The organism is Actinocrinis sp., from assembly GCF_035938995.1.
In the GTDB taxonomy this organism is placed as follows: Bacteria; Actinomycetota; Actinomycetes; order Streptomycetales; family Catenulisporaceae; genus DASZGI01.
In genome coordinates, this window is the sequence record NZ_DASZGI010000352.1 from 1 (window position 1) to 53,545 (window position 53,545).

Sequence of the window (53,545 nt, forward strand, 5' to 3'; positions counted from 1 at the left end):
CCGCCGAACAGCAGCGCCGCCACCGGGATCAACGCGATCAGGGAGGTGTTCACCGAGCGCACCAGGGTCTGGTTCACGGCCAGGTTCGCGGCCGGACCGTAACCCATCTTGCCGGTGTCGACCAGCAGTTTCTTGTTCTCCTTGACCTTGTCGAACACCACGACCGCGTCGTACATCGCGTAACCGAGGATGGTCAGGAAGCCGACCACGGTCGCCGGGGAGACCTCCAGGCCGGACCAGGCGTACACCCCGACGGTGATCACGATGACGTTGATCAGCGAGGTGAGCGCCGCCACGGCCATCTTCCACTCGAAGAAGATCGCCAGGTAGATCGCGAGCAGGATCAGGAACACCACCAGCGCCTGGAGCGCCTGCACCGAGATGTCGTGGCCCCAGCTGGCGCCCACCTGCTCGACGGTGATCTTCGACTGATCGACCCCGGCCGCCCGCGCCAGGTCCGCGGTCAGCTTCTGCTGGGTCGCGGTGGTGATCGTGGTCGTGGTCACGGTGACCTGCCGACCGCCGCCGACGATCTGCTGCACCTGCACGGTCGGGGCGGGTACCCCGTCGCCACTGGCGATCGAGACGACCTGGTCACTGCTCATGGTCGCGGTCGGCACGGTGATCACCGAACCGCCCTTGAAGTCCACGCTGAAGTGCAGGCCGCGCAACGCCACGCCGAGGATCGAGGCGAGCAGCAGCGCGCCGAAGATCGTCAGCCAGCGCTTGCGGCGCCCGACGATGTCGTAGGAGACCTCGCCGCGGTAGAGGCGGTTGCCGAAGGAACCGAGCCGGGACATCAGGCCTCCACCCGCTTCGTCGCGTCGCTCTTCGCGTCGGTGTCCGAGCCCTCGGCGGCCGCGGCCGCCTGCTCGGCCCGGCGCCGCTCGGCGATGGTCATTCGCTTGGCCGGGACGGCGCCCCAGCTCGTCCGCTTACCGCCGAGCCGTTCCGGATCAAGGCCGGACCACTTGTGGCCGCCCCCGAAGAACTCGGTCTGGGCCAACAGTGAGATCAACGGCTTGGTGAACAGGAAGACCACCACGATGTCGATGATCGTGGTCAGACCGAGGGTGAAGGCGAAACCCTTCACCGAGCCGATCGACATGATGTACAGCACCGCGGCGGCGAGGAAGGACACGAAGTCCGACGCGACGATGGTGCGCCGGGCCCGGGTCCAGCCGTGCTCGACGGCGGTGCGCAAGGTCCGGCCTTCGCGCACCTCGTCGCGTAGTCGTTCGAAGAACACGACGAACGAGTCGGCCGTGATACCGATCGCCACGATCAGACCGGCGACGCCGGCGAGCGAGAGCGTGAAGCCCATCAGCGGGCCGAGCAGCACCGCGGAGCCGTAGGTGACCGTCCCGGCGATCAGCAGGCTGGAGATGGCGACCGCGGCCAGGCCCCGGTAGTAGAAGATGACGTACAGGAACACCAGGCCGAGCCCGATGGCGCCGGCGATCAGGCCACCGGTCAACTCGTTGCCACCGAGCGTCGGGGACACGATCGAGACCTGCGAGACGTTGAACGTCAGCGGCAGCGCGCCGTAGTTCAGCACCGTGGCCAGGGTGTCCGTCTGGCTCTGCGTGAAAGTGCCCGTGATCTGCGCCTGGCCGCCGGTGATGGCACCCTGGTTGACCGCCGGAGCCGACTGGACCACGCCGTCGAGCACGATGGCGAACTGTCCGGAGCCGGTCTGGCTGGTGTACTGCTGGTACAGCGTGCTGGTGGCGTTGGCGAAGTCCTTGGTGCCCTTGGCGTCGAAGCTCAGCAGGACCTGCCAGGCGCCGGTCACGTTGCCGTTGGCGGTAACCGGGACGGACTGCGCGCTCGTGACGTCCTTGCCGTCCACCTGGGAAGGGCCGAGCAGGTACTTGACCTGGTTGGTGGTGTCGCAGGTGGCGATGTAGTCGGTCGGCAGGGCCAGGGCCGCCGCCTTGACCGCGGTCTTGTCGGCGCAGTTGAGGGTGGCGAACTCGTTGGTCGCCGCGGTCTGCGAGGCCGAGGCGGCCGTACTCGCCGACGGGGAGGCGCTGGCCGCGGGGGTCGCGGAGGAGGATGCCTTGGCGGTGCTCGAGGCGGCCGCGGTGGCGCTCGCGCTCGCGGCGTCCTTGAGCTGCGTCATCGACTCGGCCTGACCGGATGCCTTGGCGGTCGCGCTCGCGGAGGGCGAAGCGGGCGCCTTAACGGAGGAGGACGCGGACGGCGACGGCGACGGCGATGGCGTCGTCGAGCCCGATGCCTTCGGCGAGGCGGACGGGGAGGCGGTCGCGGTGGCCTGGGCTTCCTCGAGGACCGGCCGGAAGTACAGGTGCGCGGTCGAGCCGATCTCGTTGACCAGCGTCTGCGAGTTGTGGCCGGGGATCTCCACCTGGATCGTGTTCGAACCCTGCTGTGAGACCTGGGCCTCGGAGACGCCGAACGCGTTCACCCGCTCCTGCATGATCGTCACGGCTTCGCCGACCGAGCCGGCCGGGATCGTGCTGGTGCCGGGCGCGGGGGTGGCGGTATAGATCGCGCTGGTGCCGCCGGCCAGGTCGATGGCGAGCCGGGGGGTCAGGTTCCCGATCCCGAACATCACCGCGTACAGCGTCACGATCAAGCCCGCAAGGATGGTCAGCGGCAGTGCCCGCCGTTGTCCCTCGCCCCCGCGCGCCACCCATCCGCGTGACCCGCGCTTGCTCCGCGGTTTCCTCGCAGCCACGTCGCACTTCTCCTGTGTCTACTGTCTCGGCACGGCCGCCCCCGCCGGCCGTCGGTCACGCACGGGGCGACAGGCGCGCCCCGGCGGGCCGGCGGGCCGCTCGAAGTCAAGTCCGTGAGAGGGACGACCCATGGCCGCCCTATGGTTCCCGACCCGCCGAGTTCAGGCAAAAGTCTGATAATCCACGGGCCTGGGCGGAACTTAACTCTTGACCGGCTGCGCGCTGTGCGGGGCGTCCTCGACGGAGGATTCCTCGTCGGCGGCCGACTCGTCGGTCCCGGCCTCAGCCTCGGACTCGACGCTGTCGCGGGGCTCGGCCTCGGACTCCTCGTCCGCGGCCTCGACCTCGGACTCGAACGGCTCCGCCTCGACGGGCGAGATGACCCCGGCGACGGCCGATTTCACGAACCGGAGCTTGACCCCCGGCGTGGTCTCCACCAGGACGTGCTCGTCGGTCACCTCGACGACCTCGCCGACGAGTCCCCCGATCGTGCGCACTTCCGCGCCGACGATGAGCGCGGACTGCAACTGGGCGGCCTGATTCTGCCGCCGCTTGTTGCCGCGGGTGGTCATGAAGAGGAACACGCCGCCGATGACGACGATGTAGATGAGCAGTAGCTGCATGATTTAGTCGGCTGTCCTATCGGGACCGGCTCGCGCGGTCTGCACGGGTTCGGTCGGGTGCGCGGAGCACACGAGGGCACTCCAGGTCACGCGGAGTCTATGCGCTCGCACCCAGACGAAACAATGACGGGCGGTCGCGGAGCAAAGGCGGACCGCGTCGGAGCGGCGCTGTGTGCCGCTCTAGGGACATTATGACAGGAGTCCGGCGGTTAGGGCGCGTCCCCGAACAGTCCCGGCTGATTCGGGATTCCCCCAGGTTGGATGTGGGCGGGCACCTGCATCCCGAGGTGCGCCCAGGCCGCGGCCGTCGCGATCCGGCCGCGCGGGGTGCGGGCGAGCAGACCTTGGCGGACGAGGAAGGGCTCGGCGACCTCCTCCACCGTGTCCGTCTCCTCACCGATCGCGACCGCGAGCGTGGAGAGGCCGACCGGGCCGCCGTTGAACAGCCGCAGCAATGCGCCGAGGACCGCGCGGTCGAGGCGGTCGAGACCGCGCTCGTCGACCTCGTACACCTCCAGGGCGGCCCGTGCCACGTCGAGGCTGATCCGCCCGTCGCTCCTGACCTCGGCGTAGTCCCTGACCCGGCGCAGAAGGCGGTTCACGATGCGCGGGGTGCCGCGCGAGCGCGAGGCGATCTCGGCCGCGCCCTCGTCCGCGATTCCGACATCGAGCAGCCGGGCGGAACGGCGCACGATCCGCACCAGGTCGTCGGGCTCGTAGAACTCCATGTGGCCGGTGAAGCCGAAGCGGTCGCGCAGCGGGGCCGACAGCAGGCCGGACCGGGTGGTCGCGCCGACGAGGGTGAACGGCGGCAGCTCGAGCGGGATCGCGGTGGCGCCCGGCCCCTTGCCGACGATGACGTCGACCCGGTAGTCCTCCATCGCCATGTAGAGCATTTCCTCGGCGGGCCGGGACATCCGGTGGATCTCGTCGAGGAACAGCACCTCGTTCTCGGTGAGCGAGGACAGGATCGCGGCCAGATCGCCGGCGTGCTGGATCGCGGGACCCGAGGTGATCCGGATCGGGACGCCCATCTCGGCCGCGATGATCATCGACAGCGTGGTCTTGCCGAGGCCGGGCGGCCCGGCCAGCAGGATGTGGTCCGGCGCGCCGCCGCGCTTGCGCGCCGCGTGCAGCACAAGTTCGAGCTGCTCGCACACCTTGTGCTGGCCGACGAAGTCCTGGAGCGACTTAGGGCGCAGCGCCGCCTCAGCTGCGCGCTCCTCGTTGTCAGCCCCGGCGTCCATCAGGCGCGAATCGCTAGACATGCCTGCCCCCGTTGTTCTTTATCGCTTCAGGCTGCGCAGCGCGGCGCGCAGCAGGACGGGGAGTTGCGGGGATTCGCCGCGCGCCTCGGCCTCGGCGGCGACCGGCTCGACGTCTGCAAGCGCGGCCTCTGCGTCACGCGCGGTCCAGCCGAGGCCGGTCAACGCCTCGAGCAGTTGTCCGCGCCACGGGGTCACGCCGGGCGCGGCAGCTGCTCCGCCTGCGGCAGCCTGCGCGTGAACGGTGCCAGTCGGCGCTCCCAAGCGGCCCTTGAGCTCCAATAGCAGCTTCTGCGCACCCTTGGGGCCGATCCCGGGGACGAGGGTGAGGGCGCGGGCGTCCTGGGTGGCGAAGATCGTGCGCAAGGTGTCGGGGCGGTGGGTGGCGAGCATGGCCTGGGCCACTCGTGGCCCGACCCCGCTCGCGGTCTGGAGGAGTTCGAAGACGGTGCGCTCGTCGTCGTCCGCGAAGCCGTAAAGCGTCAGCGAATCCTCACGCACGATCAGACTCGTGGCCAGCCGGGCGCGCTGACCGACCGTCAGGTTAGCGAGGGTCGCGGGCGCGCAGTGCAGCAGCAGTCCGACGCCGCCGACCTTCACCACGGCGCCGTCCGGGGCCAGCGCGTCGACCTCTCCTTCGACGAAGGCGATCACGATCGGCCCGCAATCCGACAGCCGTTCACCTGAAGCCGCCCTTCCGCCGTCCACGTTCCCTGTGCATCGGCACGTTACCGGAGGGCAGCGACACTCCTTGGCGTTGAAGCGCCTCGGCGATCCGGTCGGCCGCTCCCCCGCGCCACACGTGGCAGATCGCCAGGGCCAGCGCGTCGGTTGCGTCGACCGGCTTAGGCGCCGAGCTGAGCTTCAGGATCCGCACGACCATGGCCGCGACCTGTTCCTTCTGCGCGCGCCCGTCCCCCGTGATGGCCGCCTTCACTTCGCTCGGCGTGTGTAGCGCCACAGGAAGCCCGCGCCGCGCGGCTGCGACCATCGCGACCCCGGCCGCCTGAGCGGTGCCCATGATCGTACGAACGCCCTCCTGCGCGAACATCCGCTCCACGGCCACAGCATCCGGGTTGTGCTCATCGAGCCACTGCTCGACCTGCCCCTCGATCACGAGCAGCCGCTCGGCAATCGGCGCGTCGGCCGGGCTGCGCAGCACACCCGCGGCCACCATCCGCATAGGCGCCCCGATGCGCCCTTCCACCACCCCGACGCCCATGCGCGTCAGGCCCGGGTCTACGCCGAGGACTCTCACGGCTCGTCGGTCGCCAGCAGGGAGGCGAAGTGCAAGCAAAAGGTCTTGGACATGACCGGCTCCTCGGTACGGAAGAGAACTCCGCTCCGAGTATGTCCCGAGCTGAGCCGTGCAGACGGTTGGACTTTCGCTCCGCGTCGGATCACTCGTCGAGGGCGGCCATGATCTCGTCGGAGACGTCGAAGTTGGCGTACACGTTCTGCACGTCGTCGCTGTCCTCGAGGGCGTCGATCAGCTTGAAGATCTTGCGCGCGCCTTCCTCGTCCAGCTGGACCTGCATGGTCGGCAGGAAGGGGGCTTCGGCCGAGTCGTAGTCGATCTTGGCGTCCTGGAGCGCGGTGCGCACCGGGACCAGGTCGGCCGGCTCGCTGATCACCTCGAAGGAGTCGCCGAGGTCGTTGACCTCCTCGGCGCCGGCCTCGAGCACCGCTTCGAGGATGACGTCCTCGGTCAGGCCGTCCGACTTGGGCACGATGACCTGGCCCTTGCGCCCGAACAGGTAGGAGACCGAGCCGGGGTCGGCCATCGAGCCGCCGTTGCGCGTCATCGCGACGCGCACTTCGGAGGCGGCCCGGTTGCGGTTGTCGGTCAGGCACTCGATCAGCACCGCCACGCCGTTCGGGCCGTAGCCCTCGTACATGATGGTCTGATATTCGGCGCCGCCGGCCTCCGCGCCCGATCCGCGCTTGATCGCCCGGTCGATGTTGTCGTTCGGGACGGAGCTCTTCTTCGCCTTCTGGATGGCGTCGTAGAGCGTGGGGTTGCCGCCCGGGTCGCCGCCGCCGGTGCGCGCGGCGACCTCGATGTTCTTGATCATCTTCGCGAAGAGCTTGCCGCGCTTGGCGTCGATCACGGCCTTCTTGTGCTTCGTGGTCGCCCACTTGGAGTGGCCGGACATACCCTTCGCTCCCTCTTCCCGAACCCCGCCATCGCGGACTCGTACTCGTACGTTCGTGCGTCAGCGGGCGGCGCGCACCAGATCAGCGAAGAAGCCGTGGACCCGGTTGTCCCCGGTCAGCTCCGGATGGAACGAGGTGGCCATGAGCACGCCCTGCCGGACGGCGACGATCCTACCCGCGCCGGGACCCGCCGTTACGCGCGCCAGTACCTGCACGCCCCCGTCCGCCGGCCCGCCGTCCCCGATCTCCTCGACCCACGGCGCACGAATGAACACCGCGCGCAGCTCGCGGTCGATCCCCTCGAAGGCGATCGGCTCCTCGAAGGAGTCGACCTGGCGGCCGAACGCGTTGCGCCGCACTGTGATGTCCAGGCCGCCGAAGGTCTCCTGGCCGGCCACGGCGTCGAGGACCCGGTCGGCGAGCATGATCATCCCGGCGCACGAGCCGTACGCGGGCATGCCGTCGGCGAGGCGCTTGCGCACCGGTTCGAACATGTCGAAGGCGGTCGCCAGCCTCCACATCGCGGTGGACTCGCCGCCGGGGATCACGAGCGCCTCGACGGCGTCCAGCTCGCTCGCACGGCGGACCGGCACGGCGCGGGCGCCGACGGATTCGAGCGCGGCGATGTGCTCGCGCACGTCTCCCTGCAGCGCGAGCACGCCAATCGTCACCGGGTCGGCCATAAGTCGGTTCCGCCGCTCTACCAACCGCGCCCGGCGTAGCGCTCGGACTCGGGCAGCACGTCGATGTTGATGCCGACCATCGGCTCGCCCAGCCCGCGGGAGACCTTGGCGAGCACGTCGGGGTCGTCGTGGAAGGTGGTCGCCTTGACGATCGCGGCGGCGCGCTTGGCCGGATCGCCGGACTTGAAGATGCCGGAGCCGACGAACACGCCCTCGGCGCCCAGCTGCATCATCATCGCGGCGTCGGCCGGGGTCGCGATGCCGCCGGCGGTGAACAGCACGACCGGCAGCTTGCCGGTGGCCGCGACCTCCTTGACGATCTCGTACGGCGCCTGGAGGTCCTTCGCCGCGAGGAACAGCTCGGACTCGTCGAGGGTGGCCAGCCGGCGGATGTCGGAGCGGATCTGGCGCATGTGGCGGGTGGCCTCGACCACGTTGCCGGTGCCCGCCTCGCCCTTGGACCGGATCATCGCGGCGCCCTCGGCGATCCGGCGCAGCTCCTCGCCCAGGTTGGTGGCGCCGCAGACGAACGGCACGGTGAAGGCCCACTTGTCGATGTGGTGCGCCTCGTCGGCGGGGGTGAGGACCTCGGACTCGTCGACGTAGTCCACGCCGAGCGCCTGGAGGACCTGGGCCTCGACGAAGTGGCCGATCCGCGCCTTGGCCATGACCGGGATGGAGACCGCGTTGATGATCCCGTCGATCATGTCGGGGTCGGACATGCGCGCGACGCCGCCGTCCTTGCGGATGTCGGCCGGGACCCGCTCCAGGGCCATGACGGCGACCGCACCGGCGTCCTCGGCGACCTTGGCCTGCTCGGCGGTGACCACGTCCATGATCACGCCGCCCTTGAGCATCTCGGCCATGCCTCGCTTGACGCGGGCGGTGCCGAGCTGGGGGGTCTGCGCGGCGGCCGACTCGGGGGTGGGTGCGGTGGTCACGGATACCTCGCTCGCGACTTCAGACGTAGGGATTACCGCACCATCTTATGGCCTGGCGATTCCAGCTCCGCCGCGCCGCATGTCGGGCTTAAGCCAGCGGCTTTACGCACTGCCAACCGCGGGTGGTGATCACGCGGTCACCTGGTCACGGTCACCTGATCAGTTCGATCGCGCACGAGACGCCGGGAGGCGACAGGAACTTCGCGTCGCAGGTGACCAGTGAGGCGCCCAACTCTTCCGCCAGCGCGACGTATGCCGCGTCATACGCGGTCATGTTGTCGCGCAAGCGCCAGACCCGCAGATACGCCTCGGACGAAAGCCGCTCCCGCCTGATCGGCAGGTCGTAAAAATCGCGAAGGAGAGCGGGCGCCGCCTCAGCGGGATTGGTCTTGCGTCGAAAGATGCCCCGAATCGCGGCAGCTACCTCCAGATCGAGGTGGGCTGGCGCATAGGCTGCGTCTCCCAAAGAGAGCCGAGCGGTAACGGCCGCACACCGGGACGCGTCATCAGGGGCCATCATCTCGACGATCGCCGAGGCGTCAACCACGATCAGCCCCATTTGGCATCCTCTTCATCGCGTACCGCGCGCACTGCGGCCACAACGTCGTCGCTGGTGACGCCGAACTTCACGCGGGTCGCTTCGAGCCTCGCGATCGCCTCCGCCATCGTCGGCGTCTCGGCGTCAAGCGTGAGCCGCTCCACAATGTAGGAGTTCAGGGACTGGTGGTGGTCCTTGGCCCGTGCGGCGAGAGTCTTGCGTACCTTCGCGGGAATCCCGCGGATGGTGAGATTGCTTGTGATCTCTTCTTCGTCTGCCATGGCGGCATAATAGCACCATTTTAGCGCTAAAACGACGTCACCGCACGAAGGCGGCCGGGGGCTCGTCGTCGAAGTCGAAGGTCGGCTTGTCCGGGGCGCGGCCGGCCAGGCGGAAGGTGCGGACGCGGCGGTGGCCGCGCAGGTGGCGGACCGCGAGGACGGATTCGTTGTGGAAGCGCCGGGCCAGCTGCACGCGGCGGATCGCTGCGCCGAGTTCGCGGACCAGTTCGGCGCCTTCGGGGGTTTGGCTGAGCTGCTCGATTTGCGCGGGGTCGTCGAACGCCGCGCGCAGGTCGCGGGTCAGCGCCGATTCCACGCCCTCGCGCTCGTCTTCCGGCGCGACTTGGCTCTCGCGCGCGGCTGTCGCCAGGATGACCGCCGTCGCCACGTCCACGAGTCCGGACCTGGCCAGCTCGAGGGTCGCCGCCGAGCGCCTTACTAGCTGTGCGTCGAGAGCGACCTTCGCTGCGTCGAGGCGCACGTGGAGCCGGTCGAGGCGGGTGGCGGTCCAGCTGAGGTAGAGGCCGAACAGCAGGATCAGGACCAGGACGAGGACGAGTGTCCCGGTGTACTGGGTGAGGACCAATTTCACCGGTGGCCCCGCCAGATCGCCGCACCAGTTCCGGTACTGGTCCCGGTGCCGGTCCTGTTGTCGGTGCTCACGCGGGCGGTCGACTCGGTGACCATCTCGTAGATCGCCAGGATGTCGGCGGCGACGACGGACCAGTCGTAGCGGCGCACGGCGGTGGAGGCGGCTTCGCGGAGGGCGCTGCGCTGGCCGGGGTCGCCAAGCAGGTCGATCGCGGCCTTGGCGAGGGCGCCCGCGTCGCCGTTGGGGAACAGCCGCCCGGCCGCTCCGCCGTCGAGGACCAGGGAAAACGCGTCCAGGTCGGAGGCGAGGACCGGGGCGCCCGCGCTCATCGCCTCGACCAGGATGATGCCGAAGGACTCACCGCCGGTGTTCGGCGCACAGTAGATGTCGACCGAGCGCAACAGCCGTGCGCGCGCTTCATCGGAGACCATGCCGAGGAACGTGACGTTGTCGCGGACGTGTGCGGGCAGTGCCTTGAGCGCTTCTTCCGCATCGCCGCGCCCGGCGACCAGCAGGCGCGTGTTCGGCCGGGCCTCCATGATCGCGGGGAAGGCCTCGAGCAGCACCGGCAGGCCCTTGCGCGGCTCCTCGAACCGGCCCATGAAGCCGATCGTGCCGCCGGTGTCCCGCTCGGCGTCCGGGGTGGTCCACTCCGGATTCGGCGCCGCGGCGGCGAAGTAGCCGACGTCGACGCCGTTCGGGATCACGACGGCGTCGCCGCCCAGGTGCTCGACCAGGGTGCGCCGGGCGTACTCGCTGACCGCGATGCGCGCGTTGATCTTCTCCATCGCGGCCTGGAGGATCGGGAAGGCGGCGGTCATCGCGCGCGAGCGGGGGTTCGCGGTGTGGAACGTCGCGACCACCGGACCGGCCGCCGCCCAGCAGGCCAGCAGGGACAGCGACGGCGCCGCGGGCTCGTGCAGGTGCAGGACGTCGAACTTGCCCTCGTGCAGCCAGCGGCGCACCCGCGCGGCCGACATGAAGCCGAAGCTGAGCCGGGCCACCGAGCCGTTATACGGCACCGGGACCGCGCGCCCGGCCGAGACAACGTAGGGCGGCAGCGGCGTGTCTTCATCGGAGGGGACCAGGACCGAGACCTCGTGCCCCAGGTTGATCAAGTGCGCGGCCAAGTCGCGGACGTGGAACTGCACGCCGCCAGGCACGTCCCAGGAGTAGGGGCACACGATTCCGATCTTCACCGCGGCCGCCTATTGCCCAGGCCCCGCGGCCGACTGTGCTTCTTCCGCGCGTTCCTTGCGTTCCTCGCGCGTGGCTTCTCCGGCGGCGGGGTCGTGCGCGGGGTCGAGGTCGACGAGCCACAGCCGCTGGAGCATGTGCCAGTCGGCCGGGTGCTCGGCGATCCCCTGCGCGAAGACGTCGGCGAGCCGCTGGCACATGTCGGCGACCTTCTGGTCGCGGGTGCCCTCGGCCGGCGGCTTGATCTCGGGGTGCACGATGGCGCGCTGGTAGTCCTTCTCGTACCAGAGCGTCACCGGGAGCAGCAGCGCGCCGGTCGACAGGGCGAGCGCGGCGGGCCCGGCCGGCAGCTTCGTGGTCTCGCCGAAGAACTGGACCGGGACGCCGCGGTCGGTCAGGTCGCGCTCGGCCACCAGGCAGACCAGGCCGCCCGCCTTGAGCCGCCGCACGAGTCCGAGGAAGGAGCTCTGGCCGCCGGTCAGCGGCAGCACCTCCATGCCGACGGACTCGCGGTATGCGACGAAGCGCTCGTACAGCGGTTCCGGCTTGAGCCGCTCCATCACGGTGGCGAAGCCGTTGAACTGCCCGGCCGCCCAGAAGCCCGCGTGGTCCCAGTTGCCCATGTGCGGCAGCGCGAGGACCACCCCGCGGCCGGACGCCATGCCGTCCTCGAGGTTCTCGCTGGCTACATGGAAGGTGCTGTCTGCCCGTTCCTGCGACCAGGTCTCCAGCCGGAACACGTCGCACCAGTAGCGCAGGTAGTTGCGCATGCCCTGGTGCGAGACCTCGCGCACGCGCTCGGGCGTGGCTTCCGGGCCGAGCACCCGGGCGAGGTTGAGTTCGAGCCGGGTGACGCCCTTGCCCCGCCTGGCCCAGATCCGGTCCGCGATCAGTTCGAACAGCTTGTACGCGGTCCGCTCGGGCATCCGCTTCACCACGCCCCACCCAAAGGCGTAGAGGCGGTAGGTGAGTTGCTGTGACAGTCGGCTCATCCGGCAGTCTCCGGGCGTGGCTGGGTATCGGGTTCTGGCGGTGCGGGCGGGGTGCCCGGCAGCGCCTGCTTGCGCACGTGCATGATGCGCTGGATGACGGTGAGCGTGGAGCCGATCGCGAGTCCCCACAGGGCGATCGCCTGGATGAACGGGACGCCGAGGCCGGCCAGGCCGGTGGCGACCAGCGACCCGACCAGCCGCTCGCCGCGCTCGACGAGCCCGACCGCGCACTCGTAGCCGAGCGACTCGGCCTTCGCCCGCGCGTACGAGGTGACCGCTCCGGAGACCAGGCACACCATCGACAGGATGAACATGACGCGGTCGTGCACCGCGCCGAAGTAATAGGCCAGGCCGCCGAAGATCGCCGCGTCGCCGAACCGGTCGAGGGTGGCGTCGAGGAAGCCGCCCCACTTGGACACCCGCCCGGCCAGCCGCGCCATGGTGCCGTCGAGCAGGTCGGAGAAGATGAACGCGGTCACCGCGACCGTGCCCCAGAAGAAGTGCCCGCGCGGGAAGAACACCAGCGCCGTGACGCAGACGCCGAGCGTGCCGGCGATGGTCACGGCGTCCGGCCCGACCCCGAGGCTCAGCAACCAGCGCGCGGTCGGCGTGAGCACACGGGTGAAGAAGGCCCGCGCGTAGCGGTTCAGCATGTAAGTCCCATTATCCCAGCGTCGTCTGCGGCGCGAAGGCAGCCCGTGCGCGGACCGCGGCGCCCATCGTATTGGTATCGGGGCGCGCGCTCGCCGGGACCCTCGCGGTCAACCGGGGTGCGCGCCCGGCTCGCGGCTGCCCCGGCCGGGTGGAAGGCTGCGTTCGGGGGCTTGTCGGGCGCTTCGATGAGGAGTTGTCTGCAAGCATCGGCAAACAGCGCGTTACCGAGAGAGCACGCCGGAGGGAATCATGGCCGACAAGAGCGGGAGCATGCGCGGCAGGGATGCCAGGGCGCCGGAGGCCGATCGGCCGGACAACGTGCGCAACGTGGTCCTGGTCGGGCACACCGGCGCCGGGAAGACGACCCTGGTGGAGGCGTTGCTCACGGCCACGGGCACCATCGCCCGGCCGGGGCGGGTGGAGGACGGCTCCACGGTCACCGATTCGGACGAGATCGAGCACCGGCTCGGGCGCTCGGTCTCCCTGGGCCTGGCCCCGCTGGAGTTCGGCGGGATCAAGGTGAATCTGCTGGATGCGCCCGGATACGCGGACTTCGTCGGGGACCTGCGGGCCGGCCTGCGCGCCGCCGACGCCGCGCTGTTCGTGGTGTCGGCCGCGGACGGGGTGGACGGAGCGACGCAGCTGCTGTGGGAGGAGTGCGCGGCGGTCGAGATGCCGCGCGCCGTGGTGGTGACGAAGCTGGACAGCCCGCGCGCGGACTTCGACGAGATGGTGGCGATCTGCCAGCGGGTGTTCGGCGACGGGGTGCAGCCGCTGTACCTTCCGCTGCTCGACGACGCCGAGCAGGTCGGAGGGCTGATCGGGCTGCTTTCCCAGCGGATCTACGACTACAGCGAGGGCGGCCGGGCCGAGAACGACGCCGATCCGGAGCACTTGGAGCTGATCGAGGGCCCGCGCAACGCGCTGATCGAGGGGATCATCGCGGAGAGCGAGGACGAGTCGCTGATGGACCGGTACCTCGGCGGCGAGCAGATCGACGTCAAGGTGCTGATCGACGATCTGGAGACCGCGGTGGCGCGCGGCCACTTCTACCCGGTGCTGCCGGTGAGCCCGACCGGCCACGACGCCTCGGCGCAGGCGGACGGGACGGCCCGGGTGGGCACGATCGAGCTGCTGGAGCTGATCACGAAGGGCTTCCCGGCGCCCGGCGAGCACTCGATCCCGGCGGTTACCACGCCGAACGGGGCGCCGAAGGAACCGCTGGCCTGTGACCCGGCCGGGCCGCTGGTGGCCGAGGTGGTCAAGACGACCTCGGACCCGTACGTGGGGCGGATCTCGCTGGTGCGGGTGTTCTCCGGGACGCTGCGCCCCGAGCAGCCGGTGCACGTCTCCGGGCACGGCCGGGCCGAGCGCGGGCACCCGGACCACGACGTGGACGAGAAGGTCGGCGCGCTCTCCTGCCCCCTGGGCAAGACGCAGCGGCCGGTGCAGCAGGCGGTGGCCGGCGACATCGTGGCGGTGGCGAAACTCTCGCACGCGGAAACCGGTGACACGCTGTCCGCGAAGGACGACCCCGCGCTGATGGAGCCTTGGGTGATGCCCGATCCGCTGCTCCCGATCGCGGTGCTGGCGAAGGCGAAGTCGGACGAGGACAAGCTCAGCCAGGCGCTCGGGCGGCTGGTGGCGGAGGATCCGACGCTGCGGCTGGAGATCAACCCGGAGACGCACCAGCTGGTGCTGTGGTGCATGGGCGAGGCACACCGCGACGTGGTGCTCGACCGGCTGTCGACCCGCTACGGCGTGGCGGTGGAAACGGTGCCGCACCGGGTGTCGCTGCGGGAGACCTTCACGGCGCCGGCGGGCGGGCACGGGCGGCACGTCAAGCAATCCGGCGGGCACGGCCAGTACGCGATCTGCGACATCCAGGTGGAGCCGCTGCCGAACGGGTCTGGGTTCGAGTTCGTCGACAAGGTGGTCGGCGGCGCAGTGCCGCGACAGTTCATCCCGTCGGTCGAGAAGGGCGTGCGCACGCAGCTCGAGCGCGGGGTCTTCGCCGGGTACCCCATCGTGGACCTGAGGGTGACGCTGTTCGACGGGAAGGCGCACTCGGTCGACTCGTCGGACATGGCGTTCCAGACGGCGGGCGCGCTGGCGCTCAAGGACGCGGCGGGCAAGGTCCAGGGCGCGCTGCTGGAGCCGGTGGACGCGGTGGAGATCCGGGTCGCGGACGAGTTCCTCGGCGCGGTGATGGGCGACCTGTCCGGGCGGCGCGGCCGGGTGCTGGGCACCGAGCCGGACGCGGCCGGGCGCACGCTGGTGCGGGCCGAGGTGCCCGAGACCGAGCTGGCCCGCTACCCGGTGGAGCTACGGTCGCTCTCGCACGGAACGGGCGTGTTCACGCGGGAGTACCTCCGGCACGAACCCATGCCCGCGCAGCTCGCCGCCAAGATCGTCGCGGAGGCTGCCGAGAGCTGAAGAGGGCTGCGGCGGACCGGCAAAGGGGCCGGTCCGCCGCTTTGGCGTGCCGCCGACCGTGAGGGTGTCCGCGGCCGTGCGGGCGGCCGGTCCGGCCAGCGCGACCAGCGTCGCGCCGATCATCGTCCACAGCTTGATGTTGCCTTGGAACTGCGGCGAAATGCCCAGCGTGGGCAGCGCGAAGACCAGAGCGGTCAGGCTGAGCGTGGTCATCGGCCGCGGGCTCTTGGCACCGAGCAGGTCCCAGCACAGCGCGCCGACGATCAGCCCGGCGAAGTAGTAGGCGTAGTCGTTGGGCTCGAGCGCGATCCGGGCGCACACGCCGATGAGGATCGCGGCGGGCCAGCGGCGCCGCCACACCGCGAGCCCGCCGAACAGGCACCCGAAGGCGATCTGCGCGGGCCGGTCCCAGGCGGGGGTGGTCGGATCGGTCACGCCGAGCGCGCGCAGCGCCGAGTCGGGCACGTTGTGGATGGTGAATCCGGCCGCGTTGAGGCTGTTCGGGTCGGCCATGAGGAACGGCAGCCAGGCGGCGACGATGAGCGCGATGCAGGTGCCGAGCGCGACGCGCCGGGACGGGTCCCGGTGGGCCGAGCCGCCGGCGCGCCGCCACACCGAGCCGGGCATCGCGAAGATCAGCGGGAGGAACGCCGCCGCCCACGGCTTCGAATCCACCGCGAACGCCACGCAGCCGCCGAGCAGCACCGGCCGGCGCACGGCGGCGGCCCAGACCGCGAGCGCGGCGAAGGTCAGCGCGAGGACGTCGTCGAAGTGGGCGTACCAGACGCCGGTCAGCGCCCAGAGCGGGATGAGCACCATGCCGCCGCCGAGGATGGTCCAGCGCACCCGCGAGACCGGGATGTCGCGCCGCAGGGCGAACGCCGCCCGCTCGACGGCGAACAGCACGACCAGGCCGAGGAAGGTCATCACCAGTTCGGCGGCGACCAGGCCGTTGTGCGGGGCGAGCCAGGTGATCGGCTCGGCCACGGTGAAGGTGAGCGGGCCGCTCTGCAGCCGCGGGTAGTTCGCGAACAACTCGAGCCCGCCGGCGGGCTGGTGCTTTGCGGCGCCTTCCCACAACAGCTGCGCACCTAGGGCGGAGAAGTGCCAGGACTGGCCGCCCTTGACCGCCTTGGCGCTGAACCACAGGGCGGTCCAGGCGGTCAGCAGCGGCCAGTGCCACGGATCACTGCGCAGCGGATCGCCGAACTCGCCGTCACGCAGGCGCGCGAGCAGGGCCCGGCGGCGGGACGGCGGCGAAGCCGGGGCCGGAGCCGGAGAAGACGCCGGTGTGACGGTCGGATCGCTGGGGAATTCGACGGACGGGTTCCCTGCGCCGCCCCCGTGCGGCGTCATCCGGTGCGTCCTGGTGCGGTACCGCGGCATCATGCCCGGTACTCCCGGCGGGTCCGCGGTCCCGGACGCCGCATCGTGATCTTGGTCCATGACCCCCATGACTGCGTCTGTTCCCCTCGCTGTGCGTCGTGCCCGGGCGGCGCCGACCCCGGGCGCCGCTTCGTACACCCCAGTTAACGCAGCAGGTGGGGTGGCGGTTGGAAGGGATCATGGTCCGTACCCAATTTGTTATGACACCGGTGCAGAGCCGCGGAATCCGGTAACAATCCACTAAATCTATGGTCGTATTTCGGTGGACACCGGAGCCGCGACGGCGTGCACGCCGCAGCGCACGTGGAAGTGCTGGAGGCGTTATTGGGCGGCCGGTGCGGCCTACGACACCGGGCCCGTCCCCCGGTCGTCCGGGCCTTCCGCGTCAGACTCCGGATCGTCGGCCGACTCCGCCTCGACCTTCGCCCAGCTTTCCGCGACCACCTCGCGGGTGTCCGCGAGCAGTTGCGGCAGGACCCTGGTACGCCCGATCACCGCCATGAAGTTCGCGTCGCCGCCCCACCGCGGCACGATGTGCTGGTGCAGGTGCGCCGCGATCCCGGCGCCGGCGACCGCGCCCTGGTTCATGCCGAGGTTGAAGCCGTGCGGGTTGGACGCGGCCCGCAGCGCACGCATCCCGCGCTGGGTGAAGGTCGCGAGTTCGACGGTCTCCCGCGCGTCGAGGTCGGTGTAGTCCGCGACGTGCCGATACGGGCAGATCATCAGGTGGCCGGGGCTGTACGGATACAGGTTGAGCACGGCGTAGACGAGCGTTCCGCGCGCGACGATCAGGCCGTCGGCGTCGTCCAGTTTGGGCACGCGGCAGAACGGGCACTCCCCCACCGCCCCGCTGATCGGCTTGTTCTCGCCCTTGATGTACGCCATCCGGTGCGGCATCCACAGGCGTTCGACGTCGTCCGGCACACCGGGCCCGTCAGAGCCGCCGTGAACACCCTCCGTCTCACCGGTCTCCGTCCGCGCGTCCATGGCCGCCAGCATATGTGCTCATCCGCGTGCCGCGGGAGCGCTCGGATACGCCGCGCTGCCGTCACTCAAGCCGACGCGCGTCAACCACATCTTCCGCGGAAACGCGCGTGCCGTGCTCGCGCCCGGCGAGACGTTCAATCACAGCGGCATTGTCGGACCCGCGATCGTCGTTGTTGACATCACGCAGGCATGCAGAAAGCGATTGGCCGCGCGTCTCGGCCGTCGCTCGCACGCACCTCGACCATTCATCCGTGTGGCAATTCCGGAAGGCGTGCGAACTCGCGAATAGCCGGGCGGCCGCGGCTTTCGCGGCGGCCGCCCGGTGTGGCACTCGTGCAGGTCAGCGGCGCTCGCGGACCGCGGCGACGATCTCGGCGACCGCCTCCGCGATCGGGACGCCGTTCTTCTGCTCGCCGTTGCGGTAGCGGAAGGAGACTGCGCCCTTGGCAGCGTCCTCGTCGCCCACCAAGAGCATGAAGGGGACCTTGTCCTTCTGGGCGTTGCGGATCTTCTTCTGCATTCGGTCGTCGGAGGAGTCCACTTCGACCCGGATGCCTTCTGCTCTCAGCGTGGCGGCCACCTCGTCGAGGTAGGGCACATGCGCGTCGGTGATGGGGATTCCGACCACTTGAACAGGGGCGAGCCACGCCGGGAAAGCGCCCGCATAGTGCTCCAGCAGCACCGCGAAGAACCGCTCGATCGAGCCGAACAGGGCGCGGTGGATCATCACCGGGCGGTGTCGGGCGCCGTCGGCGCCGGTGTATTCGAGCTCGAAGCGCTCGGGCTGGTTGAAGTCGACCTGGATGGTCGACAGCTGCCAGGTGCGGCCGATCGCGTCCTTGGCCTGGACCGAGATCTTCGGGCCGTAGAACGCCGCGCCGCCCGGGTCGTCCACCAGCTCGAGGTTCTGCTTGAGCGCGGCCTGGCGCAGCGCCTCGGTGGCCTCCGCCCAGGTCTCTTCGGTGCCGATCGACTTCTCCGGGTCGCGGGTGGACAGCTCCAGATAGAAGTCGCTCAGGCCGTAGTCGCGCAGAAGGTCGAGCACGAACGTCAGCAGGCTGTCGAGCTCGTCCGGCATCTGCTCGGTGGTGCAGTAGATGTGCGCGTCGTCCTGGGTGAAGCCGCGGGCCCGGGTCAGGCCGTGGACCACGCCCGACTTCTCGTACCGGTAGACGGTGCCGAACTCGAACAGGCGCAGCGGCAGCTCGCGGTAGGAACGGCCCCGGGCGCGGAAGATCAGGTTGTGCATGGGGCAGTTCATGGGCTTCATGTAGTACTTCTGGCCCTCGTCCAGCTCCATGGGCGGGTACATGCCTTCGGCGTACCAGTCCAGGTGGCCGGAGAGCTCGTACAGGGTGCCCTTGGTGGTGTGCGGGGTGTAGACGAACTCGTACCCGGACTCCTCGTGGCGCTTGCGCGAGTAGGCCTCCATCTCGCGCCGGATGATCCCGCCCTTGGGGTGGAAGACCGCCAGGCCGGACCCGATCTCGTCGGGGATGGAGAACAGGTCGAGTTCGGCCCCGAGCTTGCGGTGGTCGCGCTTCTCCGCCTCGGCCAGGAAGTCCAGGTGCGCCTTGAGCGCCTCCCTCGACTCCCAGGCGGTGCCATAGATGCGCTGAAGCTGCGGGTTCTTCTCGCTGCCGCGCCAGTACGCGGCGGCCGAGCGCATCAGCTTGAACGCCGGGATGTTGCGGGTGGTCGGCAGGTGCGGGCCGCGGCACAGGTCCTTCCAGCACAGCTCGCCGCTCTTCGGGTCGAGGTTGTCATAGATGGTCAGCTCGCCCGCGCCGACCTCGGCGGAGGCGCCGTCGGCGGCGGTGGCCGCGGAGCTCTTGAGCCCGATCAGCTCCAGCTTGAACGGCTCGCCGGCCAGTTCCCCGCGTGCGTCGTCGTCGGTGACCGGGCGGCGGGAGAACCGCTGGCCCTGCTTGACGATCGCCTGCATCTTCTGCTCGATCGCCTTCAGGTCCTCGGGGGTGAACGGCCGGGCGACCTGGAAGTCGTAGTAGAAGCCGTCCCGGATCGGCGGCCCGATGCCGAGCTTCGACTCGGGGAAGACCTCCTGGACCGCCTGCGCCATGACGTGCGCGGTGGAGTGGCGCAGGATGGCGCGCCCGTCCTCGGAGTCGATCGCGACCGGCTCGACCAGGTCCCCGTCGCCGAGGACGCGGGCGAGGTCGACCAGCACGCCGCCGACCCGGCCGGCGATGTTCGAGCGGTCGCCCTGGTACAGCTCGGCGAACAGCTCGCCCACGGTCGTGCCCGCGGTGACCGTCCGCTCGGCCCGTTCGCCTCGGCGGTCGATGGTCACCCGGATCTCGGACACCGTGTACTCCCCATTCGTCGGTAGGGTTCATGGCGGCAGGTCCGCCGCTTGCCCACGATGGTACAGAGCCGGGTCGGGGCGGCCTCACCGGATTTCCGCCGGCGCCGTTCGACGCGGCACCATGGCGACATGCGTTGGCCATGTTGCGTTCACCAGATGAGGCTACGTTCCGGATGTGGGGGTCATGACAACGGCAACGATGTCAGGGGCGGTTCCGAGATCCGGGGACGGGGGGGCGCGCAGCACTCCGCTGCGTCTGGGTATATGGACAGCGGCGGTCGGGCTGTGCCTGGCCGCCCTGCTCGGTATATCGGTGGCCTCGCTTACTGTCGCCCGGGATGGAACTTCGGGCGTGGCCGACGCCTCGGCGGTGGCCTCGGACGCCTCCGACCTGTACTTCGCGCTCGCCGATCTCGACGCGGAGGCGGCGCGGCTGGTCCTGCTCGGCAACGGCTCAGCGCTCCCGGGCTCGAAGATCACCGACTACGGCAGCAGCACGCTGGCCGCGCTGAACTCGTACAACTTCGAGACCGCGCAGGTGGACGGCGATCTGCACAAGCTGGCGGTGGGGGTCCAGTCCTCGGACGACGCGGCCGTGTCCCAGTTGACGGCCGGGGTGACGGAGTATCACCAGATCGCGGACGCGGCGATCGCCTTGGACGAGACGGCCAATCAGCAGGCCGCCGCACCGGCGGCGACGCCGACACTCGGCGCGTCGGCGGGCCAGCCGGACTCAGCGGCGATCGGCTACTACGCGCGGGCGACCACGCTGATGCAGGGTCAGCTGCTACCCGCAGCGAAGCAGTTGCGCGACGACAGATCCCGGGCGCTCTCGGACGCGGTCTCCTCAGCTCGCCTGGCCGGGCTCATCGGCGCGTCGGCCACCCTGGTCGCCGGGCTCGTCGCGCTGATCGTGGCGCTGCGGACGCACCGGCGATTGACCCGCTGGTTCCGGCGGTCGGTGACCCCGGGGCTCATGCTGGCGACACTGATCATCCTCGCGCTGACCGTGGCGGGCGGGGCGGCGCTGTTCTCCGCCGCAAGCAACAGCTCGACAGCGGGAAACCGGTTCTCGGACTACCTCGCAGTCGCGCGCGCGCACCGACAGCTACGACGCGGACGGCGCGGCGACCCGGTATCTGCTGATGCCGGACACCGGGACGATCGCGCTGGACAAGGCGATGAACCTGGCGGCGGCGGAGGTCGGGGCGCTCGGCACGGGCGCCGGCGAACAGGCGGCGGTGCAGCGCTGGCACCAGGTGGAGAAGGTGGACCTGGCCGCCGTGGTGTCCGACGTCAACTCCGGGGATACCGCGACCGCGCTGGAGGTCGACACGGGTACGGCGCGCGGCCAGGAGGCGTTCGACTTCTACTATTACGACCTCGAGCTGACCCAGCTCTCGGATCAGCGGCTGACCGCTTTCGAGACCGCCATGTCCGCCGCCCGCGACGACCTTTCCGGGTGGTCTTGGCTGCCGTGGGTACTGATCGGAGTCGCGCTGACCGGGCTGGTCCTGGGCGTGCGTCCGCGCTTCGCCGAGTACCGCTAGCCACGCCGCGCCCGGCCGCGGTCGGCTGAACCTTCTCCGGCCGCCTTTTCGTGTACGTAGGCGGATACGCGGGACTACTATGACGTGGTAGTGGGCCGTTGGATCATCCTCGATTGGGGTGGAGCACGGTGGTTGGCCTGGACATCGGAATCGCGGCGTTCGTTCTGGCGTTGCTGGTCGGACGACCCCGGTTCCGGGTGGTGCGGCAGTTCGAGCGGGGCGTGGTGTTCCGCTGGGGCAGGGTGCTCGGCAAGCCCCGGGAGGCCGGCATCACCGCGCTGGTTCCGTTCTCGGACAAGATGATCCGGGTGAACACGCAGATCGTGACGATGCCGGTGCCCGCGCAGGAGGGCATCACCCGGGACAACGTCACGGTGCGGGTCGACGCGGTGGTCTACTTCCGGGTGATCGACCCGGTCAAGGCGCTGGTCGAGGTGCAGGACTACCAGTTCGCCATAGGGCAGGTGGCGCAGACCTCGCTGCGCTCGATCATCGGCAAGTCCGAGCTGGACGACCTGCTGACCAACCGCGAGCCGCTGAACCAGGGGCTGGCGCTGATGCTGGACTCGCCCGCGATCGGCTGGGGCATCCACATCGACCGGGTGGAGATCAAGGACGTGGCGCTGCCGGAGTCGATGAAGCGGACGATGGCGCGCCAGGCGGAGGCCGACCGGGAGCGCCGCGCGCGCATCATCACCGCGGACGGCGAACTTCAGGCCTCGAAGAAGCTGGCCCAGGCCGCGGACGTGATGTCGGACAGCCCGGCCGCGCTCCAGCTGCGCCTGCTGCAGACGATGGTCGAGGTCGCGTCGGAGAAGTCGTCGACGGTGATCCTGCCGTTCCCGGTCGAGCTGCTGCGCTTCCTGGAGCACTCCTCGATCCCGCACGCGGAGTCGGCGGCCGCGGCTCGGGGGGCGGCGCGGCGCGCCGGGCGGCAGACGCTCGACGACGCGGAGCCGGAGGAACTGCTGGCGGCTCCCGCTCCCGAGATCGCCCCGCCGCCGAAGGTCGAGCCGGTGCCCGAACTCGCGGCGGCGCACGACGGGCAGAACGCGGCGCTCCCCGACCCCATTGACGAGGAGCTCGCGAAGGAAGAGCGCCGCAAGGCCGAGGCCGACACGGACGTGCAGGCCAAGGGCGCTTAGGCCCGGACGCTCACATCGTTCTGGGCGCACGGATTTCCCGGCGCGCTGGCTGGAATCGCCTAGGCTGCGGGCTGCTTCTGGGCGGAGGCGGCTGCCGTGCCCCGGGACGCCGTGGCGCGCAGGTGGTCGAGCACGACCGGGTCGATCTTTCCGGCCACGAGGCGTTCCTCTAGGTTCTCCCGGCCGGCCCACGACTCCAGCGCCGCGTCCGGCGGGCCGACGAACCCGAGCCCCGCCAGCAGATGCCCCACCTCGTCGACGAGCGGCCCGGACAGCTCCAGCAGCGCGTCCGGGTCGGGCTTGCCGAACAGCAGTTCGTGCATGTCGAGCAGCCGGGCGAGCTCACGCACCGGGTCCGGGTGGTCGTCCACGCGCAGGTCCACCAGCACGTCCCCGCCGCCGTATCCGTTGCCCGCCGAGACGACGTACAGAGCGGCACTCTGCCGTCCACGACTGTCCCCGCCCACGGCGTCGCCCGCGGTCAGCGCCGCGAGCAGCCTGCGGGCGAGCGGCCCGGAGGCGTCCGAGGCGAGCCAGGCTTCTTCCATCAGCGCCACGACGCGCGAGCCGACCAGGATGTTGCCCTGGATCGCGTAGCCGTAGCCGGTCGCGCCACCCGCCCAGGGCATGCACTTCGGCCCGGTGTACGTCGCCGCTCGTCCCCCGCCGTCGACTACGCCGACCTGCCGATGCTCCGCCCGCTCGTCCGCCGCCACCAGCGCATCCACCACTTCCCGCGCGCTGCGGCCGTCTGCCAGCATCGCCAGCCCGTCCTGCTTGTAGGCGAGGTTCGCCAAGGCCTGCGTGGCCAGGGCCCCGCCGGGCGCGTCGGGACGGGCGGCGCGCGCTGCCGGGACGAGCGCACCTGCCGCCAGGAACTTGGAAGCGACTGCGACACCGAATTGGGTGCCGTCGACGCTGCGGGCGACTATCGAGTAGGTCATGCGGGTCAGTTTTCCAAGACCGGAAGCAATTCCGGAAGATGCCCGTCGTGGAGTTCGCCCACAGCGACGCGCTCCGCCGACGCTTCGCCGTAGGTAGTGGTGCGCTGACGGGTGGGGCGGCCGGCCGCCGTGGCGATGGCCTTGATGTCGCGGACGGACTTGTAGCTGCCGTAGGACGAGCCCGCCATCCGCGAGATGGTCTCCTCCATGAGCGTGCCGCCGAGGTCGTTCGCCCCGCTGCGCAGCATCTCGGCGGAGCCGTCCGGGCCGAGCTTGACCCAGCTGGTCTGGATGTTCGGGATGACCGGGTGCAGCAGCAGCCTGGCCATCGCGGTCACCGCGCGGTTCTCGCGCATGGTCGGGCCGGGGCGGGCGATCCCGGCCAGGTACACCGGGGCGTTGGTGTGGATGAACGGCAGCGTGACGAACTCGGTGAAGCCCGCGTGTCCGCGCTCGAGGTTGCGCTCCTGCATCCGGGCCAGCAGGCGCAGGTGGCCGAGCCAGTGCCGCGGCTCGTCGACGTGTCCGTACATCATCGTCGAGGAGGAGCGGATGCCGAGGCTGTGCGCGGTCCCGACGACCTCGACCCAGGTGGCGGCGGGCAGCTTGCCCTTCGTCAGCACCCAGCGCACCTCGTCGTCGAGGATCTCGGCCGCGGTGCCGGGGATCGTGTCCAGCCCGGCGTCGCGGGCGGCCTCCAGCCAGTCGCGGATCGACATGCCGGTGCGGGTGGCGCCGTTGGCGACCTCCATCGGGGAGAAGGCGTGCACGTGCATGTCCGGGACGCGTACCTTTACCGCCCGCGCGATGTCGAAGTACGCGGTACCGGGAAGGTCGGGGTGGATGCCGCCCTGCATGCACACTTCGGTGGCACCGACGTCCCAAGCCTGCGCGGCCCGCTCGGCGACCTGGTCGAGCGAAAGAGTGTAGGCGTCGGCGTCGGTGCGCCGCTGGGCGAAGGCGCAGAAGCGGCAGCCGGTGTAGCAGACGTTGGTGAAGTTGATGTTCCGGGTGACCAGGAACGTCACCTCGTCGCCGACGGTCTCGCGGCGCAGGGCGTCGGCGATGCGGCACAGTTCGTCCAGCGCCGGTCCGTCGGCTTCGAATAGCGCCAGGGCTTGGCCGTCGGTCAGCTTCGTCGGGTCCTGCGACGCGGCGGACAGCGCCGCGCGCAACTCGCCGTCGAGCCGCTCGGGGGCCCGATCTCTTGCCGCATCCTGCCGCCCGGCCGCAACGCTCTCCCGCAGCTCGTCCCAGTCCCCGTATACGGCGTCGAAGTCGCCGCGTCGGTCGCCGGTGCGGCCCTCCTCGTCGATCGCGGAGTACAGATCGGTCCGCCCCGACGCGGTGAACGCCGCCTCAGGCTCCTGCCACGGCTGCCCCTCCACCGGCGCGTCCTCGTCCGCGAGCGCGGTCTCCGGCTCTACGAGCGCCCGCACGTGCGGGACGAGCCTCGGGTCCAGCCACGGTTCGCCGCGCCGGATGAACTCCGGGTAGATCGTCAGCCGCTCGCGCAGGGTGTATCCGGACTCCGCGGTGCGCGCGGCGAGTTCCTCGATGTGCGGCCAGGGGCGTTCCGGGTTGACGTGGTCCGGGGTGAGCGGGGAGACGCCGCCCCAGTCGTCGATCCCGGCCGCGATCATCTGGGCGTACTGCTCGCCGACGAGGTTCGGCGGCGCCTGGATCCGCGCGGCCGGGCCGAGGATCAGCCGGGTGACGGCGATGGTCGCGGCCAGCTCGCCGAGGTCGGCGTCCGCGGCGGAGCGCATCGCGGTGTCCGGCTTGGCCCGGAAGTTCTGGATGATCACTTCCTGGATACCGTGGTACTGGCGCATCACGCGGCGGATCGCGAACACCGCGTCGGCGCGCTCGGCGTAGGTCTCGCCGATGCCGATCAGCAGGCCGGTGGTGAACGGCACGTTGGACCGACCCGCGTCCTCCAGCACGCGCAGGCGCACCGCCGGTTCCTTGTCCGGCGAACCGTAGTGCGGGCCGCCGGGTTCCGACCAGAGCCGGGTCGCCGTCGTCTCGAGCATCATGCCCATCGAGGGCGCCACGGGCTTGAGCCGCTGGAAGTCGGTCCAGCTCAGCACGCCGGGATTCAGGTGCGGCAGCAGGCCCGTCTCCTCCAGCACCCGCACGGCCATCGCCCGCACGTAGGCCAGGGTGTCGTCGTAACCGTGGGCGTCGAGCCAGTCGCGCGCCTCCGGCCACCGGTCCTCCGGCTTGTCGCCGAGCGTGAACAGCGCTTCCTTGCAGCCGAGCGCCGCGCCCTTGCGTGCGATGTCGAGCACTTCATCCGGCGACAGGAACATGCCGTGGCCGTCACGGCGCAGCTTGCCGGGGACGGTGACGAAGGTGCAGTAGCCGCAGCGGTCCCGGCACAGGCGGGTGAGCGGAATGAACACCTTCTTGGAGTAGGTGATCACACCCGTCCGCCCGGCCAGTTCGAGTCCGGCGTCGCGCACCTTGCCGGCAGTCGCGCTGAGCGCTGCCAGGTCGGCGCCGCGGGCCTGGAGGAGAATCTCGGCCTCGGCCGCGTCAAGGGCGACTCCGGACGCCGCCCGGTGCAGCGCACGCCGCATCGAGCCGGGGGTCGGAGCCGCCGGGGTCGGTTGCGGCGCGGGTACCGGTACCGCAGGCCCGCGAGCGGACCCCGTCGTTCCCGTGCCCGCCGCGTTCTGGTCCACTCGTGCCTCCGCCTGTCCGTCCATGCCGCGCCCTAGGCACGTCATGACGATGCAACCACCCACCGGGTAACCATCTTCCCGCCAGCCGCCCACTGAAGAACCGCCAGCGGGGAGATCTCGATCACCGTCGGCCCCGATACACTCGCGAGATGGCGCTCAGCGTGTTCGACCTGTTCTCGATCGGCATCGGGCCGTCGAGCTCGCACACGGTGGGGCCGATGCGCGCCGCCCGGATGTTCGCCCGCCGGCTGAAGTCGGAAGGGCTGCTCGCCCAGACCGACTCGGTGCGCGCTGAGCTGTTCGGGTCACTCGGCGCCACTGGTCACGGCCACGGAACGCCTAAGGCGGTGCTGCTCGGCCTGGAGGGCTTTTCGCCGCGCACGGTGGACGTGGAGGCGGCGGAAGCCGATGTGGCGCGGATCCGGCAGGCCGGCCGGCTGCGACTGCTCGGCCGGGATCTGGGCGCCGAGCACGAGATCGATTTCGACGAGCCGAATCAGCTGATCCTGCACCGGCGTCGCGCGCTGCCTTATCACGCCAACGGCATGACGCTGTGCGCCTACGACGCCGCGAACGTGCCGCTTCTGGAGAAGACGTACTACTCGGTCGGCGGCGGTTTCGTCGTGGACGAGGACGCGCTCGGGGCGGACCGGATCATCCCGGACGACACCGTGCTCACGTACCCCTTCCGCACCGGCGCCGAGCTGCTGCGGCTCACCGAGCAGACCGGGCTGTCGATCTCCGGCCTGATGCTGGAGAACGAGAAGGCGTGGCGGACGGAGGAGGAGATCCGGGCCGGGCTACTGGAGATCTGGCGGGTCATGCGGGAGTGCGTGCAGCGGGGCATGACGCGCGAGGGCATCCTGCCGGGTGGCCTGCGGGTGCGGCGCAGAGCGGCGGTCGCCGCGCGGGCGCTGAGGGCGGAGGGGATCGGGCCGGCCAACGCGATGGAGTGGGTCACCCTCTACGCGATGGCGGTCAACGAGGAGAACGCGGCGGGCGGCCGGGTCGTGACCGCGCCGACCAACGGCGCGGCAGGCATCATTCCGGCGGTCCTGCACTACTACCAGAACTTCGTTCCGGGCGCCGACGACGAGGGCGTGGTCCGCTTCCTGCTCGCGGCGGGCGCGATCGGCATGCTCTACAAGGAGAACGCCTCGATCTCCGGCGCCGAGGTCGGCTGCCAGGGCGAGGTCGGTTCGGCCTGCTCGATGGCGGCCGGGGGCCTGGCCGAGGTGCTCGGCGCGAGCCCCGAGCAGGTGGAGAACGCCGCGGAGATCGGTATGGAGCACAACCTCGGCCTGACCTGCGACCCGGTCGGCGGCCTGGTGCAGATCCCGTGCATCGAGCGCAACGGCATGGCGGCGGTCAAGGCGATCACCGCGGCGCGGATGGCCCTGCGCGGCGACGGCCGCCACCACGTCTCCCTCGACAAGGTCATCAAGACCATGAAGGAGACCGGCGCCGACATGAAGGTCAAGTACAAGGAGACGGCGCGCGGCGGCCTCGCCGTCAACGTCATCGAGTGCTAGAAAAGCGGCCCTGAGCTGCTGCTTTCGGTTTTAGTCATATCATGAGCTTTCCGCTTTTGTGTCGGCAGGGCTCCCCGCAATCCGCCCCTGACGAAGCTGAAGCTCCTGTCACGACCAGGGACGTCTACTCGCCGCGGTAGAGCCGATGGATGTCGATCAGCTCGATGTCTGCACGCCGTGTCGCCAACTCAGCGAGTGCGGGGGTGAAACCGCTTCTGGCGAAGAGCAGTAGTTTCGGCGTTCCGTTGATCTTGTTGCTGGGCAGAAGTGCACGTAGGTGCTCAAGCCGTTCGAGGTGGGGGAGATCCGCGGGGCTACTGGTAGCTTTCGCTTCACCGATGGCGGTGACCCGGTCGGCTGTGTAGGAGTTCGACTCGGTGACCACGACGTCGAGTTCGTGGCCTTGTTTGTGGTCTCGACAGGCGATCTCAGTGGGTCGGACGTGTGTTGCGTATCCGCCTAATGTGGCCTCGGAGGCGTGCTCGAAGCACCAGGTACGGGCGAGGTCTTCGAAGTGGGGCCCGAGGATGCGGCTGTCTACGGTGTCGGTGTTCGCAGTCCAAACGCGCTCGGCTCGGCCCGCTACGAGTTCGGGTTCGTGGCGCGCGATGAGCAGCTGGTACAGGCGGATGATGGGTTCGGTGATCTGGAATACGCTGCGCTTTTCACGCAGGGCGTCGTCGACCTGGGCGACAAGTCCGATGTCTTGGAGGCCAGCCAGAAGGTGGCCGAGTGCGCCGCTTTGTCTGCCCAGGGCAGCGGCGATCTCCGAGCGCCTGTGGTGGCCGGCGGCAATGGCGGCGAGAGTGGCGGCGTACGACATCGGATCCACGATCGAGGGCTCTTCGCGCAGCAGCAGGCCGCCCTCACGGAACATCGCCGATGCCGGGTTCAGAAGGCGGCGAGCTACCCAGGGGGCGAGTTCATCGACGCTGGCCGGTCCTGCGCCTCCGCACATCTCCAGATACGCGGGCGTTCCACCGACCAGAGCGTTGACCCGGAACGCCAGGTCTGGGTCGTGCTCGAGTCCCCAGAACCCGGCGGCTTCTCTGAATCCGAAGGGCCGCACCACGAGTTCGAGAGTCGCCCTGCCGCGCAGCGGTGCGCTGCCGCTGAGGAGTTGGGACATGGTAGTCAGGGCGCTTCCGCAGAGGATGAGCCGGGTGCGGGTGTTCTCCTTCGCGAAGCTCAGAGGGCTCAGCGCATGCTGGAGGTAGGAAGGCAGAGCTGGTGTTGCGGCCGAAAGGTACGGGAACTCGTCGATGATCACGGGTACCGGCGCCTCGGTGCCGAAGCGCATTAGCTCGTCCAGCGCCTCGCGCCACGATGCGAATAGGACCGGCTGGCGAAGACCGCGGAAGGCGGCGTATGCGGCACCGAGGTCTGCGAGATTCTGCAGCTCGGTCTGCTGTGTCGCCGCGAACAGGAATCCGCCGGTCTGTCGGGCGAGCAGTTCGAGCAGGAGGGTCTTGCCCTGTCGACGACGCCCGTAGACGAGACCCAGCGTCGCGCCGGGCAGCGGAGACGAGGCGAACTCTGTCAGGTCCCGCCACTCGGTACTGCGGCCGAAGAGGCGCAACGGCTTGTCGGACACAGAGCTCTCCAGAGGTTCGTCAGCAGCGCTTGCTCGGGTAATGATAGCTGCAACTATCATAGTTGGACCAAGCATTAGGCGCAGTCCGCCGCAAGGCGACCTCGCGGTCAACGTCATCGAGTGCTAGCCCAGCACGTCGACCTGCGGCCCCTCTCCTTTCCAATCCTTCAACTGGTTTCCATACTGTCGACAAGAACGCCCTGAACGCGCCCTCCGACAGACCAGAAGCTCCCGGAGAACTCCCCACCGGCCGCTGTGCCAGCCAGCGGTTTGATGCCGCAAGACGACGCTTGCACTCCCCATCGCCCCCTGCGATCCCGAGCAGGGCCGGCTGGCCGACGTGGTGTCAGACACGAGGTCCGACCAGCCGCTTTGATCTTTCGGGCAAGATCGTGTGTCCCAGACCGGAATTACCAAAACTCGTTTGAACACCAGCCTCCTCGGGCGCGTACTCCATCCGAGGAGGGATTAGGTTGAACAGACCAAAGACGCAACACGTGACACTGCTGGCCGGTGCGGCCGTGGCAGTCGTCTTCATCGTGGCCGATTTGAGGGCCACATCGCATCCGGCGGCGACGCTTTCGGGCAACGGGAAGCCTGTCGTCGCAACGAGCAGTGCAAGCGCGCCGACGCCGAGCGCGGCGGGTGGGGGCACGACGATCATCACGCTCTCTGCATCGCCGAGCGCACCTGCGTCCGCGGCCACCGGTGCGACGGCCACAGACGCAGCGGCCGCCCAGGTGTACGACTACTCAGGGCATGTAAAGGGCGGCGGGGCTTCGGTGGCCGTCTCGATCTATGCGGGCAAGGCCATCGCATACGTCTGCGGCGGCAAGTTCGAGGCATGGCTCACCGGGACCGCGTCGAACGGCACTCTTTCGCTGACCGGGAAGTATGGCGCATCGCTGACCGGCACATACATCCAGACTGCGGCGTGGGGCTCGGTGTCTGGTGCCGGGCATCAGTGGACTTTCAACGTCCCGGTCGTCCACTCGCCGTCCGGGCTATACCGCGCGTATGCCAAGAACCACCAGGTGCAGGCCACCTGGATCGTCACGCCGGACGGAAGCCAGATCGGATCCGTCGACAACGGCGGCGACCCGGCGACCGCCAACCCGGTCGGCGCACTCGACCTGAGCACACTGACATCGACGCTGCCGGACGGAACCGCGGTCACCGCGGCGCCGCTGGACGCCTCGACGGGAGAGTGACGGCGATGAACGAGTTCGACCCGCAAGCGGCGACGGACACGGCGACGCACCCACTCCGCGCTCGACGGCCTTCGCCGACGACCACCCTGCTGGTCCCGGCACTCGCCGGGTGCGCGGTTTCGCTGGCTCTCGGAATCTACGGGCACCTCCACAACCCGACCGGTGTCGCGGTCGACATCATCGGATTCTCCGGTCCGCTGTCCGCCAAGACCTGGCTCGCCACATTCGCGACCCTGCTGGCGATTGTCCAGCTCGTCTCGGCGATGGTCATGTACGGCAAGCTGCCCCGGATCGCGGCGCCGCCATGGATCAGCGGCCTGCACCGGTGGTCGGGCCGCATCGCGTTCCTGGCCGTGGTGCCCGTCGCGATGCATTGTCTTTATTCCCTCGGCTATCAGACCTACAGCACCCGAGTGATGATCCACTCGTTCCTCGGCTGCCTGTTCTTCGGCGTTTTCACGGCGAAGATGCTGGTCCTCACGAAGAAGGACGCGCCGGGTTGGGTGCTGCCGGTGCTCGGCGGCGCGCTGTTCACCGTGCTGGTCGGGGTGTGGTTCACCTCGGCGTACTGGTTCTTCACGACTTTCGGAATCAAGAGGTAGGCGATGATGGACGAATCGCGTCGTGCGGTGTTGGCTGCGGCCGCGGGAGTGGGGGCCTTGTGCTGCGCCTGCTCAGTCGCGGGATGCGCCACCTACGGAGCATCACAGGGCACTGCCGCGCCCGCGGGTGCGGCGGGGCAGGGACAGCAGAAGAGCGGTTCGGGCGCGGGCCAGACACTGGCCAAGACGAGTGACATCCCGGTCGGCGGCGGCATCGTCCTCGCGGACCGGCAGATCGTCCTGACCCAGCCGACGGCGGGCGTCGTCAATGCTTTCACCGCCATCTGCACGCACGCGGGCTGCACGGTCTCATCCGTGTCAGGCGGCACGATCAACTGTCCGTGCCACGGCAGCAGGTTCCACATCGCCGACGGCTCGGTGGCCAACGGCCCGGCGCAGCAGCCGCTGGCGGCGATATCGGTCCATGTCGCCGGGGGGAACGTCACGTTGGGGTGACGGCAAGACTTATGGCGCACCGTCAGACATCCAGACATCCAGACATCCAGACATCCAGCGAGGTGAGGCTCGAGCGGAGCACGGGCATTGTGGCGGCGGCGCCGGAAGGGGAACACTTCGAGTGCTGGCTCAGCGTGTCTCGTGCTCCAGGATCTTGCCGAAGGTCCGCGGGAGGTGGCGCTTGATCAGGATCGTCGCCTTGGCTGTGGTGCCTGGGAACACGTAGAGGCCTTTGCGGCCGAGTGAGCGCTCTACCTCATCGACAACGGCACTCACCGGCATGCCTGTGCGGTGCGCGGTCGCGGCCGGATCCTCCGCCGAGATGCGACGGAACTGCGGCGTGTCCACTTGGCTCGGGCACACGCAGCGGATCGTCACGCCGGAACCGCGGCACTCCTGGTCGAGTACGTCCACGAACGCGTTGACCGCCGCCTTGGACGACGCGTAGGCCGAGAGCTTGCGCGCCGGGACCCAGCCGCCGAGCGAGGAGTAGAGCACGACCTCTCCCCGGCCGCGCTCGATCATGCCGGGCACGACGGCACGCACGATCTGCACCGTGCCGAGGAAGTTGATCCGCCAGATCGCGTCGAACTCCTCCCGCGGCTGGCCGAGCGCCGAGCCGAGCCGTGAGACCGCCGCGGCGTGCACGAGGCGGTCTACCGGCCCGACGGCCTTGGCCAGCTGGTCCACCGCTTCCGCGTCCTGGACGTCGCAGTGCTCGATCCCGATCCGCGGCTCGCGCTCGCGCAGGGCCTTCAGAGCCGCGTCGTCGACGTCGGCGGCCACGACGTTCCATCCGTCCGCGGCCAGATGCAGCGCGCTCGCCTCACCGATCCCGCTGCCGGCACCCGTCACCAGTGCGGTCCCGCCTGTCAGCCGGTTGTTTCGTGACATGCGCCGGAGTATAGGGAAGTCGCTCGCCGAGATCACGTTCCCAGCGGTGGTGGCGCCACCTGCCCGCGCCAGCGCAGCACTTCCAGCGCGGCCCCGATGGCCACCACGTCCTGCGCGAGCGGCCGGGGCAGCAGTCGGTCCGCCTGGGCCAGGCGCCGTAGCAGGGTGTTGCGGTGGATGTACAGGCTCTGCGCGGCGCGCGAGACGTTGCACTGCAGGGCGATGTACGTGCGCACCGATTCGGTCAGCTCCGAGTCCGCGCCGGCGAGGTCGCCGAGAACGCGGCGGACGAACTGGTCTGCGTGTTCGAGGTCTGCGGTGAGCAGCGCGACCAGCTCGACCTCGTCGTGCGTGGCCAGCTGCTTCGGCGAGGCCAGGCGGGCGAGCATGCGCTGGACGGTGAGCGCGTCGAGGTGGCCGCGGCGGAATCCGTCGAGCCTTTCGCCGGTGGTGCCCACGGCGATGCGCGCCTGCGGCTCGGCCGCGACGCTCTCACGCAACCGGACGACGTCGGGGCGGCCGTGCACCCAGACCCAGCGGGTGGCCGCGCTGGCCAGCACGATGAGCGGGCGCGAATCCCCGGCGCAGGCGCCGATCAGCTCGGCGGCGCGGTCGAGCGCGGCGAGGTCGGCCCGGGGCTCGTCGCTCCACACGACGGCCGCGGTGTGCCGACCGTCGAGCCGATAGCCGAGGTGCTGTTCGGCACGCGCCCGCGGGATCGGGGCGCCGTCCAGCAGGAGGCTGACGGTCTCGCGGCGCTCGGCATGCGTACCCTGAGTCAGCTCCTCCCGCTCGCGGGCGATCAGCTCGGAGACGGCGGCGATGGTGTCGTCGACGAACTCGGAGATCGAGCGGCACGAGACGTCGATCAGCTCGCGCAGTTCCTCCCGGTCGGTGGTGAGCGTGAAGCAGATCTGGATCCACCGGCGCACCGCCACGCCCTGGCCGGTGCGGTACGCGTCGAGGACGGACTCGTTCAGGCCGCGGCGCACGAAGTCGCGGGCGACGTCCAGCGGGACGTCCCCGACGTTCGCCGGCACGCGCTCGCCCGGCCGGTGCACGTTCGCGGAGGCCCAGAACAGCAGATTGGAGCGGTTGGCGCGGCGGGTGGCCGCGGCGAGCACCGGATCCTCGGCGATCTGGACGCGGTTCGGGCCGGAGAGCGTGGCCTCGTCGAGCTCGGCGAGCAGGGCGGCGGGCGGGTCGAGCACGATCCGCGCGCCCTCGCGCATCAACTCGCGCACCCGCGCGGAAGGCAGTTCCCAGGACATGCCGACCAGCCTACGAGCCGGCTGTGCAATTCGCTGCGCCAAGCCTCGTTTGTGGTGCATATTGCCCTTGGCTGCGGCACTGCGGATTGGGACGATGAAGGGTAGTCCGCAGTTCGCCCCGGGGAGTTGACCGCATGGACCGTTACGACTTCAGCGTGGGAACGGCGATCGTCACCGGAGCGGCCGGCGGCATCGGCGAGCAGCTCGCCTACGCCCTGGCCCGGCGTGGCAGCGCCCTGGCTCTCGTCGACCGGGATGCCGAGCGTCTCGAGCAAGTCGCGAAGCAGGTACGCGAACTCGGCGAACATGCGGTCACCACGTATGTCGTCGATCTCGCCGACGATGAGGCGGCGCACGCGCTGGGCCGGGGGCTCGCCTCCGAGCACCCGGATGCCACGCTGCTGATCAACAATGCGGGCGTGGCGCTCGGCGGCACCTTCGAGCAGGTCAGCGAGGAGGAGTTCGACTGGCTGCTGGCGATCAACCTGCGCGCCGTCATCACGCTGACCCGGGAATTGCTGCCCACGCTGCGCGCCAACCCCGGCTCGCATCTGGTGAACATGTCAAGCCTCTTCGGTCTCATCGCCCCCGCCGGCCAGGTCGCGTACTCGACCAGCAAGTTCGCCGTGCGCGGATTCACCGAGGCGCTGCGGGCCGAGCTGGTCGGCTCGGTCGGGGTCACCTCGGTCCACCCCGGTGGGATCCGCACCGGGATCGCGCTCAACGCGCGGCTGGCCGCGTCGGTTGCCGGCCCAGAGGCGGAAGAGGAACGGGATACCTTCGCCGCGCTGCTCACTTACTCGCCGGAGAAGGCGGCAGCTCAGATCGTCGCGGCGATCGAGCACCGCCGACCGCGGCTGCTGATCGCGCTCAGTGCACGCATACCCGACCTGATCGTCCGCCTCGCCCCGGCCCACTACCCCGCGGTCGTGGCGGCAGTCCAGCGGCTTGTCGGCCGACCCCGGTGACGACGAAAGGGGTCTCCGTGCCCGTCCTCGACTGGCAGCCCGACATCCTCGCCGGCTACCGGCAGCACGTCTTCGAGTTCGGGCGCGACCCGGACGGCGAGGGCGATGCGGCCGCCGTGCTGGTGCGCCGCGAGTCCGCAGCCGACGAGTCCGCTCGGGGTGCGGTGTTGTACGTGCACGGCTTCGCCGACTACTTCTTCCAGACGGAGCTCGCGGACTTCTTCGCCGAGCGGGGCCTAGCCTTCTACGCCCTCGACCTGCGCAAGTCGGGGCGGGCGCGGCGGCCGGGGCAGACCGCGCACTACGTATCCGATTTCGCCCTCTACGACGAAGAGCTCGAACTCGCGCTCGCCGCCGTCGCCGAGGCGCATCCCGGCGTGCCCGTGGTGGTCGTCGCCCACTCCACCGGCGGCCTGATCGTCCCGCTGTGGCTCGCCCGCCGCCGCGCCGCCCAAGGCGGCCTTGCTCCGGTCTCCGGCCTGGTACTCAACAGCCCTTGGTTCGACCTGCAGGGCTCGCCCCTGCTGCGCGGCCCGGTGACCCAGGCGCTGCGTGTCCTGGCCAAGACGGGCACGCACGTGCGGCTCAAGCTGTCGTCGAGCCCTTACGGCGGAACCCTGCACACCAGCGGCACCGGCGAGTGGGACTTCGATCTCGAACTCAAGCCGCTGGCCGGGTTCCCGGTCACCCTGGGCTGGCTCAACGCGGTGCGCCGCGCCCACGCCGGCCTGCACCAGGGTCTCGAGCTCGGCGTGCCCTCGCTGATCCTGCGCTCGGACCGCACGCACTTCTCGAGCCGTTACTCGGAGATCAGCGAGCGCGCCGACCTGATCCTCGACGTCGCGCAGATCGCGCGGTGGGCGGGCTGCCTCGGCGGCGAGACCACCATCGTGCCGATCGAAGGCGCCCGCCACGACGTCTTCCTCTCCCTGCCCGAGGTGCGCAAGCGCGCGTACGAGGTCCTCGACGACTGGTTCGCCCGGCACCCGGCGGCCACCGGCACGGCGGGGTTGTAGACACCGCGCCCGCACGCGGCGCCACCGTCAAAAACTACCCGCGTCGGATGCGCGCCGGACGCTTGTGTCATTGGATGACAAGTTGCGCGAGGTGTTTTTCGGCGTAAGGTGTTTTTCGGCACTGCGCGCGGGTATCCTGCGGCCGGAGGTTCTTCGAGCATGAGCACCGCAAACGCCGCCAAAGTCGTCGGCGAGCTGCCCGCAGGCCTGCGCGAACGCAAGAAGGTCAAGACCCGCGACGCGCTGAGCCGGGCGGCGCTCGACCTGTTCCGCAGCCGTGGGTACGAGGCGACGACGGTGGACGACATCGCCGCGTCGATCGACGTGTCGAAACGCACCTTCTTCCGGTACTTCGACGGCAAAGAGGACGTGCTGCTGCGCTTCCAGCGCGAGGTGGCGGACCTGCTGCTCGAGGAACTGCGCGGACGGCCGGAGCGGGAGGAGCCGCTGGTCGCGCTGCGGCGGGCCGGAGCGCGCGCGATTGAGCAGGTCGCGGCTCAGCTGCCGCTGTATCGCGGCAAGCCGATGTACCTCGCCGTCATCAGCCTGATCGAGTCCACACCCGCGCTGGTGGCGGCGCATCTGCGGATCATGCTGGACCGCAAGGACGCGATCGCCGGGATCCTGGCCGAGCGGGAAGGCGTGGACCCGGCCCTCGACCCGCGCCCGCGGCTGCTGGTCTCGGTCTACGGTTCGGCGGTCGTGGTCGCCAACCGCGCGTGGCATGAGGCGGGCGCCGCCGGGACGCAGGCCCTGCTCGACTGCCTCGACCGGCACTTGGACGGCCTCGGCTCGGCGATCTCGGGGCGGTGGTCGGCGTGACGCTGTTCCAGGAGCGCGTCGTCGAGCACGGCACGCTGCGCCAGCACGCGGTGATCGTCGCCGTGGACGGGTCGCGCACCTCGATGCGCGCCGCCGACTACGCGCTGGGCCAGGCCCGGCGCACGGGCACCGCGGTGATCGGGGTGTTCGTGCGCCAGGCCGGCACCGTCGCCGTGGGCGCGCCGGCCACGTGGGTCTATGCCGAACACGCCCAGGACGAGGTCGCCGAGGAGATGCGCGACTACATCGCCGAGCGGGCCAAGGTGCTGGGGCTGGAGCACGGATTCGTCGTGCTGAGCGGCAGCCCGGCGCGGCAGATCCGGCAGCTCGCGGATCAATTGCTCGCCTCCGCGGTCGTGGTGGGCGCATCAGAACACTTCACCCACCGCTTCTACGGTTCGCTCGCGGTCCGCCTGGCTCGGGCCGCACACCAACCGGTCATCATCGTCCCCTGACAGAGGCCGCGCGCCAGGACTCCATCGCGGAGCCCCAGCCCGGTCGGCGAAGTCCTTGACCGGTGCTTCCTCAATCGGTGTTTCCTTGATCGCTTGTGTCGCTGCGCCGGGCTTCCGTCGACCCGGAATAGGATTCCATGGAATCTAGTTCTCGGGAATGCGGCTGATCGCAGAGCCGCGAGACGACGAGGGAGGACGGCGGTGGCGGAGCTCAAGCGGTTGTTCAGCGACCTGGTCAGGCTCGAGATCGAGCTCTGGGACGCGGTCGACCGGCGGCTGCGCGACACGCACGGAGTCCCGCTGGGCAGCTTCGAGATCATGCAGATCGTCGCCGCGACGCCGGGATGCCGGGTGTACGACATAGCCCGGCAGCTCTCGATCACCGTCGGCGGCACCAGCAAGGCGGTCGACCGGATCGAGTCCTGCGGCCACGTGGTGCGCAGATCGAACCCGGACGACCGGCGCTCGTCGATCATCGAGCTGACCCCGGCCGGCGAGCAGGTTCTGACCGAGGCGGGCGCCGTGGTCGACGCGGAGCTCGAAGCCCGGCTCGGCGCGGTCCTGCCCGAGCGTTCCCTTGACCAACTCCACGGCCTCATCTCGAAACTTCGCGCCGCGGGGCCCCCGCCCGACGCGGCCTGCCCGACATCAAGGAGTGAGTGAGTCATGCCTAAAGCAGTGCGCTTCAACGAGTACGGCGGGATCGACGTCCTGCACGTGGTGGACGTGCCGCTGCCCGAGGCGGGCGACGGCCAGGTGCTGGTGAAGGTGAAGGCCGCGTCGGTCAACCCGGGCGAGGCGAGGATCCGCGAGGGAGCCATGCACGCCATGTTCCCGGCCACGTTCCCCTCCGGTGAGGGCAGCGACCTGGCCGGCGTGGTGGAGAGGGTCGGACCGGGCGTCACCGACTTCGCGGTCGGCGACGAGGTCGCCGGCTTCACCAACCGGCGCGCCAGCCACGCCGAGTACGTGGTCGCCGAAGCCGCGGATCTGATTCAGAAGCCGGCGAACGTCCCCTGGGAGGTCGCAGGGTCCTTGTTCGTGGCGGGCACGACCGCCTACGCCTCGGTACGCGCGGTCGCGCTGAAGCCGGGCGACACGGTCGTGGTCTCCGGCGCGGCAGGCGGCGTCGGTTCGCTGGTCGTGCAGTTGGCCAAGAACGCCGGAGCAGAGGTCATCGGCATCGCCAGTGCGTCGAACCATGACTGGCTCACCGCTCACGGCGTCAAGCCGATCGCCTACGGCGACGGCCTGGCCGAGCGGCTGCGCGAGGCGGCCGACCGGATCGATGCCTTCATCGACACCTACGGCGGCGGATACGTGAAGCTCGCGATCGAGGAGTTGGGCGTGGATCCGTCCCGCATCAACACGATCGCGGACTTCGCGGCGATCGGAACCTACGGCGTGAAGGGCGAGGGCAGCGGGACGGCGGCCACGGCGGAAGTGGTCGGGGAACTGGCGTCGCTGGTCGCGCGGGGTGAGCTGGAAGTGCCGATCGCGGCGACCTTCCCACTGGACGAGGTTCGCGCGGCATACGAGCAGGTGGAGCGGCGGCACACCCACGGCAAGATCGTGCTCGTGCCCTGAGAGCACAGCAGTAAGGGGGCGAGCCCCGGGAGCCGTCCACTCCCGGGGCCCGCGCTTTTCAGAGGGTCAGGGGTGGCTCACCAGGTCGCCGTTGACCGAGATCACGCAGCCCGCCACGGTCTGCGGACGGCGGGCGCGAACGCCATGACATACCTCTCCTACAGCGTGATGAACAGCAGCATCCTGCGAGCCGGTGGACGACTCGCAGACCTCTCAATCCGCCGTCGGAGAGCGCTCTCCGCCGTGCTGATGTTGCGCCGCCGCCTCCGGGCTGTCAATGGGAAGCCGTTGCGGAACGAGTTACGTGACGAGTTCCGCAACCGGCACGGGAGGAGAAAAGGCACGTGCCCGAACGGCGGGCCTTGGTCTGCGGAACCGCTAAACGGGCGCGGTGGACGGAGGCGTCGCGCGGCGCCGGCGCGGCAGCACCGCATCGACCGTGACCAGCAGGATCCCGGCGCCGTAGACCACGGCGGCGGTGACGGGCGGACGGCCGTCCGGCGCGAATCCGGCGATGGCGAAGCGGGCGAGCGCGAAGCTGGTCAGTCCCGTCGCGACCCAGAGCAACGGCGCCGCGCCGCGGGCTGCCACCTGGTCCGCCACTGCGTGGCCTGTCGCTGCCGCGCCGCGAGTCGCCCGGTCGGCCGCCGCCGCTTCGGGGCTCTTCCCAGTCCGCTGATACGCCGGTCGGCGCAGTCGACGGCTGAGCAGCACGAGCGGTGCGAGCAACACCGCTACACAGCCGATCCACGCCGGCCTGAGCACCCACCACTCGGCCGATCCGACCGTCGGTTGCGGCATGGCGCCGGTCACGTACAGCAACACGCCGCCGAGCACGACGGGCAGCATGTGCCACAGATATACGGTCATCACCTCGGTGTTGCAGACCTCGATGAACCGCCACAGTCGCGGCCTGCGCAGCCATCGGGAGGCTGCCGGTGCGAGCGCGACGAGGATGCCGAGTTGGGCGGCCGCGTACGCGGCGAGCGCGACGGACGGCGGGGCGGTGTTGTTGATGCTCTGGCCTTGCATGCCGATCAGGCTGACCGGGAACAGCCCGGACCACTCCAGCGCGATGAAGACCGCCGCGCCGACGGCCGCGAGCAGGAGGGGGTCGCGGCGCCGGCGGGTGAGCGTGCCGTCCTGCCAGCAGAATCCGAGCTGGTACGCGGCGCCCCAGATCAGCACGTAGTTCGCCCAACCCAGGGCCTTGACGTGCATGGTGATGACCACGACGTCGACTCCGACGCCCAGCAGCGCCATCACGGCCGGAACCGCGAGGCCCGCACGCCGGTGGGCGGCGTACAGCGCGGGGGTGAGCAGCGTGAGGACCAGATAGACCGGCAGGAACCAGAGATGCAGCGCCACGGCCCATCCGGCCAGCGCACGCGTGCCGGATGGAACGCCGGCGGCTGCCGCGGCGGACATGCCTATTAATGCCACGGCGACGTACCAGGTGGTGGGGCCGAGCAGGCGTACAGCCCGACGGCGCAACCACTGCTGCGCGTTTCCGGTCCCCCGTGCCGCGCCCCAGCTGCGTCCCGCCGCGAACCCGCCGACCAGGAAGAAGATCGGCATGACTTGGAATCCCCAGGTCACCCACGGCGCCCACCGCACGTCGTGCAGCACGTCCGCGGCGCCGAACTGCCCGTCGACATAGGTCGGCGACGTTACTAGCCAGTGCCCGAACACGACCGCGCCGATCGCGGCGACCCTGAGGAAGTCGACGTACCTGTCGCGGCCCGGTTCCGCGCCCGAAGCAACCTGCACCGCACCATCATCGCTGATCACACGGGGAATCGGGTCGCCATGCGGGGGTCGGATCTTGCCCGGTGCAGGCGGGTCGTGCTCCACTGCGTCCATGGAGACCACGGATGCGCAGTCGAGGAAGCCTGACGACGTCCACGGCGGGGCGCCGGCCCCGGTCTGGACCCCGTCGCCGACGGACGTGGAGGGCGCGAACGTCGAACGATTCCGCGCCCGGCTGGCCGGGCGCGGAGTGCACGTCGCGGACTACCGGGAGCTGCACGCCTGGTCGGCGCGGGAGCCGGAGGCATTCTGGGGCGAGCTGTGGGACTTCTTCTCGATCGAGGCCGCCACGCCGGGGCGGACTGTGCTGGAGTCGCGGGAGATGCCGGGCGCTTCGTGGTTCCCCGGGGCGACCCTGAACTACGTCTCGCAGGTGTTGAGGCCGGCGCAGCGTTCGGGCGTCGCGATCATCGACGCAGCCGAGCCCGGTGGCGACGACGACAACGCTGCCACTGCCGCTGCCGACCGGACGGTGAGCTGGGCCGAGCTGCGGCGGCAGGTCGGGGCTGTCGCGCACACGCTGCGCGGGCTGGGGGTGGGCCAGGGCGACCGGGTGGTCGGATACCTGCCCAATATCCCGGAGGCGGTCGTCGCGTTCCTCGCGACCGCGAGCCTTGGGGCGATCTGGTCCTCGTGCGGCCAGGACTACTCCGCCGCGGCCGCGGCCGCGCGGCTCGGCCAGCTCGACCCGATGGTCCTGATCGCGGCGGACGGCTACCGGTACGGAGGTAAAGCGCACGACAAGCGGTCCTCGGTCGCCGAGTTGCGCGAGTCGCTCGGCTCGCTGCAGGCAACGATCGTGGTCCCGCGCCTCGGGCTGGACCTCGAGTCGGCCGGGCTCGGCGACGCGATCACGTGGGACGCGGCGGCGCAGGGCGAGGACACGGTCGAGCCGGTCGCGGTGCCGTTCGACCATCCCCTGTGGGTCTTGTTCTCCTCCGGGACCACCGGGAAGCCCAAGGGCATCGTGCACGGGCACGGCGGCGTGCTGCTGGAGCACCTCAAGCAGATCGCGTTTCATCTGAACCTGAAGGAGGACGAGCCCTACTTCTGGTACACCTCGCCGAGCTGGATGATGTGGAATTTCCAGGTAGCCGGACTGTTGGTGGGCGCGACGATCGTCTGTTACGACGGGAGCCCTTCACATCCGGGGCCGGGGACGCTGTGGGAGCTGGCGGCTCGACACCGCGTCGTCGCGCTGGGCACCAGTCCCGCCTATCTACAGGCGACCGAGAAGGCCGGCGTTCGGCCGGCCGCGCAGTACGACCTGTCGCGGCTGCGGGTTCTCGGCGTGACCGGGTCGGTGCTGCCAGCTGCGTCGTACCACTGGGCCGCGCGGGAGGTGGGGCCGCGCGTGCAGGTGGTCTCCACGAGCGGCGGCACGGACGTGGTCAGCGCGTTCATCGGCGGGGCACCCACCGTGCCGGTGTACCCGGGCGAGATCTCCGTCCCCTGTCTCGGCGTCGCGCTCGACGCGTTCGGGCCGGGCGGCGAGAGCGTCCGGGACGAGGTGGGCGAGCTGGTGATCACCGCGCCGCTGCCGTCGATGCCGGTCTTCTTCTGGAACGACCCGGACGGCGCGCGGTACCGGGCCGCCTACTTCGACACGTACCCGGGCGTGTGGCGGCACGGCGACTGGATCACCATTACCGGGCGCGGCACGATCGTGGTCCACGGCCGCTCCGACTCCACCTTGAACCGCAACGGCATCCGGATGGGCAGCGCGGACATCTACCAGGTGGTGGAGCAGTTCCCGGAGGTCCGCGAAGCGCTGGTGATCGGCGCGGAGGAGCCGGGCGGCGGCTACTGGATGCCGCTGTTCGTCGCGCTCGCCGACGGCGCACGGCTGACCGACGAGCTGGCCGACCGCATCCGCGCCGCGATCAGGACCCAGGCCTCGCCGCGACACGTGCCCGACGAGATCATCGCTGTGGCCGGGATCCCGCACACCCGCACGGGAAAGAAGCTCGAGGTGCCGATCAAGCGGCTGCTGCAGGGGGCCGCTCCGGGCGACGTGCTAGACAGCCAGTCAGTGGACGACGCGACGTTGCTGGAGGTCTTCGCGCAGCTGGGGAAGGCGCGAGCAGCACGCGGGCAATAGGCGGTCCTCGGGCGGGGTCAATGCGCTCGATTACCAGTCCCCTCGCGGGGTGCGCGGTCAGGCGATGACCCCGGAGCGGCGGGCGAGCTCGCGCAGCCGGGAGCTCGGCATCGGGGTCGCCTCCGCCAGCAACGCGATCGCGGCGCGGGTGCGCGGCCGCCGGTGCACCTCCTGGCTGGCCAGCTGCTCGGCGGCCAGCAGCGAGCCCAGCGCCTCGTCGTACAGGCCGACGTGGACCTGGGCCGCGGCGAGGTCGGCCAGGTGGTGGGTGCGCCGCTCGCGGGGCAGCGAGGCCAGCGCCGCCGGGTCGATCCGGTGGGCGACCTCGACCGCGCGGGCGTTCCGCCGCAGCCGGATCAGCGCCGAGACCTCGTGGATCAGGGTGTTGGTCGGGCCGAAGCCGGACCACTGGTGGTTGGCGTCCGCGCCGAGCAGGTCCGCATACTCGCGGGCCTGCTCGATCATGCGCATCGTGCGGTCGTGGTCGTCCGCGTCGGCCGCGCAGACCGCCGCGGTGAGGTAAAGCATGCCGAGAACGGAAAGCCCGTCCCCGCCGCCGCACAGCAGGTCCTCTTCGAGGCGCGCGGTCGCGGCGGCGCAGACCTCCAGCGCCGCGCCCGCCCGGCCCAGCGTCGTGAGCGCGTGCGCGACCTGGCGGGCGGCGGAGGCGATCACGACCGGGTCGGCGCTCTGCTCCGCGGCGAGCGCGCCCCGGTCGGCCGCGTGCCAGGCCGTCGCACCGTCGGCGAACTCGACCAGGACCGCCGCGGCCAGCTGATAGGCGCGCGAGGCGGCCGCCCACGCCCCGGCGGACCGGTCGCTCGCGGCGACCCGCTGCGCCTTCACGATAAGGGAGGGCAGCACCCGGCCGATGATCGAATAGTGAGCCGCCTGATATGCGTCCCAGGCGTACGCGGCCTGCCGGGCGATGGTCTCGACCGCCTCGGGGTCGGGCTCGGCGGCGGTGTGGTCGGCGAAGTGCTCACAGATCACGTCGTAGCGCTGGAGCGTGGTGCGGATCGCGGCGGCCTCGGACGCGTGCGCGCCCGCGTCGACCGCCGCCGAACCGGCGTCGTCGCCGTCGGAGAGCAGCTGTTCGAGCGGGACCTCGAGGACCCGGGACACCTGTTCGAGCACGCTGATGCGCGGGTCGGCCTGCCGTCCGCCCAGCTCGAACTGGGCCACCCAGGAGCGGCTGCGGCCGAGCCGGGTGGCGAATTCCTGCTGGTTGAGGCCACGCCGCTTGCGCCAGTGCACGACCCGCCGGGTGATTCCGTCGAGATCCGTCATGCCTCGCCTGCCGTCCGGTTTGTACACGAACTGTGGACAACGATTACCAAGGGTCAGAGTACTGTCACTCTACCGAGTCCCGCGCGGACCTACGCGCACCCGTCGCATTAAAACGGCATTAAGCGCGATACCCAGCGTTGCCGGGCCATCACGCGCCGTGGAAAGGTGACCCGACGTTGACCACGACCACGTCCCTCGGGCGCGATCAGGGCCTTGACCCTGATGCGCGCACCCGGGTCGTGCTCTACCTCGTCGGATCGCCGCTCGACGGCGGGATCGTGCTCGGCGCGCTGCGGGCGCACGCCGACGCCTTGCAGATGCGGGTGATCGAGGTGCACTACGATGCCTCGCGCCGGGTCCCCGCGTGGCAGCGGCCGGGCCTGGCCGCGGCGCTCGGGCGCATCGGGCCGCAGTTCGCCAGCCACCTGGTCATCGACCGCACCGAGTATGGGCGGCTGCCGATCGGCGAGCGGGCGTGGCTGGAGCGGGAGATGCTGACCCGGGCCGGGGTGATCGAGCCCGTCGACGTCGCGGAGTGGAAGATCGACCGCGTCGTCGAGGAGGAGCGGCCCGCCGCCGCGGCGCGCGGCCTGACCGCGGTCAGCATCCAGGGCACGGCGACGGCGGCCAGGCCCAAGCTCGACTGGCATCCAGCCGGAGCGGACGTGCGCCTGGTGGACGCCTGCACCGAGCTGGAGGCGGGGCGCACCGCGTTCCCCGGCGAACTGCTGGAGTTCACCCGCTCGGACTTCGCGCTGCGCGCCCATCGATCCCTGATCCTGGCCTCGTACGCGGTGCGCTCGACGGTCGCGGACCGCTGGGTGCGCGAGTCGCCGGAGAGCCCGGAAGCATGGCTCGTATACGCCAGGGTCGCGGTGCTGCGGGCGTTGCGGGCGGCCCGGCAGGGGCTGCCGGACTCGGCGGTTCTGGCGGAGGGGGCGCACGAGGCCTGCTTCGCCGCGTCGGGCCGGATGAAGACCGATCCCACACCGTTCGTCGCGATGCTGATGCTCGAAGGCCCGCGGCTGACGGGGCGTGTGGCCACCCCGGGGCCGCGCGACCTGGGCGGGCTACCAGGTCCGTGGGACCTGCTGACCGAGGTGCGCGGGCGCGATCCGCACAGCCGGGAGGGCTTCCGGCGGCTGCTCGAGTACTTCACACCGCGGTACGGCGGGTCGGTGTCCGAGATGTGGCACGTGGCACGCTGGGCCGCCGCGATCACGCCCGAGCGCAGCGACCCGCAACTGCTCGAACTGGTGGTGTTCGTGGAGCGCTACCGGGAGCTGTGCGAGCTGGGCCAGCGGCGCGACGGGGCGCTGATGTGGCGCGGCCCGGCCGCCGAGCAGGCCGCCTCCCGAGCCTACGACGGCTGGTTCGCCGCGCTCCCCCGCGGCTCGGCCGTCTACACCGGTGATCTCTCCCTGCTGGCCTTCGCGCTGGCGAAGGCCGAGCGCCTGACCGAGACACGCAGGGTCCTGGCACGCACGCTGCCTTACGTGGCGCGGCAGCCGTGGGCACTGGACGGCGCCCCGGAGGCACAACTCGTCCGGGCGTACCAACGAGCCCGCGCCGCCGGGCCCGCACACGGATCGGGGTCCGCACCAGGCCCCACCTGAGAACCCCCACCTCCCCCACGGGAACGCGAACCCACACCGCCCGCCGACGATGCACTGCTGAATAAGACAGAGCTGAATAAGACAGTTGAAACACAACGGACGTCCCTGCTCTGGAGGGTCGAGCGCATGTCGAGTACCCAAGTCAGGCCCGAGATCCTGCCCGACGAGAAAGAGCTGGCCAGGCTCGGCTACAAGCCGGAGCTGGCCCGCCCGCTGACCTGGTTCGGCAACTTCGCCTTCCCGTTCACCATCATCAATCTGATCGCCGGGGTGTTCACCGGCTTCGGGATCTCGATGGGCGCCGGCGGCCCGCGGGTCCAGGTCTGGGGCTGGATCGCGGTGTCGCTGCTGATCCTCACCGTCGCCGCGGCGATGGGCGAACTGGCCGCGAAGTGGCCGATCAGCGGCGGCCCGTACTTCTGGTCCTACTACCTGGCCCGCAAGCACCAGCGCGCGGCGGCCTGGTTCACCGGCTGGCTCAACTTCGGCGGGCAGGTGGCGGGCACCGCGGCCACCGACTTCGCCGCCGCCGGCTTCATCAATATCCTGCTGAGCCTGCAGTTCGCCGGCTACCACCCGACGCGATACACCACCCTGCTGATCTGCGCGCTCATCCTGGCCGTGCACGCCCTGGTCAACACCCTGTCGGTGCGCGACGTGGGCTGGCTGAACAAGGTGTCGGTCTGGTGGCTGCTGATCGGCACCGTGGTGATCGTGACGGTGCTGGCCGTCGCGCCGTCGCACCACCAGTCGGCGGCGTTCGTGTTCTCCCACTTCGAGAACGACACGGGCTTCTCCTTCGGCCCCTACGCGGTCGGCATCGGCCTGCTGTCGGTGTCCTGGGTGTTCACCGGCATCGACGCCAGCGCGCACATGAGCGAGGAGACGATCAGCGCGTCCCGGTCGGCGCCCAAGGCGATGGTCCGGGCGGTCGGCGTCTCCGCCGCGGTCGGCTTCGTGCTGCTGCTGGCGCTGATCTGGTCCGAGCGCGACTATTCGGGCGAGCTGTCGTCCTCCTTCCCGCCCGCGCAGATCGTCATGGACGCGCTGACCCCGACCGCGGCGAAGCTGCTGCTGTTGATCGTCGTCGGCGCGTTGCTGTTCTGCGGCCTGTCCAACATGACCAGCAACAGCAGGCTGATCTTCGCGCTGAGCCGGGACGACGGCCCGATCCCGGGCACCCGGGTGTGGCGCAGGGTCAACGCGAAGGGCACCCCGGTGCGGGCCGCCTGGCTCGCCGCCGGCCTGTCGTTCCTGCTGGTGCTGCCGTCGCTGGTGAACACCGCGACGTTCAACGCGGTGGTCTCGATCAACGTGATCGGCCTGTTCGGCGCGTACGCCTTCCCGGTGTTCCTGAAGCTGCGCCGCGGCGCGGACTTCGAGCCGGGCCCGTGGCACCTGGGCCGGTGGAGCCGGGCGATCGGGGTGACGGCGGTGGTCTGGGTCCTGCTCAGCAGCCTGCTGTTCCTGGCGCCCGAGACGTATCCGATCACGTGGGGCAACTTCAACTACGCGCCGATCGCGTTCGCGGTGCTGCTCCTGATCGCGGCGGCGTGGTGGACGCTCGGCGCGCGCAAGCGGTTCCAAGGGCCGCCGAAGAGCACTCTGACGGCGGAACAGCGCGCCGAGTTGGACGACGATCTCGGCCTGGTGTGACCGCGGGTCTGATACGTTCCGGTCCGTCCTGAAAGGAGTACTAAGCCATGCCTTCTTCCCCGACCGCGACCGCGACGGCCCGCTTCACCGTGGCCCGCGCCGACGCGCACGACTGGGCGTTCGTGGCACGCTGGTGTGAACGCGAGGGCTGGAATCCCGGGCGCCGCGACGCGCTCGGCTTCCTGCCGCAGGACCCTGACGGCTTCTTCGTCGGGCGGCTGGACGGGGAGATCGCCTCCGCGGTGTCGGTGGTCAACTACGACGACGCGTTCTCCTTCCTCGGGTTCTACCTCGTGCGCGAAGACCTGCGCGGGCGCGGGCTCGGTATGGCCACCTGGCGGCAGGCGGTCAAGCACGCCGGATCTCGCACGATCGGGCTGGACGGCGTGCCGGCGCAGGAGGCGAACTACGAGCGATCCGGCTTCAGCGCCGTCTACCGCACGGTGCGTTACGGCGGTTCCGGCTCCCACTGGGGCTTCGGTTCGCGGCAGACCGCGGCGCCCGGCGTCGTGCCCGCGGACCAGGTCCCGGTGACCGCGGTGGCGGAGTTCGACCGGCAATGTTTTCCCGCCGACCGGTCGAGCTTCGTCGCGCGCTGGCTCTCGCTGCCGGGCCACACCTCGTACGTGCACATGACCGGCGACCGGGTGACCGGTTACGGCGTGATCCGGCCTTCGCTCGAGGGGTATCGGATCGGACCCCTGTTCGCCGCCGATCAGGCCGCCGCGCAGGGGCTGTTCGACACGCTGGCGGCCTACGCTGGCCCCGGTCCGGTGTTCATGGACGTGCCGGAACCGAACGAGGCCGCACACAAGCTGGTCGCGGCGTGTGGCCTGGCGCCTGGCTTCGAGACGGTGCGCATGTACACCGGCCCGACGCGCCCCATCGCCGTCGGATATGTGTACGGAGTCACCACGCTCGAACTGGGTTAACCCCCTTCAGCTATCCCCCTGCAGTCGTTCCCAGCGGCGGGTCGGCAGTGCGTGTGCCGACCGGGACGACTGTGTGCTGGGGGCGCCGCCCGAGGCCCGTCGGGTGGCGCCCCCAGCACCTCTCTAATCCGGAAGTAACAGAAAACCGCAGCTCAAGCCTTGATCGAATACTCACTTTCCGGCCCCAGGAGGGTCGCGAAGCGGCCCAACCTCTTCGCTCTACGGTCAAGCAGCGCTCTCATCCAGCGCTGCGATGCCGCGCTCGACGCGCGCCGTGCCGCCGGCCCTACGCCGGTCGCCCCTCCTGCCCGAGCACCCACACGTCTCCGTCCTCGTCGATCCGCGCGGTCTCGCCGGTCGCGTACAAGCCGGGGAAGCGCGACCAGTATCGAGCGGCGAAGCGCTCGTCGTCGCGCCACAGCGTGCGCGCCATGCTGGGCCAGGGCTCGAGCATCACCAGATGGCCGGGGGTGCCGCGGCGCGCCTCAAATCCGCTGTCGTCGAGTACGTCTGCGACGACGCCGGGTAGCGGGCGCGCGGCGCCGCCGGGTTTGGTGCACGACACCCCCGGCAGAGAGCTGATCATGATCGCGCCGGTTTCCGGCTGCCACCAGGTTCCGACCACGGCCGCCCGGTCGCCACCGACCTCGCGCCGGTACCAGAGCCAGGTGTCCGGATCGACCGGACCGCCGTCGATACCGAGGATGCGCAGCGACGAAAGGTCGTAGCGGGACGCGTCGCCTGCGCCCCGCGCGGCTTGCACTCCCCCGCGCCGCAGAGCCCTGATCACTCCGGGTGCGGCGAACAGGACTGAGACCCCGTACTTCTGCACGATCTGCCAGATCCGGCCCGGCTCGTCCGTTTCCGCCGCTCCCTCGTACATGACCTGCGTCGCGCCGTTGGCCAACGGCCCGTAGACGAGGTAGGAATGCCCGCTGATCGAGGCGATGTCCGCGGTGCACCAGTAGACGTCGAGTCCCGCCTTGTGATCGAAGACTGCGTGATGGCTGAAGGCGACCTGCGTGAGGTAGCCGCCCGCGGCGTGTAGCAGCCCGCGCGGCTCGATCCGGCCCGGCACGCCGCCGCGCCCGGGTGTCTGATAGCTGATGAACAGCGGATGCTCGGCGTAGAGGGTGGGCGCGCGGTGCTCGGGAGGCGCGGTCTCGACCGCGTCGTGCCACCAGATGTCCCGACCGGCCTGCCAATCGAGCCGCTCGCCGGTGCGCCGCACCACAACGACGTGTTCGACCTTTGAATCGGGCGCCAGGTCCAATGCGGCATCCAGCACGGACTTGAACTGCACGGTCTTTAACGACCCTGTGGGGGACAGCGGCGCGCGACCGTCACGGAACCCGCCGTCCGCCGTGACGACGATCTTCGCCCCGGCATCCCGCACGTGCGCGGCGAGACCGGCCACGTCCAGCGCGGACGGCAGCGCCGCGTGCACGGCGCCGATCCGCGCGCACGCGAGCATCGTCACCACCGTCTCCGGGACCATCGGCAGGTGGATCGCGACCCGGTCGCCCCGTACGACGCCGAGCGCGTTCAGCGCATTGGCTGCTTGGCACACCGCCCGGTGCAGGTCCGCGTATGTCAGCATACGGACATCGCCGGGCGCACCCTCCCAGTGCAGCGCCACCCGGTCTCCGGCGCCGGCTTCGACATGCCGGTCGACGCAGTTGTATGCGACGTTCAGCGCGCCGCCGAGAAACCAGCGCGCATACGGCGGGTCCGACCAGTCGAGCGGACGCTGCCACTCCACGAACCAGGACAGCCGCCGTGCCTGCCTCTCCCAGAAGCGGATCCGGTTCGCCCGCGCCTGATCGTAGATGTCGGCCTTCACATTCGCGGCCGCGGCCAACTGGTCCGACGGTGGAACGCCGCCGTGCCCGTGCTCTCCTTCGTGGGTCATGGTCTCCCTGCCACAGCCCGCACGCCGGCGGCGGACCCGTAGCGGGGAGGTTATGCACCGATACGTTGCGCGAACGTTGCACGCGGCGTGACCGGCGGTGTTGCACGCATTTCGGCCGCCACGCGGAAGTGTGCGCGGTCCGGTCCGAGGCCGTAGTCCCGGCGCAACTGCCCGATCCGCATCGCGATCTGCGCCCGGCGCGGCGAATGGTCCGGCAGTGCGGCCGACAGGGTCTCCCATGCCTCAAGGTCGTCGCCGCCCCAGGCAGTCCTGGTCCACTCGTCCAGGAGTGCGGGGTCGCGGCCGGCGAGGACCGCGCCGCGCAGCCGCGACTCGACGAGGTTCCGGATCCGGGCGATGCCGGGCGCGTCCGAGGCAGGCAGCAGCGGGCCGCGATAGTCCTCGGCGGCGTCCCGCACGGCGCCGCGGTCCAGCGCGCCTAAGGTGCAGAGGAAGTCGGCGCAGGGCGGCACCTTGAACCGATAAGGCCGCGAGCCCAGCAGGTCAGAACCGAGCAGATTGCGCAGCCGGGACATCTCCGCACGCAGCGTCACCGGGTTGACCAGCCGCTCGCCGTAAAGCTCGAAGCTCAACTGCTCCCCGCTCAGCCCTTCGGGATGCCCTGCCAGCAGGACGACGATCTCGCTGTGCCGCCGACCGAGCCGCCGCCGCGGCGCGCCCGGGCCCACGGTGAGCAGCGCTTCGTCGCGGCCGAGCGCGCGAATCGACGGCGCCGCACCGCTGTTCGCCGAGTCCGCCGGCCCAGCCGAGGCGGCGCCGAGCAGCCCGGCCAGCTGGACCTCGGCCGCGCGGGCGGCGGCCTGGGCCAGCGCGAGGCTGTGCGGGCTGGCCAAGTGATCGCCGCCGGTGAGGTCCACGACGCCGATCAGCCGCCCCGTGCGCGGGTCGTGCACCGGCGAGGCGGCGCAGGTCCACGGCTGAACCGGGGTGCTGTAGTGCTCGGTGGCGAAGATCTGCACGGCGTGGTCCACGGCCATCGCCGTGCCCATCGCGTTCGTCCCGGCGTGCCCCTCATCCCAGTACGCGCCAGGCACGAGGTTTATCCGCTCGGTCTGCTTGCGCACACCAAGGTGCCCTTCGACCCAGAGCAGCATGCCGCGTTCGTCGCTGACCGCCAGGATGTGCTCGCCGTCGTCGGCGATGGTGCCGAGCAGGTCCCGGAATACCGGCATGGCCAGCGCGAGCAGATGTCCGCGGCGGTATTCCTCCAGGTCACCGTCGGTCAGACCGACCGGGGCGATCCCGTCGACGTCCACGAGCGCGCCGGCCGAGCGCCGCCAGGAATCGGTCACCACCGGCCGCACGGACGCCGGGGTCGGCGCGCCGGCCAGGAAGGCCCGGTGGGCGCGGCGCACCTCGCGCACCCGCAGCGTCGGGTCGGCGCCGACTTCCAGCGCTAGCCAAGGGTTCGCCACCTGTGTACCTGCCCCGAACGAGAGCCGGTCCATCCCACTGTTCACGCCATCGTGGTCCATACGACACCGCCTGCGCAACGCCGTGTACCCGTTGCGTTACCTGGCGCGCACAACCGCCGTCCGAGTGCCTTATCGCCGTTCATCGCGCTTATTGGGCGAAACAAAGAGCCTTCTCATCGTTTGTTCATGAGAGATTGGCAGCATCGTGGCGACGGCGCGAAACGGGCCGTGACCAGCGCAAGGTCGGTTCTGCGAGCCGACCCGCGCACCACAGAGCAGAGCGGGAGTGCGGAGATGTCCACGGTCGAGACGAGCAGCCGGATCCTGGTCGTGGACGACGAGCCCGCGGTGCGCGAGGCGCTGCGCGCCGGGCTGGAGTTCGAGGGTTACGAGGTGGCCCTCGCCGCGGACGGCCTCGGCGCGCTCGAGTCGATCGCGAAGCAGGCCCCCGACGCGATCGTGCTCGACGTGATGATGCCGCGGATGGACGGGCTCACCGTGCTGCGCCGGCTGCGCTCCTTCGACGCGGCGCTGCCCGTGCTCCTGCTGACCGCCCGCGACACCGTGGGCGACCGGGTCACCGGCCTGGACGTGGGCGCGGACGACTACCTCGCAAAGCCCTTCGACCTGGACGAGCTCTACGCGCGGCTGCGGGCATTGCTGCGCAGAGGCGCGCTGCTCACTGAGGCGGCAGCCACGGCGGAGGCGGACTCCGAGGTGCTCCAATACGCGGACCTCACGATGGACGTGCTGACCCGCGAAGTGACCCGGGGCGCGCGGGCGATCGAGCTGACCCGGACCGAGTTCAACCTGCTCGAGATGTTCCTGCGCCACCCGCGCCAGGTGCTCGCCCGCGATCAGCTGCTCAGCAGCATCTGGGGCTTCGACTTCGGCCCGACCTCGAACTCGCTTGATGTCTACGTGATGTACCTGCGCCGCAAGACCGAGTCGGGAGGCGAGCCCCGCCTCCTGCACACGGTGCGCGGCGTCGGGTACGTGTTGCGGGCTGATTCGCCCGGCGGCAGCTCATGAGGCACGCGCGGCCCGTCCCGCCGCGCCCCGCAGGCAGCCCCCTCTCCCCGCGCGGCCTGTTCAAGCGCCTGTCGCTCCAGGGCCGTTTCGCCCTCCTCGCCGCCGTCGCGGTGTCGGTGGCGGTGGTCGGCGCGGCCCTCGCCTCGTACTTCCTGGTGCGCGACCAGCTCTACGGCGAGATCAACAACAACCTGTCGCGAGCGTCTTACATCGGCCAGCACGCGGGTGGCGCCTCGGGCGGCCCCGAGGAACCCGCCGCGAACCTTGGGGGCGGGGGGCCAGGGCCCCCACACAGTGCCGCCAACTTGCTCTCAATGTGCCTCAACGGTCAAACGTTCGGACCCGGCGGCGGCTTCGGCGGGAACATGACCGAGATCATCCGCTCGGACGGCGTCACTTGCGCATCGGGCGGCGGGTCCACAGTCAACACGACGGAGATGAAGCCGACGGCGACGCAGATCGCCGTCGCGTCCGGAACGCAGGTGGGCGGCGTCTTCTACGACGACTACATCAATGGCGAACACGTCCGCGTCTACACCACCTCGCCCGAGTCCGGGTATGCGATCTCCTTCATCCAATCGCTGACCAACGTCGACTCCTCGCTGGGGCACCTGGAGCTCTGGCTCGCCGTTGCCGCGGCCGGCGGGATCGCGTTGGCATCCCTCGCAGGTCTCGTGCTCGCCCGGTCGGCCACCCGCCCGGTGCGCCGGCTCACCGCGGCGGTCGAACACGTCGCGAGAACTGAAGACCTTTCCATCCGCCTGCCGGTGAACGGCAAGGACGAGCTCAACCGGCTCGGGGCGAGCTTCAACAAGATGACCAAGTCGTTGAAGAACTCGCGCGACCGGCAACGTCAACTCATCGCCGACGCAGGCCACGAACTTCGCACTCCGCTCACATCCCTCCGCACCAACGTCGACCTCCTCCTCAAGAGCGAACGCACCGGCCGCGAACTGCCACCCGGTCGCCGCGAGAGCATGCTCGAGAGCGTGGATCAGCAGCTGCACGAGCTGTCCGGCCTGGTCACCGACCTGCTCGAGCTCTCGCGCGGGCAGGAGGGCGGCGCTCGCAAGACGATGCGCGTGGCGTTGCACGAGAGCGTCGGCCGAGCCGTCGAGCGAGCCCGGCTGCGCGGCCCCGGCCTGACCTTCGACGTCGAGATCGAGCCCTGGTACGTCCAGGGCGACCCGACCAGCGTCGACCGAGCTGTCGTCAACCTCCTGGACAACGCGGTGAAGTTCAGCCCGGCCGGAGGCACCGT

At 70.3% G+C, this 53,545-nt stretch carries 47 protein-coding genes; 19 read left to right on the forward strand and 28 right to left on the reverse strand.

Annotated features, from left to right (window positions below; genetic code table 11):
* The 15 genes from secF to pgsA form a co-directional block, all read right to left on the reverse strand.
* Positions 1–800 (reverse strand): protein translocase subunit SecF (gene secF, locus VGZ32_RS24675; protein ID WP_326888574.1); only part of this gene is annotated, 800 nt, incomplete at its 3' end.
* The gene (gene secD / locus VGZ32_RS24680; protein WP_326888619.1) at positions 800–2,596 is read right to left on the reverse strand and encodes a protein translocase subunit SecD; all 1,797 of its coding nucleotides are present in this window, start codon (positions 2,594–2,596) and stop codon (positions 800–802) included. The genes secD and secF, both read right to left, overlap by 1 nt.
* 309 nt (positions 2,597–2,905) lie before the next feature.
* Positions 2,906–3,328 carry a preprotein translocase subunit YajC gene (gene yajC / locus VGZ32_RS24685; protein WP_326888575.1) on the reverse strand — a complete coding sequence of 141 codons (423 nt, stop codon included), beginning with the start codon at positions 3,326–3,328 and terminating at the stop codon, positions 2,906–2,908.
* A 209-nt stretch (positions 3,329–3,537) separates the two neighbouring features.
* A complete protein-coding gene (gene ruvB / locus VGZ32_RS24690; protein ID WP_326888576.1) occupies positions 3,538–4,596 on the reverse strand; it encodes a Holliday junction branch migration DNA helicase RuvB in 1,059 nt (352 codons plus the stop codon).
* 18 nt (positions 4,597–4,614) lie between these two features.
* Positions 4,615–5,247: a Holliday junction branch migration protein RuvA gene (gene ruvA, locus VGZ32_RS24695; protein ID WP_326888577.1), complete on the reverse strand. Its 633-nt coding sequence runs from the start codon at positions 5,245–5,247 to the stop codon at positions 4,615–4,617.
* A gap of 25 nt (positions 5,248–5,272) precedes the next feature.
* Positions 5,273–5,851, reverse strand: a complete 579-nt coding sequence (gene ruvC / locus VGZ32_RS24700; RefSeq protein ID WP_326888578.1) for a crossover junction endodeoxyribonuclease RuvC — start codon at positions 5,849–5,851, stop codon at positions 5,273–5,275.
* A gap of 142 nt (positions 5,852–5,993) precedes the next feature.
* Positions 5,994–6,749 (reverse strand): YebC/PmpR family DNA-binding transcriptional regulator, encoded by a 756-nt coding sequence (locus tag VGZ32_RS24705; RefSeq protein ID WP_326888579.1) that lies wholly within the window; start codon positions 6,747–6,749, stop codon positions 5,994–5,996.
* A gap of 60 nt (positions 6,750–6,809) precedes the next feature.
* Positions 6,810–7,433: a pyridoxal 5'-phosphate synthase glutaminase subunit PdxT gene (gene pdxT, locus VGZ32_RS24710; protein WP_349263738.1), complete on the reverse strand. Its 624-nt coding sequence runs from the start codon at positions 7,431–7,433 to the stop codon at positions 6,810–6,812.
* Between the two features lie 17 nt (positions 7,434–7,450).
* The gene (pdxS, locus tag VGZ32_RS24715) at positions 7,451–8,374 is read right to left on the reverse strand and encodes a pyridoxal 5'-phosphate synthase lyase subunit PdxS (RefSeq protein ID WP_326888581.1); all 924 of its coding nucleotides are present in this window, start codon (positions 8,372–8,374) and stop codon (positions 7,451–7,453) included.
* Positions 8,375–8,525: 151 nt separating this feature from the next.
* Complete coding sequence (locus VGZ32_RS24720; RefSeq protein ID WP_326888582.1) at positions 8,526–8,933, reverse strand: type II toxin-antitoxin system VapC family toxin; 408 nt, start codon at positions 8,931–8,933, stop codon at positions 8,526–8,528.
* On the reverse strand, positions 8,924–9,193 hold the full coding sequence (locus VGZ32_RS24725; protein ID WP_326888583.1) for a FitA-like ribbon-helix-helix domain-containing protein: 270 nt from the start codon (positions 9,191–9,193) through the stop codon (positions 8,924–8,926). The genes VGZ32_RS24720 and VGZ32_RS24725 overlap by 10 nt, the downstream gene beginning before the upstream one ends.
* 37 nt (positions 9,194–9,230) lie before the next feature.
* Positions 9,231–9,785 carry a hypothetical protein gene (locus tag VGZ32_RS24730; RefSeq protein WP_326888584.1) on the reverse strand — a complete coding sequence of 185 codons (555 nt, stop codon included), beginning with the start codon at positions 9,783–9,785 and terminating at the stop codon, positions 9,231–9,233.
* A complete protein-coding gene (locus tag VGZ32_RS24735) occupies positions 9,782–10,984 on the reverse strand; it encodes a glycosyltransferase family 4 protein (RefSeq protein ID WP_326888585.1) in 1,203 nt (400 codons plus the stop codon). Before VGZ32_RS24735 ends, VGZ32_RS24730 begins: the two co-directional genes overlap by 4 nt.
* A 9-nt stretch (positions 10,985–10,993) precedes the next feature.
* Positions 10,994–11,974 carry a phosphatidylinositol mannoside acyltransferase gene (locus VGZ32_RS24740; RefSeq protein ID WP_326888586.1) on the reverse strand — a complete coding sequence of 327 codons (981 nt, stop codon included), beginning with the start codon at positions 11,972–11,974 and terminating at the stop codon, positions 10,994–10,996.
* Entirely contained in the window at positions 11,971–12,627 is a 657-nt protein-coding gene (gene pgsA / locus VGZ32_RS24745; protein ID WP_326888587.1) for a phosphatidylinositol phosphate synthase, read from the reverse strand. The genes VGZ32_RS24740 and pgsA overlap by 4 nt, the downstream gene beginning before the upstream one ends.
* A gap of 250 nt (positions 12,628–12,877) precedes the next feature.
* On the opposite strand from pgsA, the gene VGZ32_RS24750 reads away from it, so the two are divergent.
* On the forward strand, positions 12,878–15,064 hold the full coding sequence (locus VGZ32_RS24750; RefSeq protein WP_326888588.1) for an elongation factor G-like protein EF-G2: 2,187 nt from the start codon (positions 12,878–12,880) through the stop codon (positions 15,062–15,064).
* Here the strand turns inward: VGZ32_RS24750 and VGZ32_RS24755 are convergent.
* The 3 genes from VGZ32_RS24755 to thrS all read right to left on the reverse strand — a co-directional run bounded on the left by VGZ32_RS24755 (position 14,954) and on the right by thrS (position 19,763).
* Positions 14,954–16,510, reverse strand: a complete 1,557-nt coding sequence (locus VGZ32_RS24755; protein ID WP_326888589.1) for a hypothetical protein — start codon at positions 16,508–16,510, stop codon at positions 14,954–14,956. The two genes, VGZ32_RS24750 and VGZ32_RS24755, sit on opposite strands and share 111 nt — an antisense overlap.
* Before the next feature lie 282 nt (positions 16,511–16,792).
* A complete protein-coding gene (locus tag VGZ32_RS24760) occupies positions 16,793–17,437 on the reverse strand; it encodes an HIT domain-containing protein (protein WP_326888590.1) in 645 nt (214 codons plus the stop codon).
* A gap of 340 nt (positions 17,438–17,777) precedes the next feature.
* Positions 17,778–19,763 (reverse strand): threonine--tRNA ligase, encoded by a 1,986-nt coding sequence (thrS, locus tag VGZ32_RS24765; protein WP_326888591.1) that lies wholly within the window; start codon positions 19,761–19,763, stop codon positions 17,778–17,780.
* A 1,145-nt stretch (positions 19,764–20,908) separates the two neighbouring features.
* On the opposite strand from thrS, the gene VGZ32_RS24770 reads away from it, so the two are divergent.
* Together VGZ32_RS24770 and VGZ32_RS24775 are read left to right on the forward strand one after the other, a co-directional pair.
* Positions 20,909–21,313, forward strand: coding sequence for a hypothetical protein (locus VGZ32_RS24770; protein ID WP_326888592.1), 405 nt, complete (start codon positions 20,909–20,911; stop codon positions 21,311–21,313).
* 137 nt (positions 21,314–21,450) lie between these two features.
* Positions 21,451–22,458 (forward strand): slipin family protein, encoded by a 1,008-nt coding sequence (locus VGZ32_RS24775; protein WP_349263739.1) that lies wholly within the window; start codon positions 21,451–21,453, stop codon positions 22,456–22,458.
* Between the two features lie 59 nt (positions 22,459–22,517).
* Here the strand turns inward: VGZ32_RS24775 and VGZ32_RS24780 are convergent, their stop codons facing one another.
* Complete coding sequence (locus tag VGZ32_RS24780) at positions 22,518–23,402, reverse strand: DUF1028 domain-containing protein (RefSeq protein ID WP_326888594.1); 885 nt, start codon at positions 23,400–23,402, stop codon at positions 22,518–22,520.
* A 5-nt stretch (positions 23,403–23,407) separates the two neighbouring features.
* Entirely contained in the window at positions 23,408–26,116 is a 2,709-nt protein-coding gene (locus tag VGZ32_RS24785) for a bifunctional FO biosynthesis protein CofGH (protein WP_414642593.1), read from the reverse strand.
* Positions 26,117–26,241: 125 nt separating this feature from the next.
* On the opposite strand from VGZ32_RS24785, the gene VGZ32_RS24790 reads away from it, so the two are divergent.
* The gene (locus VGZ32_RS24790; protein ID WP_326888595.1) at positions 26,242–27,624 is read left to right on the forward strand and encodes an L-serine ammonia-lyase; all 1,383 of its coding nucleotides are present in this window, start codon (positions 26,242–26,244) and stop codon (positions 27,622–27,624) included.
* A 124-nt stretch (positions 27,625–27,748) separates the two neighbouring features.
* Here VGZ32_RS24790 and VGZ32_RS24795 read toward each other — a convergent pair whose 3' ends face one another.
* Both VGZ32_RS24795 and VGZ32_RS24800 read right to left on the reverse strand, forming a co-directional pair.
* Positions 27,749–29,218, reverse strand: coding sequence for a hypothetical protein (locus VGZ32_RS24795; protein ID WP_326888596.1), 1,470 nt, complete (start codon positions 29,216–29,218; stop codon positions 27,749–27,751).
* 346 nt (positions 29,219–29,564) lie between these two features.
* Positions 29,565–29,939 (reverse strand): hypothetical protein, encoded by a 375-nt coding sequence (locus VGZ32_RS24800; protein WP_326888597.1) that lies wholly within the window; start codon positions 29,937–29,939, stop codon positions 29,565–29,567.
* A gap of 61 nt (positions 29,940–30,000) precedes the next feature.
* On the opposite strand from VGZ32_RS24800, the gene VGZ32_RS24805 reads away from it, so the two are divergent.
* From VGZ32_RS24805 to VGZ32_RS24815, 3 genes are read left to right on the forward strand one after another with little or no spacing between them, the layout of a single operon-like run.
* Positions 30,001–30,429, forward strand: a complete 429-nt coding sequence (locus tag VGZ32_RS24805; protein WP_326888598.1) for a hypothetical protein — start codon at positions 30,001–30,003, stop codon at positions 30,427–30,429.
* Between the two features lie 5 nt (positions 30,430–30,434).
* Positions 30,435–31,031 carry a DUF6529 family protein gene (locus VGZ32_RS24810; protein WP_326888599.1) on the forward strand — a complete coding sequence of 199 codons (597 nt, stop codon included), beginning with the start codon at positions 30,435–30,437 and terminating at the stop codon, positions 31,029–31,031.
* A gap of 3 nt (positions 31,032–31,034) precedes the next feature.
* Entirely contained in the window at positions 31,035–31,487 is a 453-nt protein-coding gene (locus VGZ32_RS24815) for a Rieske (2Fe-2S) protein (RefSeq protein ID WP_326888600.1), read from the forward strand.
* A gap of 129 nt (positions 31,488–31,616) precedes the next feature.
* On the opposite strand, the gene VGZ32_RS24820 is transcribed toward VGZ32_RS24815, so the two are convergent.
* Positions 31,617–32,381: an SDR family oxidoreductase gene (locus VGZ32_RS24820; protein WP_326888601.1), complete on the reverse strand. Its 765-nt coding sequence runs from the start codon at positions 32,379–32,381 to the stop codon at positions 31,617–31,619.
* A gap of 32 nt (positions 32,382–32,413) precedes the next feature.
* Positions 32,414–33,652 carry a PucR family transcriptional regulator gene (locus VGZ32_RS24825; RefSeq protein ID WP_326888602.1) on the reverse strand — a complete coding sequence of 413 codons (1,239 nt, stop codon included), beginning with the start codon at positions 33,650–33,652 and terminating at the stop codon, positions 32,414–32,416.
* Between the two features lie 134 nt (positions 33,653–33,786).
* Between VGZ32_RS24825 and VGZ32_RS24830 the strand changes: the two genes are divergently transcribed.
* The 6 genes from VGZ32_RS24830 (at position 33,787) to VGZ32_RS24855 (ending at position 38,500) form a co-directional block, all read left to right on the forward strand.
* Complete coding sequence (locus tag VGZ32_RS24830; RefSeq protein ID WP_326888603.1) at positions 33,787–34,620, forward strand: SDR family NAD(P)-dependent oxidoreductase; 834 nt, start codon at positions 33,787–33,789, stop codon at positions 34,618–34,620.
* Between the two features lie 17 nt (positions 34,621–34,637).
* Complete coding sequence (locus VGZ32_RS24835) at positions 34,638–35,636, forward strand: alpha/beta hydrolase (RefSeq protein WP_326888604.1); 999 nt, start codon at positions 34,638–34,640, stop codon at positions 35,634–35,636.
* A gap of 159 nt (positions 35,637–35,795) precedes the next feature.
* Positions 35,796–36,458: a TetR family transcriptional regulator gene (locus VGZ32_RS24840; RefSeq protein ID WP_326888605.1), complete on the forward strand. Its 663-nt coding sequence runs from the start codon at positions 35,796–35,798 to the stop codon at positions 36,456–36,458.
* Positions 36,455–36,913, forward strand: coding sequence for a universal stress protein (locus tag VGZ32_RS24845; RefSeq protein WP_326888606.1), 459 nt, complete (start codon positions 36,455–36,457; stop codon positions 36,911–36,913). Before VGZ32_RS24840 ends, VGZ32_RS24845 begins: the two co-directional genes overlap by 4 nt.
* A 201-nt stretch (positions 36,914–37,114) precedes the next feature.
* Positions 37,115–37,576, forward strand: coding sequence for a MarR family winged helix-turn-helix transcriptional regulator (locus tag VGZ32_RS24850; RefSeq protein WP_326888607.1), 462 nt, complete (start codon positions 37,115–37,117; stop codon positions 37,574–37,576).
* Positions 37,577–37,579: 3 nt separating this feature from the next.
* The gene (locus VGZ32_RS24855) at positions 37,580–38,500 is read left to right on the forward strand and encodes an NADP-dependent oxidoreductase (RefSeq protein WP_326888608.1); all 921 of its coding nucleotides are present in this window, start codon (positions 37,580–37,582) and stop codon (positions 38,498–38,500) included.
* Positions 38,501–38,878: 378 nt separating this feature from the next.
* Here the strand turns inward: VGZ32_RS24855 and VGZ32_RS24860 are convergent, their stop codons facing one another.
* Positions 38,879–40,270 (reverse strand): acyltransferase, encoded by a 1,392-nt coding sequence (locus VGZ32_RS24860; RefSeq protein ID WP_326888609.1) that lies wholly within the window; start codon positions 40,268–40,270, stop codon positions 38,879–38,881.
* A gap of 91 nt (positions 40,271–40,361) precedes the next feature.
* Here VGZ32_RS24860 and VGZ32_RS24865 point away from each other — a divergent pair, with 91 nt between their 5' ends.
* The gene (locus tag VGZ32_RS24865) at positions 40,362–42,410 is read left to right on the forward strand and encodes an acetoacetate--CoA ligase (RefSeq protein ID WP_326888610.1); all 2,049 of its coding nucleotides are present in this window, start codon (positions 40,362–40,364) and stop codon (positions 42,408–42,410) included.
* A gap of 57 nt (positions 42,411–42,467) precedes the next feature.
* On the opposite strand, the gene VGZ32_RS24870 is transcribed toward VGZ32_RS24865, so the two are convergent.
* Positions 42,468–43,700 (reverse strand): helix-turn-helix transcriptional regulator, encoded by a 1,233-nt coding sequence (locus VGZ32_RS24870; RefSeq protein WP_326888611.1) that lies wholly within the window; start codon positions 43,698–43,700, stop codon positions 42,468–42,470.
* A gap of 176 nt (positions 43,701–43,876) precedes the next feature.
* Between VGZ32_RS24870 and VGZ32_RS24875 the strand changes: the two genes are divergently transcribed.
* From VGZ32_RS24875 to VGZ32_RS24885, 3 genes are all read left to right on the forward strand, one after another.
* The gene (locus VGZ32_RS24875) at positions 43,877–45,316 is read left to right on the forward strand and encodes a hypothetical protein (protein ID WP_326888612.1); all 1,440 of its coding nucleotides are present in this window, start codon (positions 43,877–43,879) and stop codon (positions 45,314–45,316) included.
* 126 nt (positions 45,317–45,442) lie between these two features.
* On the forward strand, positions 45,443–46,972 hold the full coding sequence (locus VGZ32_RS24880; RefSeq protein WP_326888613.1) for an amino acid permease: 1,530 nt from the start codon (positions 45,443–45,445) through the stop codon (positions 46,970–46,972).
* A gap of 47 nt (positions 46,973–47,019) precedes the next feature.
* The gene (locus VGZ32_RS24885; protein WP_326888614.1) at positions 47,020–47,904 is read left to right on the forward strand and encodes a GNAT family N-acetyltransferase; all 885 of its coding nucleotides are present in this window, start codon (positions 47,020–47,022) and stop codon (positions 47,902–47,904) included.
* A 286-nt stretch (positions 47,905–48,190) separates the two neighbouring features.
* Here VGZ32_RS24885 and VGZ32_RS24890 read toward each other — a convergent pair whose 3' ends face one another.
* Positions 48,191–49,816 (reverse strand): AMP-binding protein, encoded by a 1,626-nt coding sequence (locus tag VGZ32_RS24890; protein ID WP_326888615.1) that lies wholly within the window; start codon positions 49,814–49,816, stop codon positions 48,191–48,193.
* Positions 49,817–49,866: 50 nt separating this feature from the next.
* Positions 49,867–51,252 (reverse strand): GAF domain-containing protein, encoded by a 1,386-nt coding sequence (locus VGZ32_RS24895; protein WP_349263740.1) that lies wholly within the window; start codon positions 51,250–51,252, stop codon positions 49,867–49,869.
* Positions 51,253–51,546: 294 nt separating this feature from the next.
* On the opposite strand from VGZ32_RS24895, the gene VGZ32_RS24900 reads away from it, so the two are divergent.
* Entirely contained in the window at positions 51,547–52,284 is a 738-nt protein-coding gene (locus VGZ32_RS24900; RefSeq protein ID WP_326888617.1) for a response regulator transcription factor, read from the forward strand.
* A partial coding sequence (locus VGZ32_RS24905; RefSeq protein ID WP_326888618.1) for a HAMP domain-containing sensor histidine kinase occupies positions 52,281–53,545 on the forward strand: 1,265 nt, incomplete at its 3' end. The genes VGZ32_RS24900 and VGZ32_RS24905, both read left to right, overlap by 4 nt.

Bases quoted from the DNA above. Each gene is read 5' to 3' on its own strand.
- yajC (WP_326888575.1), bottom strand. From the start codon at position 3,328: ATGCAGCTACTGCTCATCTACATCGTCGTCATCGGCGGCGTGTTCCTC.
- ruvB (WP_326888576.1), bottom strand. From the start codon at position 4,596: ATGTCTAGCGATTCGCGCCTGATGGACGCCGGGGCTGACAACGAGGAG.
- VGZ32_RS24705 (WP_326888579.1), bottom strand. From the start codon at position 6,749: ATGTCCGGCCACTCCAAGTGGGCGACCACGAAGCACAAGAAGGCCGTG.
- pdxT (WP_349263738.1), bottom strand. From the start codon at position 7,433: ATGGCCGACCCGGTGACGATTGGCGTGCTCGCGCTGCAGGGAGACGTG.
- VGZ32_RS24720 (WP_326888582.1), bottom strand. From the start codon at position 8,933: ATGGGGCTGATCGTGGTTGACGCCTCGGCGATCGTCGAGATGATGGCC.
- VGZ32_RS24725 (WP_326888583.1), bottom strand. From the start codon at position 9,193: ATGGCAGACGAAGAAGAGATCACAAGCAATCTCACCATCCGCGGGATT.
- VGZ32_RS24740 (WP_326888586.1), bottom strand. From the start codon at position 11,974: ATGAGCCGACTGTCACAGCAACTCACCTACCGCCTCTACGCCTTTGGG.
- pgsA (WP_326888587.1), bottom strand. From the start codon at position 12,627: ATGCTGAACCGCTACGCGCGGGCCTTCTTCACCCGTGTGCTCACGCCG.
- VGZ32_RS24750 (WP_326888588.1), top strand. From the start codon at position 12,878: ATGGCCGACAAGAGCGGGAGCATGCGCGGCAGGGATGCCAGGGCGCCG.
- VGZ32_RS24755 (WP_326888589.1), bottom strand. From the start codon at position 16,510: ATGGACCAAGATCACGATGCGGCGTCCGGGACCGCGGACCCGCCGGGA.
- VGZ32_RS24760 (WP_326888590.1), bottom strand. From the start codon at position 17,437: ATGGACGCGCGGACGGAGACCGGTGAGACGGAGGGTGTTCACGGCGGC.
- VGZ32_RS24770 (WP_326888592.1), top strand. From the start codon at position 20,909: ATGCCGGACACCGGGACGATCGCGCTGGACAAGGCGATGAACCTGGCG.
- VGZ32_RS24780 (WP_326888594.1), bottom strand. From the start codon at position 23,402: ATGACCTACTCGATAGTCGCCCGCAGCGTCGACGGCACCCAATTCGGT.
- VGZ32_RS24785 (WP_414642593.1), bottom strand. From the start codon at position 26,116: ATGGACGGACAGGCGGAGGCACGAGTGGACCAGAACGCGGCGGGCACG.
- VGZ32_RS24790 (WP_326888595.1), top strand. From the start codon at position 26,242: ATGGCGCTCAGCGTGTTCGACCTGTTCTCGATCGGCATCGGGCCGTCG.
- VGZ32_RS24810 (WP_326888599.1), top strand. From the start codon at position 30,435: ATGAACGAGTTCGACCCGCAAGCGGCGACGGACACGGCGACGCACCCA.
- VGZ32_RS24815 (WP_326888600.1), top strand. From the start codon at position 31,035: ATGATGGACGAATCGCGTCGTGCGGTGTTGGCTGCGGCCGCGGGAGTG.
- VGZ32_RS24820 (WP_326888601.1), bottom strand. From the start codon at position 32,381: ATGTCACGAAACAACCGGCTGACAGGCGGGACCGCACTGGTGACGGGT.
- VGZ32_RS24825 (WP_326888602.1), bottom strand. From the start codon at position 33,652: ATGTCCTGGGAACTGCCTTCCGCGCGGGTGCGCGAGTTGATGCGCGAG.
- VGZ32_RS24830 (WP_326888603.1), top strand. From the start codon at position 33,787: ATGGACCGTTACGACTTCAGCGTGGGAACGGCGATCGTCACCGGAGCG.
- VGZ32_RS24840 (WP_326888605.1), top strand. From the start codon at position 35,796: ATGAGCACCGCAAACGCCGCCAAAGTCGTCGGCGAGCTGCCCGCAGGC.
- VGZ32_RS24855 (WP_326888608.1), top strand. From the start codon at position 37,580: ATGCCTAAAGCAGTGCGCTTCAACGAGTACGGCGGGATCGACGTCCTG.
- VGZ32_RS24865 (WP_326888610.1), top strand. From the start codon at position 40,362: ATGGAGACCACGGATGCGCAGTCGAGGAAGCCTGACGACGTCCACGGC.
- VGZ32_RS24870 (WP_326888611.1), bottom strand. From the start codon at position 43,700: ATGACGGATCTCGACGGAATCACCCGGCGGGTCGTGCACTGGCGCAAG.
- VGZ32_RS24880 (WP_326888613.1), top strand. From the start codon at position 45,443: ATGTCGAGTACCCAAGTCAGGCCCGAGATCCTGCCCGACGAGAAAGAG.
- VGZ32_RS24885 (WP_326888614.1), top strand. From the start codon at position 47,020: ATGCCTTCTTCCCCGACCGCGACCGCGACGGCCCGCTTCACCGTGGCC.
- VGZ32_RS24890 (WP_326888615.1), bottom strand. From the start codon at position 49,816: ATGACCCACGAAGGAGAGCACGGGCACGGCGGCGTTCCACCGTCGGAC.
- VGZ32_RS24900 (WP_326888617.1), top strand. From the start codon at position 51,547: ATGTCCACGGTCGAGACGAGCAGCCGGATCCTGGTCGTGGACGACGAG.